At 54.7% G+C, this 55,157-nt stretch carries 60 protein-coding genes (2 of these 60 only partly in view); 41 read left to right on the top strand and 19 right to left on the bottom strand.

What is annotated here, in order from left to right:
* The 3 genes in view from PFER_RS06530 to PFER_RS06520 are tightly spaced (at most 45 nt apart) and all read left to right on the top strand, a layout consistent with a single transcriptional unit that may run on beyond the window.
* Positions 1 to 204, top strand: partial view of a hypothetical protein gene (locus PFER_RS06530; RefSeq protein ID WP_245612471.1) — the 3' portion only. Its footprint begins 135 nt before the window's first position; 204 of the gene's 339 nt are visible here — the last part of the coding sequence; its start codon lies beyond the left edge, outside the window; the stop codon is at positions 202 to 204.
* Between the two features lie 4 nt (positions 205 to 208).
* Positions 209 to 889: a ribose-5-phosphate isomerase RpiA gene (gene rpiA, locus PFER_RS06525; protein ID WP_048150112.1), complete on the top strand. Its 681-nt coding sequence runs from the start codon at positions 209 to 211 to the stop codon at positions 887 to 889.
* A 45-nt stretch (positions 890 to 934) separates the two neighbouring features.
* Entirely contained in the window at positions 935 to 1,105 is a 171-nt protein-coding gene (locus PFER_RS06520) for a preprotein translocase subunit Sec61beta (protein WP_048150110.1), read from the top strand.
* 38 nt (positions 1,106 to 1,143) lie between these two features.
* Here the strand turns inward: PFER_RS06520 and PFER_RS06515 are convergent, their stop codons facing one another.
* A complete protein-coding gene (locus PFER_RS06515; protein WP_048150107.1) occupies positions 1,144 to 2,286 on the bottom strand; it encodes a formate--phosphoribosylaminoimidazolecarboxamide ligase family protein in 1,143 nt (380 codons plus the stop codon).
* A 10-nt stretch (positions 2,287 to 2,296) separates the two neighbouring features.
* On the bottom strand, positions 2,297 to 3,613 hold the full coding sequence (purD, locus tag PFER_RS06510) for a phosphoribosylamine--glycine ligase (RefSeq protein ID WP_048150103.1): 1,317 nt from the start codon (positions 3,611 to 3,613) through the stop codon (positions 2,297 to 2,299).
* Positions 3,614 to 3,759: 146 nt separating this feature from the next.
* On the opposite strand from purD, the gene PFER_RS06505 reads away from it, so the two are divergent.
* The 3 genes from PFER_RS06505 to purE all read left to right on the top strand — a co-directional run bounded on the left by PFER_RS06505 (position 3,760) and on the right by purE (position 5,647).
* Positions 3,760 to 4,392: a hypothetical protein gene (locus tag PFER_RS06505; RefSeq protein ID WP_048150101.1), complete on the top strand. Its 633-nt coding sequence runs from the start codon at positions 3,760 to 3,762 to the stop codon at positions 4,390 to 4,392.
* A 1-nt stretch (position 4,393) separates the two neighbouring features.
* Entirely contained in the window at positions 4,394 to 5,149 is a 756-nt protein-coding gene (locus PFER_RS06500; protein ID WP_048150100.1) for a hypothetical protein, read from the top strand.
* A gap of 66 nt (positions 5,150 to 5,215) precedes the next feature.
* Positions 5,216 to 5,647, top strand: a complete 432-nt coding sequence (gene purE, locus PFER_RS06495) for a 5-(carboxyamino)imidazole ribonucleotide mutase (protein WP_048150098.1) — start codon at positions 5,216 to 5,218, stop codon at positions 5,645 to 5,647.
* Between the two features lie 331 nt (positions 5,648 to 5,978).
* Here purE and purT read toward each other — a convergent pair whose 3' ends face one another.
* Entirely contained in the window at positions 5,979 to 7,268 is a 1,290-nt protein-coding gene (gene purT / locus PFER_RS06490) for a phosphoribosylglycinamide formyltransferase 2 (RefSeq protein WP_048150095.1), read from the bottom strand.
* 117 nt (positions 7,269 to 7,385) lie between these two features.
* Here purT and purM point away from each other — a divergent pair, with 117 nt between their 5' ends.
* The 6 genes from purM (at position 7,386) to PFER_RS06465 (ending at position 10,932) form a co-directional block, all read left to right on the top strand.
* Entirely contained in the window at positions 7,386 to 8,390 is a 1,005-nt protein-coding gene (purM, locus tag PFER_RS06485) for a phosphoribosylformylglycinamidine cyclo-ligase (RefSeq protein ID WP_048150092.1), read from the top strand.
* Positions 8,391 to 8,421: 31 nt separating this feature from the next.
* A complete protein-coding gene (locus PFER_RS12280) occupies positions 8,422 to 8,586 on the top strand; it encodes a hypothetical protein (protein WP_170218353.1) in 165 nt (54 codons plus the stop codon).
* A gap of 143 nt (positions 8,587 to 8,729) precedes the next feature.
* Positions 8,730 to 9,191, top strand: a complete 462-nt coding sequence (locus tag PFER_RS06480; RefSeq protein ID WP_048150089.1) for a DUF1931 family protein — start codon at positions 8,730 to 8,732, stop codon at positions 9,189 to 9,191.
* 87 nt (positions 9,192 to 9,278) lie between these two features.
* Positions 9,279 to 9,524, top strand: a complete 246-nt coding sequence (locus PFER_RS06475; protein ID WP_048150086.1) for a hypothetical protein — start codon at positions 9,279 to 9,281, stop codon at positions 9,522 to 9,524.
* Positions 9,521 to 10,081, top strand: coding sequence for a DUF4855 domain-containing protein (locus PFER_RS12165; RefSeq protein ID WP_157255130.1), 561 nt, complete (start codon positions 9,521 to 9,523; stop codon positions 10,079 to 10,081). The genes PFER_RS06475 and PFER_RS12165 overlap by 4 nt, the downstream gene beginning before the upstream one ends.
* A 155-nt stretch (positions 10,082 to 10,236) precedes the next feature.
* The gene (locus PFER_RS06465) at positions 10,237 to 10,932 is read left to right on the top strand and encodes a hypothetical protein (RefSeq protein WP_157255127.1); all 696 of its coding nucleotides are present in this window, start codon (positions 10,237 to 10,239) and stop codon (positions 10,930 to 10,932) included.
* 55 nt (positions 10,933 to 10,987) lie between these two features.
* On the opposite strand, the gene PFER_RS06460 is transcribed toward PFER_RS06465, so the two are convergent.
* The 3 genes from PFER_RS06460 to PFER_RS06450 all read right to left on the bottom strand — a co-directional run bounded on the left by PFER_RS06460 (position 10,988) and on the right by PFER_RS06450 (position 14,553).
* Positions 10,988 to 12,886, bottom strand: a complete 1,899-nt coding sequence (locus PFER_RS06460) for a S9 family peptidase (RefSeq protein WP_048150075.1) — start codon at positions 12,884 to 12,886, stop codon at positions 10,988 to 10,990.
* Positions 12,887 to 12,989: 103 nt separating this feature from the next.
* Positions 12,990 to 13,874 carry an ABC transporter ATP-binding protein gene (locus tag PFER_RS06455; protein ID WP_052696190.1) on the bottom strand — a complete coding sequence of 295 codons (885 nt, stop codon included), beginning with the start codon at positions 13,872 to 13,874 and terminating at the stop codon, positions 12,990 to 12,992.
* Positions 13,875 to 13,884: 10 nt separating this feature from the next.
* Entirely contained in the window at positions 13,885 to 14,553 is a 669-nt protein-coding gene (locus PFER_RS06450; RefSeq protein ID WP_048150071.1) for an ABC-2 transporter permease, read from the bottom strand.
* A gap of 456 nt (positions 14,554 to 15,009) precedes the next feature.
* Between PFER_RS06450 and PFER_RS06445 the strand changes: the two genes are divergently transcribed.
* The 13 genes from PFER_RS06445 to PFER_RS06385 all read left to right on the top strand — a co-directional run bounded on the left by PFER_RS06445 (position 15,010) and on the right by PFER_RS06385 (position 26,248).
* Positions 15,010 to 15,909: a hypothetical protein gene (locus PFER_RS06445; protein WP_157255125.1), complete on the top strand. Its 900-nt coding sequence runs from the start codon at positions 15,010 to 15,012 to the stop codon at positions 15,907 to 15,909.
* Between the two features lie 47 nt (positions 15,910 to 15,956).
* Positions 15,957 to 18,434: a tRNA(Met) cytidine acetyltransferase TmcA gene (locus PFER_RS06440; protein WP_048150061.1), complete on the top strand. Its 2,478-nt coding sequence runs from the start codon at positions 15,957 to 15,959 to the stop codon at positions 18,432 to 18,434.
* Positions 18,435 to 18,466: 32 nt separating this feature from the next.
* On the top strand, positions 18,467 to 19,156 hold the full coding sequence (locus PFER_RS06435; RefSeq protein WP_048150057.1) for a metallophosphoesterase: 690 nt from the start codon (positions 18,467 to 18,469) through the stop codon (positions 19,154 to 19,156).
* A gap of 46 nt (positions 19,157 to 19,202) precedes the next feature.
* On the top strand, positions 19,203 to 21,800 hold the full coding sequence (locus tag PFER_RS06430) for an ATP-dependent helicase (RefSeq protein ID WP_048150055.1): 2,598 nt from the start codon (positions 19,203 to 19,205) through the stop codon (positions 21,798 to 21,800).
* Between the two features lie 52 nt (positions 21,801 to 21,852).
* Positions 21,853 to 22,365 carry a TIGR00288 family NYN domain-containing protein gene (locus PFER_RS06425; protein ID WP_048150053.1) on the top strand — a complete coding sequence of 171 codons (513 nt, stop codon included), beginning with the start codon at positions 21,853 to 21,855 and terminating at the stop codon, positions 22,363 to 22,365.
* A complete protein-coding gene (locus tag PFER_RS06420; protein WP_048150050.1) occupies positions 22,362 to 22,868 on the top strand; it encodes a TIGR00288 family NYN domain-containing protein in 507 nt (168 codons plus the stop codon). Before PFER_RS06425 ends, PFER_RS06420 begins: the two co-directional genes overlap by 4 nt.
* Before the next feature lie 39 nt (positions 22,869 to 22,907).
* On the top strand, positions 22,908 to 23,828 hold the full coding sequence (locus PFER_RS06415) for a calcium/sodium antiporter (protein WP_048150047.1): 921 nt from the start codon (positions 22,908 to 22,910) through the stop codon (positions 23,826 to 23,828).
* A gap of 84 nt (positions 23,829 to 23,912) precedes the next feature.
* Positions 23,913 to 24,449, top strand: coding sequence for an inorganic diphosphatase (locus PFER_RS06410; RefSeq protein ID WP_048150044.1), 537 nt, complete (start codon positions 23,913 to 23,915; stop codon positions 24,447 to 24,449).
* Between the two features lie 35 nt (positions 24,450 to 24,484).
* Complete coding sequence (locus PFER_RS06405) at positions 24,485 to 25,051, top strand: DNA-directed RNA polymerase (protein ID WP_048150041.1); 567 nt, start codon at positions 24,485 to 24,487, stop codon at positions 25,049 to 25,051.
* A complete protein-coding gene (gene spt4 / locus PFER_RS06400; protein ID WP_048150039.1) occupies positions 25,051 to 25,236 on the top strand; it encodes a transcription elongation factor subunit Spt4 in 186 nt (61 codons plus the stop codon). The genes PFER_RS06405 and spt4 overlap by 1 nt, the downstream gene beginning before the upstream one ends.
* A gap of 2 nt (positions 25,237 to 25,238) precedes the next feature.
* Complete coding sequence (locus PFER_RS06395; protein WP_048150035.1) at positions 25,239 to 25,778, top strand: GTP-dependent dephospho-CoA kinase; 540 nt, start codon at positions 25,239 to 25,241, stop codon at positions 25,776 to 25,778.
* A complete protein-coding gene (locus tag PFER_RS06390; protein WP_048150032.1) occupies positions 25,768 to 26,067 on the top strand; it encodes a 30S ribosomal protein S24e in 300 nt (99 codons plus the stop codon). Before PFER_RS06395 ends, PFER_RS06390 begins: the two co-directional genes overlap by 11 nt.
* Before the next feature lie 4 nt (positions 26,068 to 26,071).
* Entirely contained in the window at positions 26,072 to 26,248 is a 177-nt protein-coding gene (locus tag PFER_RS06385) for a 30S ribosomal protein S27ae (protein ID WP_048150030.1), read from the top strand.
* 58 nt (positions 26,249 to 26,306) lie between these two features.
* Here PFER_RS06385 and PFER_RS06380 read toward each other — a convergent pair whose 3' ends face one another.
* A complete protein-coding gene (locus PFER_RS06380) occupies positions 26,307 to 27,584 on the bottom strand; it encodes a S8 family peptidase (RefSeq protein WP_052696189.1) in 1,278 nt (425 codons plus the stop codon).
* Between the two features lie 290 nt (positions 27,585 to 27,874).
* Here PFER_RS06380 and PFER_RS06375 point away from each other — a divergent pair, with 290 nt between their 5' ends.
* Complete coding sequence (locus PFER_RS06375) at positions 27,875 to 28,396, top strand: flavin reductase family protein (protein WP_048150027.1); 522 nt, start codon at positions 27,875 to 27,877, stop codon at positions 28,394 to 28,396.
* Between the two features lie 22 nt (positions 28,397 to 28,418).
* Positions 28,419 to 29,003 (top strand): HemK2/MTQ2 family protein methyltransferase, encoded by a 585-nt coding sequence (locus tag PFER_RS06370; RefSeq protein WP_048150025.1) that lies wholly within the window; start codon positions 28,419 to 28,421, stop codon positions 29,001 to 29,003.
* On the opposite strand, the gene PFER_RS12275 is transcribed toward PFER_RS06370, so the two are convergent.
* Positions 28,988 to 29,125: a hypothetical protein gene (locus tag PFER_RS12275; protein ID WP_170218352.1), complete on the bottom strand. Its 138-nt coding sequence runs from the start codon at positions 29,123 to 29,125 to the stop codon at positions 28,988 to 28,990. The two genes, PFER_RS06370 and PFER_RS12275, sit on opposite strands and share 16 nt — an antisense overlap.
* Before the next feature lie 224 nt (positions 29,126 to 29,349).
* On the opposite strand from PFER_RS12275, the gene twy1 reads away from it, so the two are divergent.
* The 11 genes from twy1 to PFER_RS06315 all read left to right on the top strand — a co-directional run bounded on the left by twy1 (position 29,350) and on the right by PFER_RS06315 (position 42,717).
* Positions 29,350 to 30,351 (top strand): 4-demethylwyosine synthase TYW1, encoded by a 1,002-nt coding sequence (gene twy1 / locus PFER_RS06365; RefSeq protein ID WP_048150023.1) that lies wholly within the window; start codon positions 29,350 to 29,352, stop codon positions 30,349 to 30,351.
* Positions 30,352 to 30,435: 84 nt separating this feature from the next.
* Complete coding sequence (locus tag PFER_RS06360; protein ID WP_084593922.1) at positions 30,436 to 32,682, top strand: prenyltransferase/squalene oxidase repeat-containing protein; 2,247 nt, start codon at positions 30,436 to 30,438, stop codon at positions 32,680 to 32,682.
* Positions 32,683 to 32,690: 8 nt separating this feature from the next.
* On the top strand, positions 32,691 to 33,857 hold the full coding sequence (locus PFER_RS06355; RefSeq protein WP_048150019.1) for an FtsZ/tubulin family protein: 1,167 nt from the start codon (positions 32,691 to 32,693) through the stop codon (positions 33,855 to 33,857).
* The gene (locus tag PFER_RS06350; protein ID WP_048150017.1) at positions 33,850 to 34,485 is read left to right on the top strand and encodes a hypothetical protein; all 636 of its coding nucleotides are present in this window, start codon (positions 33,850 to 33,852) and stop codon (positions 34,483 to 34,485) included. Before PFER_RS06355 ends, PFER_RS06350 begins: the two co-directional genes overlap by 8 nt.
* Positions 34,486 to 34,518: 33 nt before the next feature.
* On the top strand, positions 34,519 to 35,127 hold the full coding sequence (locus PFER_RS06345; protein WP_084593930.1) for a class III signal peptide-containing protein: 609 nt from the start codon (positions 34,519 to 34,521) through the stop codon (positions 35,125 to 35,127).
* Between the two features lies 1 nt (position 35,128).
* Positions 35,129 to 35,563 (top strand): hypothetical protein, encoded by a 435-nt coding sequence (locus PFER_RS06340; RefSeq protein ID WP_048150013.1) that lies wholly within the window; start codon positions 35,129 to 35,131, stop codon positions 35,561 to 35,563.
* Positions 35,544 to 36,008: a hypothetical protein gene (locus PFER_RS06335; RefSeq protein WP_048150011.1), complete on the top strand. Its 465-nt coding sequence runs from the start codon at positions 35,544 to 35,546 to the stop codon at positions 36,006 to 36,008. The genes PFER_RS06340 and PFER_RS06335 overlap by 20 nt, the downstream gene beginning before the upstream one ends.
* Positions 36,005 to 37,438: a hypothetical protein gene (locus PFER_RS06330; protein ID WP_048150008.1), complete on the top strand. Its 1,434-nt coding sequence runs from the start codon at positions 36,005 to 36,007 to the stop codon at positions 37,436 to 37,438. The genes PFER_RS06335 and PFER_RS06330 overlap by 4 nt, the downstream gene beginning before the upstream one ends.
* Entirely contained in the window at positions 37,435 to 39,501 is a 2,067-nt protein-coding gene (locus tag PFER_RS06325) for a hypothetical protein (protein ID WP_048150005.1), read from the top strand. The genes PFER_RS06330 and PFER_RS06325 overlap by 4 nt, the downstream gene beginning before the upstream one ends.
* Positions 39,501 to 41,966, top strand: a complete 2,466-nt coding sequence (locus PFER_RS06320) for a DUF2341 domain-containing protein (protein WP_048150003.1) — start codon at positions 39,501 to 39,503, stop codon at positions 41,964 to 41,966. The genes PFER_RS06325 and PFER_RS06320 overlap by 1 nt, the downstream gene beginning before the upstream one ends.
* A 4-nt stretch (positions 41,967 to 41,970) precedes the next feature.
* A complete protein-coding gene (locus PFER_RS06315; protein ID WP_048150001.1) occupies positions 41,971 to 42,717 on the top strand; it encodes a DUF2101 family protein in 747 nt (248 codons plus the stop codon).
* Here PFER_RS06315 and PFER_RS06310 read toward each other — a convergent pair.
* From PFER_RS06310 to PFER_RS06285, 6 genes are all read right to left on the bottom strand, one after another.
* Entirely contained in the window at positions 42,669 to 42,947 is a 279-nt protein-coding gene (locus tag PFER_RS06310; protein WP_048149999.1) for a hypothetical protein, read from the bottom strand. The two genes, PFER_RS06315 and PFER_RS06310, sit on opposite strands and share 49 nt — an antisense overlap.
* An 86-nt stretch (positions 42,948 to 43,033) precedes the next feature.
* A complete protein-coding gene (locus tag PFER_RS06305) occupies positions 43,034 to 43,600 on the bottom strand; it encodes a GMP synthase subunit A (RefSeq protein ID WP_048149996.1) in 567 nt (188 codons plus the stop codon).
* Positions 43,597 to 44,046: a type II toxin-antitoxin system VapC family toxin gene (locus PFER_RS06300; RefSeq protein WP_048149994.1), complete on the bottom strand. Its 450-nt coding sequence runs from the start codon at positions 44,044 to 44,046 to the stop codon at positions 43,597 to 43,599. Before PFER_RS06300 ends, PFER_RS06305 begins: the two co-directional genes overlap by 4 nt.
* A complete protein-coding gene (locus tag PFER_RS06295) occupies positions 44,043 to 44,261 on the bottom strand; it encodes an antitoxin AF2212-like protein (RefSeq protein WP_048149993.1) in 219 nt (72 codons plus the stop codon). The genes PFER_RS06300 and PFER_RS06295 overlap by 4 nt, the downstream gene beginning before the upstream one ends.
* 42 nt (positions 44,262 to 44,303) lie before the next feature.
* Positions 44,304 to 45,227, bottom strand: a complete 924-nt coding sequence (gene guaA / locus PFER_RS06290) for a glutamine-hydrolyzing GMP synthase (RefSeq protein ID WP_048149991.1) — start codon at positions 45,225 to 45,227, stop codon at positions 44,304 to 44,306.
* Between the two features lie 62 nt (positions 45,228 to 45,289).
* A complete protein-coding gene (locus PFER_RS06285; RefSeq protein WP_048149989.1) occupies positions 45,290 to 46,291 on the bottom strand; it encodes a formate--phosphoribosylaminoimidazolecarboxamide ligase in 1,002 nt (333 codons plus the stop codon).
* Positions 46,292 to 46,422: 131 nt separating this feature from the next.
* Between PFER_RS06285 and PFER_RS06280 the strand changes: the two genes are divergently transcribed.
* Positions 46,423 to 47,508 carry a thiamine ABC transporter substrate-binding protein gene (locus tag PFER_RS06280; RefSeq protein ID WP_048149987.1) on the top strand — a complete coding sequence of 362 codons (1,086 nt, stop codon included), beginning with the start codon at positions 46,423 to 46,425 and terminating at the stop codon, positions 47,506 to 47,508.
* Here PFER_RS06280 and PFER_RS06275 read toward each other — a convergent pair.
* Genes PFER_RS06275 through nadC form a run of 3 tightly spaced genes read right to left on the bottom strand, consistent with a single transcriptional unit; the run spans position 47,492 to position 50,998 of the window.
* A complete protein-coding gene (locus PFER_RS06275) occupies positions 47,492 to 48,496 on the bottom strand; it encodes an ABC transporter ATP-binding protein (RefSeq protein ID WP_048149985.1) in 1,005 nt (334 codons plus the stop codon). The genes PFER_RS06280 and PFER_RS06275 overlap by 17 nt on opposite strands.
* Positions 48,490 to 50,121 (bottom strand): ABC transporter permease, encoded by a 1,632-nt coding sequence (locus tag PFER_RS06270; protein WP_048149982.1) that lies wholly within the window; start codon positions 50,119 to 50,121, stop codon positions 48,490 to 48,492. Before PFER_RS06270 ends, PFER_RS06275 begins: the two co-directional genes overlap by 7 nt.
* Before the next feature lie 43 nt (positions 50,122 to 50,164).
* The gene (gene nadC / locus PFER_RS06265; RefSeq protein ID WP_048149981.1) at positions 50,165 to 50,998 is read right to left on the bottom strand and encodes a carboxylating nicotinate-nucleotide diphosphorylase; all 834 of its coding nucleotides are present in this window, start codon (positions 50,996 to 50,998) and stop codon (positions 50,165 to 50,167) included.
* A 118-nt stretch (positions 50,999 to 51,116) separates the two neighbouring features.
* Here nadC and PFER_RS06260 point away from each other — a divergent pair, with 118 nt between their 5' ends.
* Entirely contained in the window at positions 51,117 to 52,361 is a 1,245-nt protein-coding gene (locus PFER_RS06260) for a nucleotidyltransferase family protein (protein WP_048149979.1), read from the top strand.
* Positions 52,362 to 52,431: 70 nt separating this feature from the next.
* Positions 52,432 to 53,628, top strand: coding sequence for a hypothetical protein (locus PFER_RS06255; protein ID WP_048149976.1), 1,197 nt, complete (start codon positions 52,432 to 52,434; stop codon positions 53,626 to 53,628).
* Between the two features lie 11 nt (positions 53,629 to 53,639).
* On the opposite strand, the gene nadA is transcribed toward PFER_RS06255, so the two are convergent.
* Together nadA and PFER_RS06245 are read right to left on the bottom strand one after the other, a co-directional pair.
* Complete coding sequence (gene nadA, locus PFER_RS06250; protein WP_048149974.1) at positions 53,640 to 54,548, bottom strand: quinolinate synthase NadA; 909 nt, start codon at positions 54,546 to 54,548, stop codon at positions 53,640 to 53,642.
* Between the two features lie 63 nt (positions 54,549 to 54,611).
* A protein-coding gene (locus PFER_RS06245) for an L-aspartate oxidase (RefSeq protein WP_048149971.1) crosses the window boundary here: on the bottom strand, positions 54,612 to 55,157 show its end. The gene runs 846 nt beyond the window's last position; the window shows 546 of its 1,392 coding nt (coding positions 847–1,392); its start codon lies beyond the right edge, outside the window — the gene reads right to left on this strand; the stop codon is at positions 54,612 to 54,614.

Genomic DNA, 55,157 nt, shown 5'->3' with positions numbered 1-55,157 from the left:
TCACCGAAGATAATAACGAGGGTTACGGAGCTTCCCGACGACATGCAGGAGGAGGCGATAATCCTGAGAAAGAGCGTATGGGGGTTCCTCCTCTTCTGGTTCTACTTCTGGGTGCTGACCTACAACCTCCTTGTGCACTTCGAGCCGGTGTTCTACTCCCCGGAGAAGTCCCTCTACTACAACCTGACTCACGCCATGGGGTGAAAGAATGGAGGAGATGAAAAAACTCGTCGCGAGAGAGGCCCTCAAGTTCGTGGAGGACGACATGGTCGTTGGCCTCGGCACGGGCTCTACAACCGCCCACTTCATAAGGCTCCTTGGAAAGCTCGTTATGGAGGAGGAGCTTGAGGTCTACGGTCTCCCCACCTCGTACCAGGCGAGACTCCTTGCCCTCGAGAGCGGCATCCCCGTTGTTGGTCTCGACGAGGTGGATGCGATAGACATAGCCGTTGACGGAGCGGACGAGGTTGACCCCGCGATGAACCTCATAAAGGGTCGCGGGGCAGCGCTGACCATGGAGAAGATAATAGACTACCGCGCCGGCCAGTTCATAGTCCTCGTTGACGAGAGCAAGCTCGTGGAGAGACTTGGCCAGAAGATGCCTGTTCCTATAGAGGTCATTCCCGCGGCATGGCGCGCCATCGCGGAGGAGATAGAGGTCTTCAACGCGACAGCAGAGCTCAGGATGGGAGTCCACAAGGACGGGCCGGTGGTAACCGATAACGGGAACTTCATACTCGATGCCCGCTTTGAGCACATCGAAGACCCGCTGGACCTGGAGATGGAGCTCAACAACATCCCCGGAGTCGTTGAGAACGGAATCTTCGCGGACATAGCCGACGTAGTCCTCGTGGGCACTCCAGAGGGCGTAAAGAGGATGGAGAGGTAAAGCTTTTATAGTTGGTTCATTATCTTTGGAACAAGAGGTGAGAACATGGCGAAGGAAAAGACGTCACTTCCCCCGACCGGAGCGGGACTCATGAGGTTCTTCGACGAGGACACCCCGGGAATAAAGGTCAGCCCGAGGGGCGCGATAGCCATCGTGCTCATATTCATAGCGCTGGAGATTCTGCTCCACGCCTTTGGAACCCAGATCTTCGGCTGATTTGCCTTTCTTACACTTAATTAAATTTAAAGGGAAGGTTAAGTTACGACCTTCTCAAGCTCATCCAGCTCAATTGCCCTCTTTATCTCAAGCGCCACCCTCCTCCCGGTGCTCATGGGCATCCTCCAGAGGGAGTTTCCGTAGGGGTGGCCCATCGCCATGTGGATGTTGGTTCCCCCTCCCGTTCTCGGGGCAACGTCGTAGATGTAGAAGTTGAGGTCCTTGTCAACGGCCGTCTGGAGGGTGAACGGCCCTATCACGCCGGGCGAATAGTACTTTTTGGCCGCCTCGACATAGCGCTCTGCCATGTCGAAGACCTTTTCCAAAAGCGACTCGCGGAGCGTTGATGAAGCGTGCCCCGTAACGGTGTACTCCGGCTCGAACTGGTGCTCGGGAAGGGTGAGCTGCTGGCTCGCTGGAAGCCTCACGTGACCGTCAAGGCTCGTCTCAAAGCGCCAGTCTATCCCTAGGAGCTCGATATCCTCATCGAGCGGCGAGTAGAAGAAGTCAAAGTTGAAGACAGGGCCGATTATGTAGCGCTCTATCCTGGCCTTCGCGAGGTCTTCCTCAGTGATGACGCCGAGCTTGATCAGCTTCTCCGCCTTCTCCCTGAACTCCTTGTAGGAGGCAGCGGTGAAGAAGCCCCTCTCAAGCCTCTTCTTCGCGTGCGGGAGCTTGACTATAACCAAACCGACGTCATCAATCTCCTCGGGTTTGACCTCCTCGGGATAGGGGAGGCCGGCCTTGTCCAGGAGCCAGTAGTAGCTCTTTTCCTCGCTCCTCTCTTCGCTCCGGAGTAAATTGCGGCTCCCGAAGAGGGGGACCTTAAACTTGTTCTCCACCCCCTCAATGCCCGTGTATACGACGAACGACCTGTTCGGAACGAAGATCACGTTCCTCTTAATCAACTCTTCCTGGACGTCTACGATGTGGGCAAACTTCTCTAAGACCAGAACCTCGTCAATGAAGCCCTTCGTGAGGCCGTCCTTCGTCTTCCTGGCTTTGAAATACTCGGTGTAAGTCCTGTGCCTCCCCCTCTGGGCAACGACCAGAACCGGCAGGCCCTCTTCCTTGGCACCGTCCGCTATGTCCAGAGCGGAGTGGCTCCCGATTACTCCAATGGTTATCCTTTCCGGGTCGTACCTCTCAAGGATTCCCAAAACCTCGTCCCTGCTTATCATAACAACCACCTCAGCACAAACCTGGCTCAAACTCCTTTCCAAAATCCCGCATGATGCGGATCCTCTTCTCGACGCTCTCCTTCGTTCCAACGTCAGCCCTGTAGAAGACCTCTCCCCTCACGCCATTTATCCCCGCGGAGGCAATCCTCTCAGCCTCTTCAAGGGTCCCGGCGATGCCTACGACGGCCAGCGCCCTCGAACCGAGCATTGTGAAGTTCTCGTCCATGGAGGCGTAGTAGAGCCTCGCACCGGCGTCCCTAACCGCTCCCTCGTCAACCTCGACCTTCACGCCCCTGAGGGGATTCGTCGGGTAACCTCTGGGCGCGAGGTACTTGACGACGGTCGCCTTGTTCTCAAACTCCGCTCTTTTGAGGTTCCCGTCAGCTATCCCCTCAGCGATCTCAGTGAGCGGCGTCTTCAAAAGCGGGAGAACGTTCATGGCCTCTGGATCGCCGAAGCGGGCGTTGTACTCGATTATAACTGGCCCCTCCTTCGAGAGCATGAACTGGCCGTATAGGATGCCCTTGTAGGGCGTTCCCTCCTTTCTCATGGCCTCGACGGTGGCCTTGAGCGTCTCGAGGGCCCTCTCGTAGTCTTCCCTCGTGACGAAGGGGAGCAGTCCGTTTGAGCAGGAGTAGGAACCCATACCGCCGGTTATCGGGCCTCTATCGTCCTCGTAGGCGTGGGGATAATCCTGGGCAAGGGGCATCGGGATGACCCTCTCCCCGTCGCTGAAGACTTGGAATGTGAACTCCACGCCGTCGGTTCTCTCCTCGATGAGGACTTTTTCGTCCCTCCTGATCAGCTCCTCGGCGTAGGCCTTGGCTTCCTCGTTGTCCCTCAGCTGGTAGCCTACAACTTTAACGCCCTTGCCGCCGGTTAAGCCGAGGGGTTTGACCACTACCGGCTTTCCAAAGTCATCTATCCACGAGCGCATCTCGGATGGATCGTTGAAAACGCGGAATACCTTTCTCCCCGGGATTTTATGGCGCTCCATGAATGCCCTAGCGAAGGCCTTGTCGGTCTCGAGCCTTGCCGCTTCTTTTGAAGGGCCAACAGTCGGAATCCCGTTCTCCTCGAGGACGTTCACTATCCCCTTCTCCAAAGGGGCCTCCGGCCCGATGAAGGCCATATCCACGCCCCACTTGAGCGCTAATTCGAGAACTCTCCCAACGTCCGTTTCCTTCGCCAAGCCGTAGTCCCTGGCGAGTCCCGTGAGACCGGGGTTTTTGTGTTTGCTGACGACGTAGACCTCTGAACCGCTCTTTACGAGGGCCTCTCCAATCGCGTGCTCCCTTCCACCACCACCGACGAGCAGGATCCTCATGAGTTTCACCATTTATTTGTTAAAATTAAATGTTTTTAAGCTTTGTTTTAACATAAACTTTTCAAAAATTTAAACGGCCGTTCTGAGGAAGAACCTACATAGCAGGGTTTATTAGGGATGCAGACATAATTACAATAAAGTAGGTGATGGTCATGGGGCTGGAACAGCTTCGGAATCTCCCACCTTCAGGCGTTGGTGTGATAATCTCGAGGGGCTGTGAAGCGAATGGGGATATCCTCGGCCTGAAATTGATGGCGCAGGTGCTCAAGGAGGGCAAAAAGGTTTTTCTCACGCTGTATGAACCCTTCCTGACGTTCAAGACCAACATTGAGAAGTTCGGAGTTTGCCTCGATGATGTTCTCGGTAAAACCCTATTCATACTCGACGTTTTCGGCAGCTTCAAGAGGATAGAGCGTGAAGTGGATGGCATAACCCAGATCGGTGGCTACATTGACGACGGCGTCTTCGTCGAGCGCTTTGACGAAGTGGGCGAGGATATGCTCAAGAGGGTTGATCCGGGCGAGGAGGTCTGGCTGTTTGCCTACATGAGTTCGGGGGCATGCAAGCTCTTCTCAAACCCCCTCAAGACCTACCGACTGGTGTGGTCGGAGGTTCACGAGAAGATGGAGACCACCAGAAATGCCCGAATCGTCGTTGTCTACAACAGTGAGGAGTGCCCCGACATCGAGGAGGTTTTGCATCTGTATGCGGACGTTGTGGTGGAGGTCTTCTTTGAGAGAGGGAGCAGGAAGGTTCTCGTGACGAAGGGGGGTGTGTGAGGTGCTGTCAATTGGAATTAAGGAACTTGACGAGATGCTGGGTGGGGTGAAGAAGGGTTCCTACATACTGCTCCATGAGGAGGACCCGCGCTCCCTGGGGAGGGAAATTGTGTTCAGGTTCCTTCGGCAAAAGCTCGAGGATGACAACCTCGTAGGGCTGTTCAATCTGAGCTACCCCATGCCCACACTGCTCCGTCTGCTCAGGAGAAGGGGAATAGAGGTTGAGAAGTATCTGGACTCGGGGAACCTTGCTATAGTGGACACCTTCGGGAGCTTTCACGGCCCAAAGCTGGAGAGGAACGGGATACAATACCTATCGGGTTCCCTCTCTCCGGAGCTTCTCTCCCGGAAATACGCGGACGTCGTGAGGATCCACAAGGAAGAATGGGCTAGGACGGGTATGTTCGAGGGAAGGGAGCTCTGGGGAGTTGCCATGAACGTTAACGAGTACGTCAACATATTTGGGGAGGACACCGCCCTGAGCTATTTCGAAGTTTCGGCCGAAGTGCGGAGGAGACACAGGGCCTACAGGGAGTACCCAACGGGCACCAACGTTTGGGTGTACACTGGGAGGGCGGATAGGGTTTTTGCATCCATCTACCGCCGCATGGACTACGTTATACGGACTAGGAGCGAGGTAACCGATGGCAGGGTAAGGCGCTATCTCTGCCTCCTCAAGGCCCCGGACCTCTGGCAGCCCCTGGTGTTCGAGTACTCGCTAACCCGTGAGGGCATCGGCCTGAGGGAAGTTGATTAACATTAAAATGTTAATTTTTTCCAAAATATTTTTAAATTTTGACATTCTCTTTTACACGGTGGTACCATGAAGGTTCTGGTGGTTATGGGAAGCAGGAGCGATTCAGGCATAGCGGAAAAGGTTACTTCAACCCTTGACGAGTTCGGCGTCCTCTACGATGTCGAGGTGGCTTCGGCCCACAGGAACCCAAAGAAGGTCGAGGAACTGGCGAAGAAGGATTACGACGTTTTCATAGCCATAGCCGGCTTAAGCGCGGCCCTTCCGGGGGTCATAGCGGCCCACACGGTCAAACCCGTCATAGGCGTCCCCGTCTCGGCCAAGCTCGATGGTCTGGATGCCCTCCTCAGCATTGCCCAGCTCCCGCCTGGAGTTCCGGTTGCGGCTGTGGGCATAGACAACGGGAAGAACGCCGCTTTACTTGCCGTTGAAATCCTCGCCCTCGGGGACGAGGGGCTGAGGAAGAAGCTCGAAGAGTACCGTGAAAAAATGAGGAATTGATTTTTAACTTTTAAAAAGAAGAACTGAGAAAGGGGAAAGCCCCTGCTTCATTTTACCCATCATCTTATTTCAAACTTGACCCTATTGTTACATCCATCTTACTTGAGCGGGCTGATTTAATTGCTTCCACGTAACTTGCCGGCGTATTCTGCTCCCCACAGGACTATTTAAACTTTTCGGATATTGTCCAATGCATTGGATAAAATCACATATATGTCCATCCGCACAGTGAACAAAAATGCCACGCCATCCCTGTTCAAAGGGCTTTATTGAAGCTATCCCTATTCGTTTTAGGAAATTTAAAACAAGAAGAACTAAACAAAAACCGAGCTCAAAGCAGGTGCTTCCTCCTCTCGTAGTCCTGGGAGTGCCACTCGGACGACCTCGTCCTGAGCTGTATCGAGTGTGCCACCATCTCGGCCTTCCTCTTGGCCTCTTTCACATCTTTGTCCCACGCTATCGCAACGCCGAGCCTCCTTCCTGGATAGGCCTCGGGCTTGCCGAAGAGCCTCACGGTGGCGTTGGGCGTTCCTAAAGCCTTTACAAGTCCCCTGAAGCGTGGTGAATAGCCGGAAACGTTTGCCTTGATGACGTGCGTTGCCGCAGGAGTTAAGAGCGGGAAGAGCCTGTACCCATTCACCCACTCCCCCGGTATCGGAAGCCCAAGAACCGCCCTAAGGTGGAGCCCAAACTCCGAGAACCCGGTTGGATGAGAGGCCAGGGTCACCATGCCTGTATCGTGGGGTCTCGGCGAGACCTCGTTTGCCCACACCTTATCCCCCTTCACGAACATCTCAACGCCGAAGAGGCCTAGTCCACCGAGGACGTCCGTTATGCGCTTCGCTATCCTGTAAACTTCCCTCTCGGCCCTTTCGCTTATCTCCGCCGGCTGCCAGCTCGAGTGGTAGTCGCCCTTTATCTGGTAGTGGCCTACTGGCTTCGGGAAGGTGGTAACTATCTCGCCGTTCTCGTCGTAGTGCCTCACCGCAAGCTCGGTTATCTCGACGTCGAAGTCTATGTGCTCCTCAACGATGAGCTTCTCGGCGCTCCCGCGGGCCTTCTTCTTTGCCTCCTCCCAGGCCTTTGGAACGTCTTCAGGCCCTTTGACGAAGTAGGAGCCCTTTCCAGAGGAGCTCATTATGGCCTTCGTGTGGCAGGGGTAACCTATCCTCTCGCAGGCCTCGTAGAGCTCGTCAAGCGTCGTTGCGTAGGCATACTGGGAAGTCGGAACCTTCGCCTCCTTGGCCAAGGTTTCCCTCGTCCTCTCGCGGTGCATCGCTATCCACGTTGCCTTGGCGTTTGGGACAACGAAGTAGCCGTCCTTCTCAAGCTCGAATAGGGCGTCAAGGTTAATCGCCTCTATCTCCGGGATTATCGCGTCTGGCTTCTCCCTCTCGACGACCGAAAACAGAAAGTCCGCCTTCCTCATGTCGCCAACGTAGGAGCGGTGGGCAACCTGCATGGCGGGCGCGTTGGCGTAGCGGTCAACCGCGACTACCTCAACTCCCAAACGCTGGGCCTCGATGGCTATCTCCCTTCCGAGCTCTCCGCTCCCGAGGAGAAGTATCCTCTGGGCCGAATCGGTAGTGGCGGTTCCGAGTTCATCACGGGGCTCTATCATGAACACCACCTCAGATTTTGACGTTAAAATGTTAAAAATTTAAAATATTTAAGTCTTTTTAGCCACAAAAATGATAAACTTTTTAAGCATCTCTCCCAACTCCCACCGGTGGTGCTCATGCTGACCTACGCCCAGGCTGGAGTCGATGATGAGAAAACTTCGAGGGCCCTGAAGGGCATAATCTCGCTTGCCAAGGAGACTTTCGAGTTTAGAAGGGGCAAACTCGGAGAACCTGCCGAGAACCTTGGACACTACGCGGCCTTAATGGACTTCGGGAGCTTTTACCTTGCCATGACGACGGACGGGGTAGGGACGAAGGTTCTAGTGGCTGAAGCGGCCGGAAAGTTCGACACTATAGGAATCGACATGATCGCGATGAATGTAAATGACCTGCTCTGCGTTGGCGCCGAGCCCGTTGCGCTCGTTGATTACCTCGCTGTCAAAGAGCCGGATGAGGAGGTCTTCTCCCAGATAGCGAAGGGCCTCTATGAGGGGGCAAGGCAGGCAGGGATAGCCATAGTGGGCGGCGAGACCGCGGTCATGCCCGACCTCATAAACGGCTTTGATTTGGCGGGAACGGCCATCGGCGTTGTCGAGAAGGGGAAGGTAATTACCGGAGAGATTATAAGGCCGGGAGATGCTGTGATAGGAATTTCGAGCTCAGGGATACACTCCAACGGCCTGACCCTCGCGAGGAAGCTCCTGATCCCGAAGTACGGCCTTGACTACGAGTACGAGGGGAGGAAGCTCTGGGAGTGGCTCCTCGAACCGACGAGGATTTACGTCAAGGCCGTACTTGAGCTGATGGAGAACGTCGAGGTGCACGGTTTGGCCCACATAACCGGAGGCGGCCTTCTCAACCTGAAGAGACTCACTCCCTACGGCTTCTCCCTCGAGATGCCTCCTGTTGGGGGAATATTCGGACTCATCCACGAGAACGGCGTTCCGCTGGAGGAGATGTTCCGCGTTTTCAACATGGGGGTCGGAATGGTCGCCGTTGTCCCGGCGGAGGAGAAGGAGGATGCTTTACAGCTCCTGAACGGACACTTCGAGAGCTTCGAGCTTGGAAAGGTTGTGGAGGAGCCTGGAATAAGGGTCGAGAACTATGGGGTAAAGCTTTAACCTCCTCTTCCTCTCTTTCTTCGGTGGTTCTATGGAGCTGACCGTTAAGAGAAAGGCCTTCCTTGAGGAGCTTCCGGCGATCGTTGAGGGGGCCGTGAGCCGATATGGGGCCCGACTTAGGAAAATCGTCATCGAGGAAGACGCCAAGGGATGTTACACCGTGTGGGTAACCTACGAGCACCTGGCGACTGAATAGGTGGTTTTCCCGGTGGTATTGGCGGAAATAAAGGCTTGGCGTTTACGGCGCTTCTGGTCCACACATATGCAGGGAATTAGAAAACTTTAAATACTAAATGTTACTAAAATATGGCTGGAGAGAAGGTGGTGGGGGTGATGACCATGGCGGAGATGATAATCCCCTACCCCCAGCTCCAGAAGATTCTGGAGAAGACCTGCGGCCTGGCGGTGATAAAGCCGCGCGCAGAGGAGATGATGGGGATCGTGGAGAAGAAGCTCGCTGACCTCTTCGATGTTGCCTACGAGAACGCGATAGCTGAGGGGAGCGAGACTATAAAGCTCCGCCATCTTCCGCTCACAAAGGGCTTCAAGAGCTCCATGAACCTCTTCAGGGCCGCTATCGAGGAAGAGAACGTCGAGATAGAACCTATAAGGAAGTTTGTCCTGCGCGAGATTCCTGTCGAGGTTCCGCTCGAGGAGGAGCTCGTCAACGAACTGCCGATAATAGCGGGAACCCTCTTCGTGCTCGTCGGAAGGGTCATCAAGGCCCTTCACCCGGAGATAAAGAACGTCTATCCCGAGCACATCGAAGAGGCCAAGAAGGTAGTGGATTACACGCTTTGATTTTTCTTTTTTGATATTGTTCTTTAAACGTCGTCCATAACGAAAAGTTTATATATTATCGGATAAGCAATTATTAATGGTGATACTATGACTCGACTGGCATTGTTTTATTATGCTGGAAAGAAAATTACACCTAAAGAACAAATTGCAGAGTTTATAAAATATTTCGATGGAGTTGTGCTATTGTCTACCGACGAAGGAAAATATTCGGATTTTTCTACGCTCTTGAGTGACATGAAAAAGTTCGTAGCAGAATCAGGTTTGGGATTTGAAATTGGGTGGAAATCCCGTATTATGATGCTACTAAAACACCCAGGACTCTCGAGGATATGAAGGATTGGATAATTAAAGTCGAATCCTCTACTGTGGCTAGGAGGGTAACAGGGTACTACTTCAGTCTGGAGGGAGCAGGGGCTGTGTCTAGTGATTCTACTAAAATAAAAAACATTGTGAGTTACATTAGAGACACTTACAAAAAACCTGTACTGTGGATACCCATAGAAAGATGGGGGGACCGTGATCCATTGTATTTAACAAGAAAATGTGTACAAAAAGTAGGATTTACTCATGTAGCTCCGCAACCCCATTACTACATGGTCACCGACACTAAAGGTGATTACTACAGACCAAATGGTATGAATTATCAAGATTTAAACGAGTTCATGTGGTTCTGCCATGAAAATGGGTTCGGTGTCGAGATGGAATGGGACTCAGCAGTTAGAGGGTATTGCGAGCACTGTGGGTACGGATGTAATGCTACAAAGTGTACGGAGCGAGCAAGAGATTATTTAGTGTCACTTAGTGACATTGAGAAAAGGTTCGGGAAGTTCCCATATGTAGTTTACTATTTTAGCACAGACCTCAACAACTATCTAAAAGTGGTGAGGTAATGAAAAGAATCAATGTATTTAGAAGTGTCATTCTCCTCCTGTTTACTTTTGAATTATTTACATTGGGCTTAGGAAATGCAATAAGTGTATCTTGGAACGGAACAACCTGGGCCTTTCTGAGCGAGGAAAACGGAAGCTATTACCTGACGACGGTGGTGCCCGACGGACATCTCTCAAGGGTTCTGCTCTACCTCAACGGGACTCCCTGCGGATTAGTTTGGAACGGAAACGAGTGGTTGGTGGAGGCGTTTATCCCGGACAGCGTGGTAGTTCAAACCCTCAACGGTTCCGTTCTTTTCAGGATACACAGTTACGACTGTCGGGGTTTCGCCTACCTCAACGGGACTTACTACGTCCCAATCTCGGAATCGGCGAGGATGGGGGACTGCTCTCTTTTCCAGGTCTCTTCGAACGGAAGCATCAAGAAGACGATTCCCTGCGGTTTCATTAAAGGCGTAAGGATCAAGGCGGTGGAAGGAAGGCTTTACTTCGTTAACTGCACCGGAGTCTACGTTTACTCCAACGGGGCTTTTAGGAGGATCTTACAACTCAACAACTGCACCGAAGATTTTGATGTCCTTAACGGCAAAATCCTCCTATGTTTCGGCGGCGGTCTCATCGAGCACTCCAAGAACGGCACGAAGGAGATAACAGATTCCTGCGACGCAATCAGGTGCAACGGCCGGGAATGCCGAATCTTGTCAAATGGAACGCTCTACACCTACGACGGAAACCTAAGTACTCTCGAGATAGAGGAGAAGACACGAAACATCAACCCCGAAACCGTCGTGGTGGGAGTATTTCTTGTTTTCCTGACAATCTGGCTCATGATGAAAAGAAAATCAGCATGAGAGCTTAAGCTCTCTAAGCTTTCACTTTACCCACCAGAGTAAAGAAAGAGAAAAATCACCCCTTCAACCACCTCTCCATCCACCCGGCTATAAGCTCAAGCCTCTTAACCCTGTGCTTCGGCTTCCCGCCCCTGCTGAGGTCGTGGTTCTCACCTGGGAATAGGGCGAGCTCGACGGTTTTGCCGAGGTACTTGAGAGCGGTGAAGAACTGCAGGGCCTCAGGAAGCCAGCAGCGGTAGTCCTCCATGCTGTGAATTATGAGGAGTGGAGTCTCGACGTTCGGCGCGTACTTCAGCGGGCTCTTCTCCCAGTAGCCCTCGGTGTTGCTCCACGGGTCGCCACCAACTTGGTCGGGCGCGAAGAAGTAGCCGATGTCCGTCGTTCCAAAGAAGCTCGTCCAGTTCGATATCGAGCGCTGGGTCACCGCGGCCTTGAAGCGGTTGGTGTGACCGACTATCCAGTTCGTCATGAAGCCGCCGTAGGAGCCGCCGGTTACCCCTATCCTCTCGGGGTCTATGAAGTCGAACCTCTTTGCCGCTTCGTCCACGACCTCCATTATGTCCTGGTAATCCCTCTCCCCGTAGTGCTCCCTTATGTCGGCGAACTCCTCTCCGTAGCCGTCGCTTCCGCGTGGGTTGGAGAATATCACCGCGAAGCCCTTAGCCGTTAGAACGTGGAACTCGTGCATGAAGGAGTAGCCGTAGGCCGTCTTCGGTCCGCCGTGGATCTCTAAAACGGCTGGGTACTTCTTGCCCGGCTCAAAGTCCACCGGCTTCATAACCCACGCATCAATCTCAACGCCGTCGCTGGCTTTAACCGTGAAGTGCTCCGGCTTCGAGAGAGTGTACCCCCTAATCCAGCCGTTGAAGTCGGTTACCTTCTTCTCCTTTCCGTCGCGGAGGATGTAGAGCTCAAGCGGCGTAACCGCGTCCTGGGCGGTGAAAGCTATGTAGTCTCCGATGGCAAAGCTCTCGACACTCCTGTCTCCGCCGATAACGCGCTCTATCTTGCCGTCGAGGTTAACTCTGAAGAGGTTCGCCCTCGGGCCGTCGGTAGCTATGTAGTAGACCCAGCCATCCCTAAAGACGAGCTCGGCCCTTTGGGCTCCCCTAACGTCGCAGTTGAGGGAGTTGTAGGCTGATCTGTCGAGGTCTCTCGTCAACTTCTTCATTTCTCCCGTCTCAGGGTTGTAGTGGTAGATGTGGGTGTTCGTTGGTATTCCGCGCTCGCGCGTGTTGGCCTTGAGGATGAAGGTTCCGTCTTCCAGCGGTATGAAGTCTGAGATGCTCCACTTGCCCTGCGTGAGCCTCTTGGCTTTCCTCCCTTCGAGAACGTAGAGGTCGCTAACCATTGGCTTCCTCTCGCGGTCTTCCTGGGCGGTGAAGTAGAGTTTGCCCTTGTGGAAGCGGATCTGGCCAACATCGAGGTTTTTAGGTGTTATACGCTTCTTCTTTCCGCTCTCGACGTCAACGAGATAAACGACGCTTCTCTTCCCGTAAACAAATCCGACGCCGTTGAACCAGAAGGGGAGCTCCTTGATGATGTGGACGTCATCCTTGGGCTTCTTCTCTATGTCTATCTGAGTTACGACCGCTATGCCCTTCCCGTCCTCTGTGAAGCGGAGGTTCCTTATTCCGTACTTGAACTTAGCTAAAAGCCTCGCCTCGCCGCCGTCCGTGGGGATGACGTAGAGTTCTGCCTCTTTGCTCTCCTTATCGCGCTTCGATGTAAACGCTACGAGCTTACCATCCGGTGAGAAGCGTGGGTTGGTGTCCTTCTTTCCGGAGGTGAAGGGCTTAACCCTTCTGCCGTCGTAGAGGTAGAGCCTTGAGAAGTAGTCGTCCTTTTCAACGTTTATCTCTGTCACCTGGAAAACAAGCTTTCTTCTGAACACTGCTACGTTTCCCACGAGCTTGAACTTTCCGAGGTCTTTCTCGGTCAGACCCTTCGCCATTTAGAATCACCGAACAAAGTAGGGCCTTTTCGTATAAAAGCTTAGCGTTTCGATGTGTATCGAGATACAACTCAAAACAAAAAATTGAGTAAATGAAAAGACCTCAACTATGCAGAAGGGCGTAGACTTCTTCCAAACTAACTTCTCTGCGTTTTATTTCCTCCACTGTTATTCCATTACTTATCAGCAATCCGTTGATTTCAGCCGACTCCGCGGTCTGGACGACTATGTACTCATTGACTATCTCTGGAGAATAGCCTTTTTCATTCAACACTTTCACTGCTCTTTCGACTTCTCTGGCCCTTATAATGACTCTTCTGTTCGCTGGGGCAATCTTCCGGAACGCCGAAACAGTGCCATTGAACACCTCACGTCCGCCCTTAATCACCGTAAGTCTGTCGCACATCTCATCAACGTCGCTCAGGATGTGTGTTGAAAACAGCACGGAAGCGTTCTCTTTTTTTGCATATTCTCTCAAGAGGCTTTTGAACCTGAATCTCCAAGCAGGATCAAGCCCCCTGGTCGGCTCGTCAAGCAGGAGCACTTTGGGCTTCCCGATGAATGTCCTGGCTATCCCCACCCGCCTCTGCGTGCCGCTTGAGAGGGTAGATGCCTTTTTCCGGGAATATTCACGAAGTTCAAACATTTCAAGCAACTCTTTGAGCTCTTTTTCATCGTAAAATCCCTTGAGCATTGCATAGCGCTTTAAATTGTCCCACACGGAGAGGTTAGGATACAGTAAGTCATACTCTGGAAGGTATCCTATTTGGGCTCTAACTTTGGGATTCTCGACAGGATTTGCCCCTAAAACGCGAACCCTACCAGAATCCGGAAGTAAAAGGCCCAGAATGGTGCGAAAAGTCGTAGTTTTGCCCGCTCCGTTGTGGCCAAGATAAGCGTGGATTTCTCCGGGTTTTACTTCAAAACTAATCCCCTTGAGAACCCTCTTTCCCTTTATGGACTTTTTAAGATTCTCAATCTCTATCATACGACTCACCTCAAACAACCACCATTTTTTCACCAAGGCGCTCCCCGAAGTGCCTGACCACTCCATACACCACCAGCAAAGCCGTCGCAGAGAGAATGCCAGAGATTATGAGTCCAGATGACAACGAAAGCCCCACACCGAGGTACTTGGGGAGATACAAGGGGGCAAAAAAGGCAACAAACCCGATACCGCCTTTTGCTATATCAAAATACCGCGAATGCAGCAGGAACGTTGTAAGGATTACAAGGGAAGTAAAGCTGAACAGCAGGGGGCTAGCCATAATAACTCCAAGGACGATTTGATGCACGCCTATGGGATTGCCTAAATGAACTGTGAGTATCCAGCCTATGATTCCCCCAAAGATTATTCCCACAAGGCCGAGCACGAAACTCGCGACAGCCCTAATGAGGACAATACAGGATGGGCTAAGTGGAAGACTGAGGAGCAGTTCATGAATCCCAAGCAGTTTTTCCTGGGCAACGGGAGTACTAAAAAATAGAGAGATGAGTATGGGTAGTGAGATACCAAGGCTGCCGATGACCTGTTCGGCCGGAATTGGATTCAGGCTTGCCATCCAGTACAGAACCGCAGTCATGAAGGGTATTAAAACAAAATTCAGACCGAGATGCCTTGTGAGGTAACGGAGCTCCTCCAAAATTTGTGTCTTCAATGCGCTCATCTTTCACCCTCCAGAGCGTTATTCCACACTGGACAAGAATGGAAAGAGTCCTTTAATACGCGGGAAATCACCCGACACATCTGACATGCTCCTTTTAGGGAGCAATCCTCACAGGGGTCTACCCATGACGAAATGACCTTCTGAAGCTCTTTTCTGGCCATTGCAGTTTGGAACTCACGAATGTTGCAATTGTTCCTTTTATATAGCACACAGCTCCACATCTTCTGCTACACCCTGTTGCACAGGTTGCGTAACGTAATCATGAACATTGTAGTAACCTGGGTGTATTATACTTTCCAAAATTTAAAAATTTCTCTGTGAATATTAGGTTAATTACTTAGGGTTACTAACATGTCTTAATAAGAGTTTTAAAATAACAAAGGTAAACTTTCAAATATCTACTCCCAACACGTCATAATGCGAAAGAGTAATAAATAATACTCTATAGGATCGTCTATGAGAAGAAGGTCAATTGCCGTAACGCTCCTTGCGGTGCTTGCCCTTGCGCTGGTGGTGCAGTGGCTGGCGTTTCATATGGCTGAGGAGAGTCTGAAGTCCCTTCCCTGCGATACCCGACTTGCCCCGTATACTCTCGAGGTTGAGTCTCTTTTCCCACCCTATGGCCTCTTAAAAAACGCAACCGGATATTGTCTGGATGGTGGGGATGTCGAAGCGGTAGTTCCGGGAAGGCTTGGCCATTACAGCCCCGGGTATGAATACATCCTTTGGAGCTCTGAGTGGGATATGAACTACAGTATCGCCCTCTTGAAGGAATCCCTGAAGAGAGGGGATCCGGGAAGGATAAAAGACGATTTTTACTGGGTGAAAATCAATTACTTTAAACTCAAGCTTGCGAGAGAGTACGAGGGGGTAAACATCACGGAGATTCGCTTTGCCCCTTCACCCCCGCTGGGATGGGCACATGTCATTAAAATGGCCATCCTAACTCCTCTGGAAGACCCCTCAATTTGTTTTTGGGTGGTGGGGGTGGTCTTAAGCGCCGTAGTCTACGGCGTCCTTCTCCTTGGACTGAACCTTGGGGCTAAGCTCCCCCACACCAATAGTGCCGTGAAGCCCATTCTGGTCGCCCTTTTCATCATCCTTGTCCTGCAGGGGGCCCTTGGGGACAAGTTTGAACTTTTCAAGCATTTTGGTCTAGAGGACGGCGAAACTTCCCCCGGCATTTCCTGCTCCGTCAACGATACCTACTCCCTTCTTCATGAGTTTCACCGCATGGCCCGTGGGTACGTGGGAAACGATGAAGCTACCTGCGAGGTGCTTCAAAACCTTCGTTCAACTTTGGCCGGCGATGAGTTTGACGCCCTTCAGAAAACCCTCAACGTTTCGTGCACTTAGCTACCTTTTTAAACACCCCCTCCCTCTTTATTCCGGAGGTGAGGGCTGTGACCGTCAAGGTCCGCTTTGATAAGGAAGTGAGAGAGTACGCAAAGGGCGAGAAGGTTAAGGATTCACTGTTAAAGCTCACCGAAAGCGCGCTTTCGCAGGCGATTGAGAGGTTTCAGAGGAGGATGATAGTCCTCCAGGGGGAGGGTATGAACAAGGCGAAGCTCGCCGGAATACTCGGCGGCGCCGCCGCCGGCGTGATGGCATCTCTCCTCCCGGAGCTCGCGGAGAGAAAGCTAAGGGACGAGAGCGAAGACACGGTGGAGGTTCTCTACGCCACAGATGCCCTCGGGGAGGACACCTTCGGGAGGAAGCGCTACGAGGAATTCAGGAAGCACTTCGACCTGCTCGCCGGGGAGAAGGTTAACGTCACGGCGGTTCCCTTCAAGTACACGCGCGACATCCTGGGAAGAACCTTCGACCTGCTCGTGCTCGACCTCAGCTACGACTTCTCCCCAAACGACCTCGGGAGGATCATAGAAACCGTCCGCGGGGGCGGCCTGATCTTCGTTCTCACCCACCCATTCGAGAAGTGGAAGGACATGTGGACGGGCTTCCACAAGAGCCTCGTTACGCCCCCCTACACGATAGACGACGTCAGGAAGCGCTTCAACAGGAGGCTGATCCGCAAGTTCGAGGAGCACAGGGGGATATACATCGTGGACGCGGACAGGGGGAAGGCAACCAGAAAGCCGGGCAAGTACAAGGGCCAGGCGAGGCTCCCCGAGAGGGAGGCCATAGGGGTTCCGGAGGAAGGTCTCTTCCCGAGGGAGCTCTACGAGATGGCGCTTACGAGGGGGCAGGTGGAAGTTCTAAGGAACATGGAGGGAATAAAAGACGGGGGAATGGTCGTCCTGACCGCGGATCGAGGAAGGGGTAAGAGCGTTTCCGTGGGGATTGGTGTAATAGGCCTCGCGAGCGCCCTTGGAAAGAAGAAGTTCAGGGCTGTCATAACCGCCCCCGAGCTTGAGAACGTTCAGAGCCTCTTCAGGTTCGCTAAAAAAGCCCTCGAGAGACTTGGATATAAGGTTAAGGTCATTGAGGAAGGGGGCCTCATAAAGGAGCTCTACGCCAAGGGGATAGGTTTGAGGTACTACCCGCCCACGGAGGGCCACAGGAAGAAGGCCGACGTTTACGTGCTCGACGAGGCTGCCGGAATACACGTGCCGGTTCTCCACCGCTACATCGGTAAGGAGCGCGTGATATACTCCTCCACGGTTCACGGTTACGAGGGAGCGGGAAGGGGTTTCTCCGTCAAGTTCCTCAAAAGGGCGAGGGAAAAGAGAGAATTTAGGGAGGTTCACCTCTCAACGCCGATCCGCTACGCCGACGGCGATCCGATAGAGAGGTGGCTGTTCGACGTTCTCCTCCTCGATGCTGAACCAGCTGAGCTGACGGAGGAAGACTACGAGCTCATAAAGCGCAAGGCAGTGTTCTTCGAGGAGCCCGACCTCGACGAGTGGTTCGAGGGAGGCGGTGAGGGCGACCTCAGGAACTTCGTGGGAATCTACGTTCTGGCCCACTACAAGAACCGGCCTAGTGACGTGGCCCTTTTGGCGGATGCACCCCACCACGAGGCGAGGGTTCTCCGCCTCGAGAACGGCAAGATAGTGACCGCCCTCCAGATAGCCAAGGAGGGAGGCATACCCAAGAGGGTCGTCGAGAAGATGGCCTCGGGCTACAAGCCAAGGGGCAACATAATCCCCGACATGATGGTCAAGCACCACTACGCGAAGGACTTCGCCCGGCTCAAGGGCTACCGCGTCGTTAGGATAGCGACCCACCCCGATGCGATGGACCGCGGTCTTGGAAGCAAGGCCCTTGAGCTCCTTGAGAAGGAGGCGAGGGAAAAGGGCCTCGACTGGATTGGCTCCGGCTTCGGGGCGAGCGAGGAGCTGATAAGGTTCTGGGTGAGGAACGGCTTCGCCGTGGTGCACCTAAGCCCGAGCAGGAACCCCGTGAGCGGGGAGTACACTGCGATAGTGATAAAGCCCCTCAGCGAGAGGGCGAAGGAAATAGTCAAGAGGGCGAACTTCGAGTTCAGGATAAGACTTCTCGAGTGGCTGGGCGACACCCACCGCGACCTCGAGCCCGAGATAGCGCGCTGGCTCTTCGAGAGCCCCTTCGAGGAGGCCGTTGACTATCCGGTTTACCTGACGGAGGTCCAAAAGAAGCGCCTCGACCTCTTCACTGGGAAGGTTCTCACCTACGACACCGTCCTGGATGCCGTGAAGCAGGTGGTTAAGATGTACTTCCTCGACGGCTGGATGAGGCCCTATCTCGACGAGAGGCAGGTGAAGCTACTCATCCACCGCGTCCTCCAGAACCACACTTGGGAGGAGAGCGCCGATTACATCAAGCGCTCCACGACCTTCACCATGGTGGAGCTGAGGGACATAACGCGCGGCCTCTGGTACTACTACCGCCACATCCTCGGCAAAAAGTCAGGGGAGAAAAGTAAGAAGGGGGACAGGTAACGTTTTTTAACTCCCTTCCCCATTCTCCCCTCATGAAGGTTAGCTTCCTCCCCGAGAAGGCCCTCCTGCTCGGGGATACTCTCGTGATAGCCGACCTCCACGTCGGTTTCGAGGAGTCCATGGTGCGGGAGGGCCACTACGTCCCCAGACTCCTGGATGAGTTAATCTCTTCCCTCCAGGGCCTCCTTGGGAGGGAGAAGCCGAAGAGGCTCATCATAGACGGCGACCTCAAGCACTCCTTCGTGCCCTTCAGGAGGGAGATGAGGGAGCTCAGGGCATTCTTTGAGGGGATTAGCGGGCTTGTGGATGAGATAATCCTCGTTAGGGGGAACCACGACGTTGGCGTTTCGTGGATAAGGGGGCTCGGCGTCGAGGTCGTTGACTCCCTTGAAATGGGAGGATGGAAACTCGTGCACGGGCATAAGCTTGAGGAGGGGGAGCGCTTCATAATAGGGCATGAACACCCCGCGATAAGGCTTAGGGATGAGGTTGGGGCAACGATAAAGGTTCCGGCCTTTCTGGCGGGGGAGGAGCTTATAGTCCTTCCAGCTTTCAGCCCCTGGGCCTACGGGAACGACGTGACGAGGGAGATAGTGTCTCCCTTCCTCCGAAAGTTCGATACTTCGAAGCTCAGGGTGTTGGTTCCATTGGAGGGGGAAATTCTAGACTTTGGGGAACTCGGGTCACTACTGGATGCACTACGGCGCGTGAGTTCGGTTTGAATTCCAAAACCAAAAAGTTTTTAATTCGACTTAAGAGGGTTCAACTATGATACGGCAGGCCGAGAGGGAGTACAGCGATGAGGAAATATTCTCCATTTTGAGCGATCCTGTTAGGGAGTGGTTTAAGCGGAAGTTTGGAACCTTCACCCCGCCCCAGCGCTACGCCGTTCTCGAAATCCACAGGGGCGAGAACGTCCTCATCTCCTCTCCTACCGGCTCCGGAAAGACTCTCTCGGCTTTTCTCTCCGCCATAAACGAGCTGATTCTCTTCGGAAAGGAGGGAAAGCTTGAGGATAAAATCTACGTTCTCTACGTCTCACCGCTTAGAGCCTTGAACAACGACATCAAGAGGAACCTCGAGGGCCCGCTGGCTGAGATAAAGGAGGTTGCCAAGGAGCTCGGCTACGATCTGCCAGAGATAAGAGTCGGGATAAGGACGAGCGACACCTCAAGCTACCAGAAGAGCAAGATGGTGAAGAAGCCGCCTCACATACTCATAACCACTCCGGAGAGCCTTGCCATTGCCTTAAACGCCCCCAAATTCAGCGAGAGGCTGAAGACTGTGAAGTACGTTATCATTGACGAGGTTCACGCGCTGGCGGAAAACAAGCGCGGTTCCCACCTCGCGCTGAGCATAGAAAGGCTCCAGGAGATGGCCGAGAACGAGTTCGTCAGGATCGGCCTGAGCGCTACCATTCATCCGCTTGAAGAGGTTGCCAAGTTCGTCTTCGGCTTCAAAGACGACGGAACCCCAAGGCCTGGCCTCATAGTTGATGTCTCCTTCGCGAAGGAGACGGAGATAAGGGTCGAGAGCGTTGTGGAGGATTTAATCTACACTGACGCCGGAACTCTGAGTAATGCTCTCTACAACCGCCTTGCGGAGCTGATAAGGGGGCACCGGACGACGCTCATCTTCACCAACACGAGAAGCGGTGCCGAAAGGGTGGCCTTCAACCTTAAGAAGCGTTTTCCAGAGTTTGAGGGCCTGATAGAGGCCCACCACTCTTCCTTGTCGAGAGAGGTCCGTTTAGATGTCGAGGAGAAGCTGAAGAGGGGAGAACTTCTTTGTGTTGTCAGCTCAACATCCCTTGAACTTGGAATTGACATCGGTACAATTGATCTTGTGATTCTCATCGGATCGCCGAAGAGCGTTAACCGGGCCCTTCAGCGCATAGGTAGGGCCGGTCACAGGCTCCACGATGTGAGCAAGGGCGTCATCATAGCCCTCGACAGGGACGACCTCGTTGAGGTTACGGTTTTAGCGCACAACGCAAGAAACAGGAGGCTAGATAGGGTTAAAATCCCGAAGAACCCTTTAGATGTCCTCGTTCAGCACATCCTTGGAATGGCCATCAACAGGGTCTGGGAGGTCGAGGAGGCCTACCGCCTGGTTAGAAGGGCATACCCATTCCACGAGCTTCCCTTCGAAGACTTCATGAGCGTCCTGAAGTACCTCTCCGGCGGCTACGAAGGTCTTGAGGACAGAAAAGTCTACGCCAAGATATGGCTTGAGGACGGCAGGTTTGGCAAAAGGGGCAGGATGACGAGGGTAATCTACTACATGAACGTTGGCACTATCCCAGACGAGGCGAAGATAAGAGTCTATACCATGGACAAGAACCTTATAGGAACCGTTGAGGAGGAGTTCGCCGAGAGGCTCATGCCCGGTGACGTCTTTGTCCTCGCCGGCAGAACCTACGAGTTCATGAAGAGCAGGGGCAACAGGATTTATGTAATTCCGAGAGAGGGAGCGAAGCCCACCATTCCGGCATGGTTCTCCGAGATGCTGCCCCTGAGCTTTGATTTGGCCCTCGACATACAGAGTTTCAGGAGAGAGGTGAAGGGCATTCTCAACAGAAGGGATGCCGTTAGGAGAGTGATGAGAAAGTACGGAATAGACGAGAGGGCAGCAAAGGCGATAATAGCTTACTTCCGAGAGCAGGCGAGGTATTCGACGGTTCCAGACGACGGGACCCTTCTGGTGGAGGAGGTCGAGAAGGAGAATGCCTACGAGTACTTCTTCCACACGCTGATCGGAAGGAGAGCCAACGACGCCCTCAGCAGGGCATTCGCCTACGCCGTTGGCCGCTGGAAAGGGGTAAATGTCGGTGTCGCCATAAACGACAACGGCTTCCTCTTAAGGGTTCCGAAGGAGGCGAGGCTGAGCGAGGCCGAGATTGGGGATCTCTTCGAGATAGAAGACTTCCGAGCGCTTCTCATTAGGGCCCTGGACAACACCGAACTGCTTAAGAGGCGCTTCAGACACGTCGCCAACCGCGGTCTGCTCATACTTAGGAGGTACGTCGGCAGGAGCAAGCGCCTTGGAAGGCAGCAGGTAATGGCGGTGACTCTGCTCCGGGTCCTCAAGGAGCACTACCCTGACTTTCCGCTCCTCAGGGAAGTTTACCGCGAGATAATTGAGGACAAGATGGACGTTGAAAAGGCCGAACTCTTCCTGGGCTGGGTGAGGAACGGGAAGATCAAGGTCGTCTTCGAGAGGAACGAGCTGCCGAGCCCCTTCTCCTTCAACCTCGAGGCGATAGGTTCGAGCGACGTTGTCCTCATGGAGGACAGGAGGGAGATGATAAAACGCCTTCACAGGAAGATAATGGCCATGATAGGTGGAAAAACCCCTGCGAACTGAAAGCTTTTTATATTTTCACTCAGAATTCTATGAGATAACGGCGGTGATGCCGATGCCCAGCAACTGGGAAAGGATTATGGCGATAACCAAAGAGGGAGTTAAGAGCATTGCGACGATTAAGCGGCGTATGAGCCGCGGTAAGAAGATTGCGCTCCTGATAGACGGCCCAAACATTCTACGCAAGGAGTTCGGCGTGAAGCTGGAGGACATAGTGGAGGCGCTTGAGAAGATAGGCAACATAAGGGTGGCCAAGGTTGTTTTGAACCAGTATGCCCCGCAGGGCCTCATAGAGGCGGTTGCCAACCAGGGCTTTGAGCCGATCATAGTTCCCGGCGAGACGGGGGTAAAACTCGTCGTGGAGGCCATGAGGGAGATATACAACCCCCACATAGACGTCATAGCCATCGCCACCAGAAACGCGGAGTTCCTCCCCCTAATAACGAAGGCCAAGGAGAAGGGAAAGGAAACGGTGGTGATAGGGGTTGAGCCGGGCTTCAGCTCCGCCCTCAAGCACAGCGCCGACTACGTAATACTCCTAACGCCTCAGCAGGGGGGTAGAGGATGAAAAAGACCCTGTTCAGGATATTCCGTAGGGGAGAGGAGAGAACAGGCGAGGAGAGGGAGGAAAGGATACCCGAGAAGAAGGTGGGCCTCATAGTGGACGGTCCAAACATCCTCCGCAAGGAGTTCGGCCTCAAGCTCGAGGATGTGAAGGCGGCTATAGAGAAGGTGGGGAGACTGAGGATCGCCAAGGTTGTTCTGAACCAGTATGCCCCGCAGGGCCTCATAGAGGCCATAGTGAACCAGGGCTTTGAACCAATCATAGTGGCGGGCGATACAGACGTTAGGGTTGCCATAGAGGCAATGGAGCTTATATACACCTCCGACATGGAGGTCATAGCCCTGGCCACGCGTGACGCGGATTTCCTCCCCATAGTAAACGAGGCGAAGCGCGTTGGGAAGGAAGTGGTCGTCGTTGGCATCGAGCCCGGCTTTTCTGTGGCCCTTCAAAATGCAGCTGACTACGTCATAAAGATGGAAGGCATTCCCCAGGGGGAAGAAGGTTAACCTTTTAAACCGTCCCCCTTATTTATCCCGGGGATCGGGGTGCTCGTGGTAGTACTGACGTTCATAATCGGCCTTGCCCTTCTCATCAAGGGGAGCGACACCTTTGTGGAGTCGGCCTCGCGCGTGGCTAAAGGTTTCGGCGTTAGCGAGTTCCTCATAGCTCTAGTTCTTGCGAGCGTGGCCACCACCCTTCCGGAGGTCACGGTCTCCGCCACGGCCGCTTTCAGCGGTAGGCCGGATATGGCCCTTGGAAACGGTGTCGGTAGCGCCATAGCCAACATAGCCCTCATTCTTGGCCTGTGCTCCCTCATAATGCCCCTCAACGTTGACGAGGTCGCGTGGAGAAACTCCACCTTCATGGTCGCGGTTACACTTCTCGCGTGGCTTCTCATGATGGATGGAACCCTTTCGAGGCTCGATGGGGGAGTTCTCATAGCCATATACCTCGGTTTCCTCTACTACCTCTACAAAAAGCACATGACACTCGAGGAGGTTCCGGAGAGTGGGGGCAACCCCAAGAGGGAAGCTGTCGTGATGTTCCTCAGCGGCCTCGTGGTGGTGGCAGGAGCCAAGCTCGTCGTCAACAGCGCCGTGATCATAGCCAGAACCCTGGGGGTTTCCGAGACCGTTATCGCGCTCACCCTCGTGGCCATAGGAACCTCCCTCCCGGAGCTCGCCAACTCCCTGACGGCGACCCTCAAGAAGATACCGAACATAAGCGTTGGGAACGTTATAGGGGCCAACATCCTGGACATACTCATGGTTCTTGGTGTATCTGCCCTCATAGCGCCCATCCCCATTTCTGCCGCATACAAAACCTTCGTAATGCCCCTTACGCTGCTCGTAATGCTCCTCCTAACCGTTTCCCTGCGGCTCAACAACAGGGTCGGGAGAAAAACGGGAGTGGTGCTCCTTCTCCTCTACGCATACTTCCTCTACCGCGCCTTTCCGGGAGGATGAGCAAAGCTTAAAAAGTCCCCCCTGAACTTTGGTGTGGGTTAACTTTATATTCTCCGTTTTTAAAAAGCCAGTGAGGTGATATAAATGAACCCGTTCCACGAGTTGGAGCCAGGACCGGAAGTCCCGGAGGTTGTTAACGCACTCATAGAGATTCCAAAGGGAAGCAGGAACAAGTACGAGATTGACAAGAAGACGGGCCTTCTCAAGCTCGATAGGGTCCTTTACAGCCCGTTCTTCTACCCGGTTGACTACGGTATAATCCCGCAGACCTGGTACGACGACGGAGACCCCTTTGACATCATGGTCATCATGCGCGAGCCGGTTTACCCGCTCACCATAATCGAGGCGAGGCCCCTCGGGATAATGAAGATGGAAGACAGCGGAGACAAGGACTGGAAGGTCATAGCCGTTCCGGCCGAAGACCCGTACTTCAAGGACTGGAAGGACATTGACGACATCCCCAAGGCCTTCCTCGACGAGATAGCCCACTTCTTCCAGAGATACAAGGAGCTCCAGGGCAAGACCACCACCGTTGAGGGATGGGGTAACGCCGAAGAGGCCAAGAAGGAGATACTTCGCGCCATCGAGCTCTACAAGGAGAAGTTTGGCAAGAAGGAGTGATCTCTTTCCTTTTCATAACTTTCGGAGGTTAAGGCATGTACAGACTCATCACTGTTAAGGACGTCGTGAGGATTCCGCCCTCGAAGTTCACCCTCGATCCGAAGGAGGCCGCCAGGGAGGAGCTTAAGCTGGCCTACGAGGGCATCTACGATAGGGACGAGGGCGTCGTGCTCAGCGTTCTCGATGTCAGGGAGCTCAGCGAGGGCGTAATCGTCCCCGGGGACGGGGCAACGTACCACGAGGCCGTCTTTGATGTCCTCGTCTGGAGCCCCGAGCTCCACGAGGTCGTCGAGGGAGAGGTCGTTGACGTAACTCAGTACGGTGCCTTCATAAGGATAGGGCCCCTCGACGGTCTGGTCCACATAAGCCAGCTCATGGACGACTACGTCGTTTTCGACGAGAAGAACAAGCAGTTCGTGGGTAAGGAGAGCCACCAGATACTCCAGCTCGGCGACGAGGTCAGGGCGAGGATTATAGCAGTCAGCGTAAAGAGCAAGATAGTGAGGGAGAACAAGGTTGGCCTGACGATGCGCCAGCCGGGCCTTGGAAAGCCCGATTGGATAGCGAAGCAGAAGAGGAAGGAGAAGGAAGGTGAGGCGTGATGGCCCTCAAAGCGTGCCGCCACTGCCACTACCTCACGCGCGAGGAGCAGTGCCCCAAGTGCGGCAGCAGGGACCTCAGCGACGAGTGGTTCGACCTCGTCATAATCCTGAACCCCGAGGAGTCAAGGATAGCCCAGACTCTGCAAGCTAAGTACGAGGGCAAGTACGCCATAAGGGTCAGATGAGCATGAAGGAGTTTTACTTTAAACTTCCCGTTGAGATGCGAGAGGAGCTTAAAGCTCCCCTGGGTAGGCTGGTTAAAGGGGAGATCCCTCTGCCGTATCTGGAATCGCGAGAGGCGTTTGAATCATCACCCTGCCTCATAACGGTGGGGGACGTTGTCACGGAAAACATTATAAAGCTCGGGATTAAGCCCCACCTTGCCCTGTACGACTACAAGACGGAGAGAAGGGGGTATTCCCCAGAGGTTGATGAGGACGCGGTAATAATTACCGTTAACAATCCACCCGCCACGATAACGGGCGCGCTCCTCAGGGCCATGAGAAAGGCCGTTGAGCTCATCGGGCGCGGGAGGCGGGTTCACATAAAGGTGTGCGGTGAGGAGGATTTGGCCGCCATCCCCGCCGTCGTCTACGCTCCCGAGGGAGCGCTCGTGGTCTACGGGCAGCCCCGCGAGGGCATAGTGCTTATAAAGGTAACCCCTGAAACAAAGCTTAAGTTCGCGAAAATGCTCAGGAGAATGGAGGTGGTTTACGATGGAAATTAGGATTATCGAGAAGAAGGAGAACCCCCTGCTCGGCAGGACCGAGATATACTTCGAGGTGGAGCACGAGGGAGAGCCTACTCCCAGCAGGCAGGAGGTTAAGGGCAAGCTCGTTGCCATGCTCGACCTCAACGCCGGCACCACCGTCATACAGTACATTAGGAGCAACTTCGGTAGCAGGGTCAGCAAGGGCTACGCCAAGGTCTATGAGACAAGGGAGAGGATGCTCGAGGTTGAACCCGAGTACGTCCTCAGGAGAGAGGGTTTCATAAGCGAGGAGCAGGAGGAGTGATGGTATGGCCAAGGGTGGAAAGAAGACCTCCCAGAAGTGGAAGTACTACGCCGTCAGCGGCGATAAGGTCGAGAGGAAGAAGAAGTTCTGCCCGCGCTGCGGTCCCGGAGTTTTCATGGCCGAGCACAAGGACCGCTGGAGCTGCGGCCGCTGCGGCTACACCGAGTGGAAGAAGAAGTGAATCCCTCTTTTTCCTTTCCTCAAGGTCTCTTTTCTAAAAAAGGTTAAAAGAAGGGCTTTCATCCGAGCGCGGCCTGGACGGCGAGGTCTGCCCTCACAATACCGTAGCCGTAGTCTACATCCCATCCTGGGCTTCCAAGGTCGTCAGCCGTGATGTGGAGGATTCCCCTCACGGTGTTCTTGCTCATGTCGTCAAAGGTTCCAACCGGAAGGATCGTGCCGTACTTGTTGAAGTGAGCCGCTTGTATTAGTGCCACGACGCCGCTCACGTGAGGTGTGGCCATGCTCGTTCCGCTGAGAGTCTTGTAAGTGTCGTCCGGGTAGGTGCTGAGAACGTCAACGCCCGGGGCGCTGACCTCAGGCTGGCGGTTGCTGAAGCTCGCGATGTTGTCGTTGATGTCACTCGCGCCGACGGCAATAACCTCCGGGTAAGCGGCAGGGTAGCTCGGGCTTGAGGCACCCTCGTTGCCGCTGGCGGCTACGATGACTATTCCAGCGTTGTAGGCTTGGATTATCATATCGTGGAGGTAGCTGTCGTCGGCGGAGCCTCCGAGGGACATGCTTATTACCTCTGCCGCGTCATCGTCGGGATCGCCCGCTATTATTCCATCTCCATCCTTGTCTGCAACTCCGTCCGGGCCGAGGATGGCCTGCTCAATTCCTATGGCTATGTCACTGTACGAACCCCTTCCGCTCGCGTCGAGAACCCTAATCGCGTAAATCTGGACTCCAGGAGCGACGCCGACAACTCCGATGTCGTTGTTGAGGGCCGCTATTGTTCCCGCCACGTGGGTTCCGTGACCGTTCTGGTCTCTGTAGTCCTTCGGTTTGGTAGAAACCCTACCCCTAAGCGTGCTCACACCCCAGGCGAGGTTGGCGGCGAGGTCCGGGTGGTCGTAGTCTATTCCAGTGTCGAGGATTGCAACCTGGATGACCCCGTTGCTTGATCCATCGGTTGTGCTCCACACACTTGGAGCCTTAACGCGCTCTATTCCCCATGGAACCTCTTGGGGTGGCTGGCTTGGCTTGGGCTTCCCAGCCCCCGAAGGCTTGCCCTTGAGGATAACTGCCTGATGGTCGAACTCGACTTTCTCAACGCCGGGCAGCCTCTTGAGCCTCCCTACGGCGGTGGAGGGAACCTCAACCACGGCGGCGTCAATCAGGCGGAACTGGTACACGACGTGCCCCCCGAGGTTCAAAACCCCCGCGGGATTAAAGCTGGATCTGTCTATGTGAACCACGACCCTGACCATCTCGGGCCTCTCGGCCATGGTGGGAACCACAAAAAGCCCTGCGAACATCGCGATGGCCAGCGCCACTGCAATGTACTTTCTCATTTACAAACACCCCCTTTCTATGTATAAAGTGATGAAGGTCGTTAATAAGGGTTTCCGTGAACACGTGTAAAAAACCGACAGTATGCCCCACACAATTTTGGTATATTTCCAAAATATCCGGGAATTATACTGCATAATGACGGGATATAGGCGAATATTTTTGAACAATTGTCACCAAAATGCGAACCTTATGTTATGAAAAGGTTTTTCAACGAAACGCAAGTTTGGTGGCGCGCGTCCAGGAGTCAACCCTTTTAACGTTCTTCCTCGAAGGGTTTATGGGTGATGGTATGTACAGGCTCATGTATCCCATGCGCACTTACCTCGTTGTCTCCGGGAGAGATGAGGAGACCAACGTAATGGCCGCGGACTGGGTCACGGTGCTTTCCCACAGGCCCTTCATGGTTGGCGTTGCGGTTTCGCCAAAAAGGTACACCCACGGCCTCATCAAGAAGTACGGTGAATTTGTCCTCAGCGTGCCAACACTGGAGATGCTCGACGACGTTTGGATAGCCGGGACAAGGAGAGGCCCTCCAAAGCTGGATGAGATGGAGGTCACGCTGGTCCCCTCAACGAAGGTCTCCGTCCCGAGCATAAAGGAGGCCGCCGCCAACCTCGAGTGCAGGGTCGTTGACTCGAGGGACTACGGCGACCACACTTTCTTCGTAGGTGAAGTGGTTGGTCACACCTACGATGAAAATGTCTTCGCTCCGAATAGCGTGAACCTTGAGGCCGGTCTCTTAGCCCACGTCTCCTGGGCGGACTTTGTGACGTTTGAGAAGCGCGTCCACAAACCATCGGAAAGGCTTTAACTTCCTTCCCCAATTTCCCTCCATGTTCATCGAGTACGAGGGCCTCAAAATAAAGCTCCACCCCCAGGTGTACGAGCCGGCCGAGGACACTTTCCTCCTCGCGAGGAACCTGGTGGTTAGAGAGGGGGACGTGGCCCTCGACGTGGGGACGGGGACGGGAATAATAGCCCTCCTCATGGCGGGGAAGGCCCGCCACGTTCTCGGCGTTGATGTCAACCCCATCGCGGTGGAGATGGCAAGGGAAAACGCAAAGCTGAACGGCATTAGTAACGTGGAATTTCGAGTTAGCGACCTCTTCGAGAGGGTTGATGGAAAATTCGACGTCATAACCTTCAACGCGCCCTACCTGCCGGGTGAACCTGAGGAGCCCATAGACCTGGCCCTCGTGGGCGGTGAAACGGGTAGGGAAGTCCTCGACCGGTTCATTGGGGAGGTGCCCAACTATCTAAAACCCGGGGGAGTCGTCCAGATAGTCCAGAGCTCCATAACCGGTGTAGAAGAGACGCTGGAAAAGCTCGATTCTGCAGGTTTAACCCCTAAGGTGGCCGCCCGTGAGAGGTACTTCTTCGAGGAAATAGTGCTCATAAACGCCTACGCGAGGTGGTAGCGCCTTACCTCTTGGACAAAGCGGACTTTGACCCTCTCGGCGTTCTCCCCTGACTCGAAGGGGTCAATCTCAAACTCCCGCTCCTTGGTTTTGACCATGAAGGTGGGTTTTAACTCGGTCATGAGAGGCGATTGGAACTTTTTGCTATATAAATCTTTTGGCGATTGCCGAACTATTTTTCGACGATAAAACCGGGGCAGTTATGTGTATGGGGATGGCGAAAACTCAAAGATGGAATTTTTTCTCAATCCGGGAGTGTACATCCGAGTTTGATGACCACATCTGACCCATCACCTTTTTAAAAGCCTGTTTCGAGTTCAATCCAGAGAGAGATTAGGTGAGGCTAATGGCGATAACGTTCAAGTCCAACCCGAACATGCCCGAGGAGATGGCTAACCTCTTCAGGAAGCAGCATTACGCTCTCGTGGGCAGGCACAGCTCGGTCAAGCTCTGTCACTGGCTCAAGGAGAGTATAAAGCACGACCGCTTCTGCTACAAGCAGAAGTTCTACAACATACACTCCCACCGCTGCCTGCAGATGACGCCGGTCACTGCCTGGTGCACCCACAACTGCATATTCTGCTGGAGACCCATGGAGGGCTTCCTCGGCACCGAACTGCCGGAACCGTGGGACGACCCGGCCTTCATAGTCGAGGAGAGCATAAAGGCCCAGAGGAAGCTCATAGTGGGCTACAAGGGCATGCCCGGTATAAACATGAAGAAGTTCGAGGAGGCGTGGAACCCCAAGCACGCGGCCATAAGCCTGTCCGGCGAGCCGATGCTCTACCCGTACATGGGAGACCTCGTCGAGGAGTTCCACAAGCGCGGCTTCACGACATTCATAGTCACCAACGGCACCGTTCCGGAGAGGCTTGAGGAGATGAAGCGCGAGGACAAGCTCCCGACCCAGCTCTACGTCTCGCTCACTGCCCCGGACGTCGAGACCTACAACCGCGTTAACGTCCCCATGATTCCGGACGGCTGGGACAGGATAAAGGAGACGCTCGAGCTCATGCGCGATGCACAGACTAGGACGGTGATAAGGCTCACGCTCGTCAAGGGGGAGAACATGCACAATCCAGAGGGCTACGCCAAACTGATAAAGCTCGCCAACCCGATGTTCGTCGAGGCCAAAGCCTACATGTTCGTGGGATTCTCAAGGAACAGGCTCACCATCAACAACATGCCTCGCCACGAGGAGATAAAGGCCTTCGCCGAGGAACTGGTGGAGCACCTTCCGGGCTATCACATAGAGGACGAGTACGAGCCCAGCAGGGTCGTTCTCATAATGAGGGACGACGTCGACAGCCACGGAACCGGCATAAACGGCCGTTTCATAAAACACTGACCCTCCCTTTTTCTGCTTTTTGAATTGTTAGGAAAAACTTATTTATGGCAAGCGTACAATTATAGGAATTAGGGAGGGTCAAAAATGAAGAGGTTACTGTCTTTAATGGTCATTGCGATTATCTTAGTGTCCACCACGAGCGTGGCCGCAAAGCCCGTTTTTGAGGATGCACTCAGCTTTGTCAAGGAATCAAAGGGAGTTTCTGATGATATTAAGGACGTAAGCCTTGCGCTGATGGCCCTTGTCAGCACGGAGGGCAAAACCGTGGAGGACCTCTCGGGGTACATAGATGACTACACGGGCTTCCTCCTCGACTCTCAGAACCCTGACGGCGGATGGGGGAGAACGAAGGGTCAGGCCAGCGACGTCATAAGCACCTCCTACGCTGTAATCGCGCTCTCCTACACTCTCAGCCACTACCCCTCCGGAAGCGAGATGTACCAGCCCGTGGAAAGCGCCGCCGATTCTGGCGTTGACTACCTCGTTGGGGCCTTCAACGGGGAGGCATGGGGCTACGTGCCCGGAACCGCGAGTGCCTTCTACCCTAGCGTCATGGCGATCTGGGCCCTCGGAAGCATGGGCTACCGTTACGAGGGGTCGTACGTTGTCCCATCGGGCGTTGAGTACGTTGAGGGAGTGGATTCCTACGGCGGCTTTCCAGATTACATGGTTGAGGGCCTCAAGCTCATGGCCTACCACGCTGTGGGGTACATCCCAAGCGATCTTGACGAGAGGCTTGGCGAGATTAAGGGCCTTCTCCTCGGCGGGGAGCTCAAGCCGAGCGAGCGCGCCTTCCTGACCTACCTCGTCGTCCTCTACGAGGACATAAACTTCGACACCGCCAAGATTCTCGTATCCCTCGAGGACGCGAGGCACACCGACCCCACCTACTGGGCGGACGAGCCCACGTTCCTCAACTCCGACACCAAAATCGTTGAGGCCTCCGCCTACGCCACCCTCGCGCTCTCCGTCGGCGCTGACAAGATAAGCGAGACCCAGGAGAACCCCTTCAGGAGCTCGTGTGAGATGCTCCGCTCCCTCCAGAACGAAGATGGGGGATGGAGCTACGCGCAGGGCTTCCCCTCAAACGAGAAGGCGACCTACTATGCCCTCAGGGCCCTCAAGCTCTGCTACTTCCGCGACCCGTCCATAGAGAGGGGCATTGAATGGATGAAGGGTCGTCTTCCCGTTGATGCCGCCTATTCCAAGGAGCTCGGCCAGATTTACCCGCCCCACATATACACGATACTGGCCCTGGCGGAGTTTGGAGAGCTCTCCGAGGAGGAGAAGACCGAGCAGATTGAGCTCATAAAGTCCCTGAAGAGGAAGGACGGTGAGTGGGGAAGCTTCCTCGGCCCACAGCCCCTCGACACCGCCCTGGCCATCAAAGCCCTCCTGGCGCTCGGTGTGAGTCCTGACGACCCGGACGTGAAAGCGGCCAAGAACTGGCTTCTCTCCATATCCAACGGCGGCTGGGGTACCTACGTGAGGACGAAGTACTACTCGTCCATGCTCTCGTCAAACGTTCCCACCACGCTGGAGGTTCTGGAGGCGCTCCTCCCGATATCAACGAAGAACGAGCTTGAGGGGCACGTCCAGTGGCTCCTCGCCCAGAGGCTCGAGGACGGCAGCTGGCCCATGATCAAGGAGAACGTCTTCCACGGTGTGGTGCTCTACGAGGGTGTGAAGAGCCTCGAGATGACCATAAGGGTCACCCAGCTCCTCAAGGAATTCGGCTACAACTTCGACGACGACACCCTCAAACTGGTGGAGGAGTCCAGGAAGGAGAGCGTCCCGGACCTGGCCCTCTCCACGATTTACCTCTCAAACTTCAAGTTCATACCCAAGACAAACCTGTACGACGTCACCCGCCTCCTCGGCGAGGAGAAGTTCACAGTGGTCTACACCGACGGAAGGAAGACCGACGCCGAGGCCGTTAGCGCCGATTTACTCCGCTACTTTGACGCCAACGCGAGCGTCGAGGCATTCGACTCCTTTGAGGATGGAAACTACATAGTCCTCGCGGACTACTCCGACTTCAACCTCGATGATTACAACCCCTACCTGAGCGTCTCAATCGAGAACGGTATGCTCAACGTGGAGGGAAGGGCATACTACACGGAGAACTCAATACTCCTCATCCCAGGAAAGTACGAGAACGGCTACGTCCTCTTCGTGCTCTACGAGCCGGCCACCTCGAGCGCCGTAAGGACCCTCTTCGACTCCGGCCTGATAAAGTACCTGAAGGGCGACGCCATCGTCGTCCAGTTCCACGACAACGGAGACGGCGTTGCAGAGGTGAGGGAACTCACCGCGGACATCGTGGGGTGATTAAATAAATGAGGGCTCTAATACTTGGAATCGGCCAGTGCGGAACCAAGATAGCTGATCTGTTCGCCCTGGTTGACTTTGAGACTCTTGCCATAAACACCTCGAGGGGAGACCTTGAGTACCTAAAGCACGTTCCGGCAGAGCGCAGAATCCTCGTGGGAGAGAGCCTGACGGGAGGAAAGGGCGTCAACGCCAACCCCATACTCGGCAGGGAGTCCATGAGGCGCGATCTCCCCATGGTGATGAGGAAGATAAACTCCATAATCGGGCGGGAGGACGTGGACATATTCTTCCTCACCTTCGGTTTTGGAGGGGGCACAGGGGCGGGAGGAACGCCCGTCCTCGCGGAGGCCCTCAAGGAGGAGTATCCGGATTCACTCGTGGTGGCCATAGGAGCGCTCCCTCTGAAGGAGGAGGGCATAAGGCCGACCATTAACGCGGCCATAACCATAGACAAGCTCTCGAAGGTGGCCGACTCGATAATAGCGATAGACAACAACAAGCTGCGCGAGAGCGGTGACGATATAACCCAGGCCTACGAGAAGATAAACTACACCATAGTGGAGCGCATAGCTTCCCTCCTGGCGCTGATCGACGTGCCGGGCGAGCAGACCCTCGACGGCAGCGACCTCAAGTTCGTCCTCAAGGCCTTTGGCAGCTTCGCGACAGTGGGCTACGCCAAGGAGGATGCCTCCCGCGTCAAGAGCCTCGAGCGTCTAATCCTCAAGTCCTTTGAGAGCGAGGGCCTCTACCTTGAGGCGAACATCGAATCCGCCCTCTACGGTCTGGTGGCGATCCACGGCCCGCCGGAGCTTCTGAAGGCGAACGAAATCTTTGACGCCCTCAACTACCTCACGGAGAAGATAAGGGGCAAGCAGATTTTTAGGGGCTTCTACCCCGACCCGAGGGAGAGGGAGGTTGAGGTGGTTACCCTGCTCAGCGGCATCTACGAGAGCAGGAGCATAGAGGAGATAGTACTCACCGCCAAGAGGTACGCCTCCTCGTTCATGCAGGCGAAGAGGGAGGCGGAGGTAAAGCAGAGGGAGCTTTTGAAGGGGCTCCCCGACTTTGATGATGTCTATCCCGGAATGCCCGGAGAGAGAACGGTGGAAACCCTCCCTGATGCGGACGTCGAGGGCGTTGTTAAGCGTTTGAGGAGGCGGGAGGATGAGTGAGCGCATCAGGGATTCTGTGGAGGTGGCCCTCGACCTCGATGAGAAGTCCGTCTATTCCCATATAGCCCACGAAAGCGCAGAGGACATGATAAGGATAATCTCCTCCATAGATGCCGAGCGCGCCCGGAACAGGGGGGAGGTAATCTATTACAACGATGACTGGGACGACCTCATAAGGAAGCGCATTGCCAAGGGAAAGAGGCACACGGCGTTTGACTTCTACAATCCAGCGCTCCTCGACATCTGGGAGCGCAAGGTAGGGGAGATGAAGAAGCTGAGAACCTTTGTCAGGATAGCCTATGCCCTGTGGGGCGTAACCTTCGGCGTAACGCTCATACTGACCGTGCTGTACGGACAGCCGTGGGTGCTCGTGGGGTTGAGTTCCATACCCCTCCTTCTGCTCGTGAGGGACGTGGGAAAGAACGGCCTTGACTTCCGCTACTACCAGCTCGGGCAGTTCTTCATTGATGAGCTCCGGGGCCTCGTTGAAAAGTACGCCCTCGATCCCAGGAGTTACGGCTTCAAGGTGTTCAACTACGACTACTTCGGGGTGAGCGTTGAGAGGGGAAAGGAGGGCACCGTGGCATACGTCCTCCCGGAGGAAGCTCCCGGTGAAAACGTTAAATAATTTGAGGGCGAGTTAGGTATGGGAGTGAGAGGAATGAGGAAAGGTCAGGTTTCGCTGGAGTTCATGTTCGTGTTTGCGATATTCCTTGTGCTGCTGGTCTATTCGGTCAACAACGTTACATTCACCCAGAACTCTGCATCCGTTGATACCCTGAGGGTTCAGGTTAGTATAGAGGCCAAACACATGGCAAACGCCATCTCCAACACCATCTCCCAGGTTTACGCTCAGGGGCCCGGCTCAAAGGCCACCACCTACCTTCACCTCCGCTACCTCAACGACCAGAGCACCCTCCAAAAGGCCTACGGCACGAATTCCAGCATGGTGGTATTCCTCTCATACCTCAACGGCACGTATGTGGATATCATAAACCCCTCTAACCCGACCCTCAACCTCAACGAGACGAACACCACCAGGAGGAACGTCTTCTGGAGTGAGGCACTCTACAAAAAAGACATCACGACGAACTCGACGGTCTTTCCGGATAGCATAACGGTAAACGGCACCACGCTCTACGGACTCTCGCTTTCCCCCGGCTCGCTGCCCTCTATGATAACGATAGTGGTGGAGTGGAATCCCAGCGCCCCCGAGAACTGGACCTTCCAGAACGCAACGATAAGAATAAACATTAAGCCGGGTGGATGATATGGGTCGGGGCCAGCTCAGTCTGGATATTCTATTCGCGATGCTCCTTGTAATGCTCACGATCACCAACATAGTTTACCTCTCCACGAGCGAGGTGGCCCATGCCGAGACGCTCGACAGCCTTGCGAAGGTGAAGACGTTCTCCATAACCGTGAGGGACCATGCCGCTAAGGTCTACGCCGTTGGAGAAGGCTTCAGGAAGAAGGTTACGCTCCCCTTCACAATAGCGAGCGGTGATAGCGTTACCGTCACCTTCAACTCCACTGGGAACAGGATAGTTATAAACGCGTCCATCGGCGGGAAAGGCTACTCGATAGTCCAGAATTCCACCGTACCCCTTATGGACTCCAGCGTGACCCTCGACGACTCGAAGCGGGACTTCTGGATGGTTGCCAACGTAACGGGAGGCGAGCTCTATGTTAAGATTGAGCCGTAGGGGGCAGACGGCCATTGAGACCCTCTTCATAGTGGCCATTGTGATGGCGGGGATAGCCGTCGTCGTTCCAGCTTACTTAAACGAGAACAGGACCGTGTCAGTGGCGGCCTACGTCAGGGCCTCGGCCTCCCACGCGGCCGACTACATAAACGTGGGGGTTGCGTACAACGAGAGCCCCTACACCATCCTAAACCCCCTCCTCTCGAACATCAGCGGGAACCCCCACCTCGGCCTCGTCAACATGACGGTGAGCGACAACGGCACGACGGTTAACATAACCCTCACCTTCGTATCCTCCACGGCCCTGCCGTCGAGTGCCCCCGACCTGATGGAGAGCTTTATAGTTGAGGACGTTGCGAGGAATACGAACGCGGGAAAGAGCGGTTCAAAGCTGATCTATTCTAACCGCGAGATAGTGGTTAACGTTCGGGTGGTGAGGGGATGAGGAGGGCCCAGCTCCTTTCAATGGACGCGCTCCTCTCCGTGGTCCTCGTCATCATGGTCGTGGGAGTCGTACTCAACACGAACGACATGATAAAGGCTGAAATAACCAACGTGATTGACTGGTACGACAGGGCCAACATAGCGGACAGCATGCTCGACGTTCTCGTCAAGAGCCCCGGCAATCCGGTCAACTGGGAGGAGAACCCGGCAAGTGTGAAGGTCGTTGGGCTCAGAAGCGAGAACTACTCATACGCCCTCGACTACGACAAGATCGAGGCCCTTATCACCTCCTTCTCCAATTCCTCCGCGCTCCAGGCATCCCTCTACAACCTCAGCCGCTGGAAGGACTTTCAAATGGACATCTACCTCACCGTGGTTAACGTCACGATAAACGGCTCCTTTGCGCAGGAGATATACGCCGACCTCACGGGGGATTTTGACAACATAAAGTTCGCCCTTGCCACGGACAACAGCGGGAACAGGGCCTTTGAGGTTGAATGCGACAGCGTTAAGCTAAACGGTGAACCCTCTCCCTACGGTCAGGCGCTGGATCTTGATCCGGGTGATGTCCTTGAGTTCATAACGATTGACCCTGCCCAGGTTCTCACGGGGGGTAACGAGCGCGTTGATGTTATACCCGACAACGATAACCCCGCCGATCCGGTTCCGAGCGGGTCGTACGTCCAGATAGTGCTCGTTGATGAGAAGAGCAATTACCACTACTCCTTCACGGAGGACAACGGCGTGTGCGAGCTCCACATAGGAGGTCAGGGCCAGGTTAAGCTAACGGTGAAGGGCAACTCCGGGGCCAACTTCCGTGCCTTCTCAAACGTCACGTTCCCTCGCTTTCTTCCCACCCCAACGTCGTCCCTCATACTCGTCAACGGTAGCGTTGCCGATACAAATACGGTCAACGCTTCGAGGGCCCGCTCCCCATGGGTTCAGTATCAGGAGAGAACTCTCTCTCTGGCCCTGAGACGCTACAACTCCACGATAGTGCTCCCTCAGAACACAACGAGGATTATAGCGGGTAAGTTAGTCCAAAATGTGCCGGCCCAGGGGTTCTTCGAATTCACAACCACAGGAGACGGCAACGCCACGTTCGTGGTAGTGGACGGGGGCGTGAGCAAGGGACTCATGGTGTGGCGCGGTGAGTCAAGCAACGTGCTCAAAGCCTCACTCACGTGGCGTGAGGACGATGAGGTCCGTTCTGCATTCTATGAGGGCAACTCAACATCGGTTAAGGTTCCGCTCAGTTCGGTCTTCGATGTGTTCGACACGGAGAGCGGTTCAAAGGTCGTTGAGGTATGGCTCGTTGAAAACAACTTTGATGCCCCGCTTACGATGACGGATCACGGTGTTCTTGGCCCGATCCTCGTCCCGAAGTTCGAGCCGCTCATGATAAAACTGTGGGTGTGGGATGACTCATGAAGAGAAGAGGGTTTGTGTTTACACTCGATGCGCTTCTTTCCCTGTTACTGGTCACGATATTCATCACCGGCGCCCTTGTGGTGGAGAGCAACAGCGCCGTCTACTCAACTTACCAGCGGAACCAGGAGAAGTACCTTGCTGAAGATACTCTAAAAACTCTGAGAACCGTCTCATTGAAGGAGCTCGTCCCTCAGACGGTCCTCGATGATTGGAAGGACCAGAGGATTCTCGTGAGTGGTCTGGTAACGGAGGAGATGAGTCCCCTTGATATAGCCGCCACTTACTGGGCAACCGCTGAGGTGTATCCCAGTGAGAACCTCACCCGGAAGGCCGAGATAATCCTTGGATACCTCCTCAACACAAGCCTTGAGGGTTACAATTACGAGCTTTTGATAAACAACTACACGAGCCCGTACTTAAGAAAGGTGGGGAGCAACTACTCGAGGGCCTTCGATGTCTCCCCCGCAACCCTCATAATGAGCGGCTACGCCTACAACCAGACGCCGAGGGGCTACATGGCGAGAGCGTATCTGACGAAGGTTACGTTTGAGCGGTTCGACATCTTCGGCATACAGAGAGTTGTGGCAGGGTGCTTCTACAATGGAGGTTACTCAAACCAGCTACGGGTCAATAGTCACTTTAGACTCCCAGGAGATGCCGTGCCAATATCCGCGGACATAAGGTTGGTTCAAAGAACGTGGGCCCAGAACTCCCAGTTCACCCTCAACGGCTATCCTTTAAGTGCCGGATACCACCCGGATATACAGGATTACCTCCAGGGAGGGGACAACGTCCTGACGGCAGTGTTTTCTCCATCAAATAATTACTGTCAGGAGATGGGTTACGGTAGCGGTTCCCTTATGGCGGTTCAGTATCGGACGAGAACCGCCAACTCCGCGATATTTGACCCCGCAAGGCGCTATGGGGAACTTTACCACGTGCAGAGCTATGCAGGGATATACTACCTTAACGCCCTATTTGTTCCGGGTAATTTAACCTCAATAGCCCTCCACCTCGTTACAGAGGGAGTTCAGGACGTGAGGGTGTACTACTCCTTCGGTTCAAACTACTACGAGCTTATCCATAAAACTGTCAGTACCACAGGGAAGGTCACCACGGATATAACGGCGGAGGAAATAGAGAACGCCCTGGCATCATACGGCTTCAGCCTTGACGAGCTCTCCAGGACATATTTCAGCATTGTGATTGCGTTGGATTCATGGTGGAATCCGGGCACTAGGCGTTTTGAGTATGACACTACTGGCCGCCTCAGGGTTCTCTATGGTGATGGCGAATCGTACATTGATATCAATTACATCCCAACTACTGTGACCACCAGGTACTCGATTCCCCTTTCAATATTCAAAGACTATGGGGACATACAGTACAGCGGGCCATCCTCTGGGGTGAGGTATCAGAGAATGAGCTTCGATTACGTTATCCCCGATGTGGCTGATCCGTGGTACGTGGACGTATGGACCGCAATCCAGTTCACAACGTACACACCCTCCTCCTACACGACCCTCTCGGAAAACGGTCAGGTGATATACAACAATTACTCGGACATCTACATGATAAGGGCGGCCTACTCGAGGCTTAATGACGACATGATGATCCCTGGTCAGACCAATACGTACGTGGCGGAGAGCTCGGATGTTAACCAGTATGGCTTCAGAGAGGGGGAGAGCAGGGCGGTTATAAACTTCTTCATCCAGGGCTACGCCGGCTATGGCGACGTCTTCCCCAAGTTCATTCGCGATGGCTGCGGTGGATACAACATTACATACTACTGGGATGGTGACGATAACCCGCACTACATTACCGCGGGGGACGAGCCCTACTGTCCCGTTACGGCCCAGGAACTCCTCGACGGAAGGGATATCTACGCGGTTGACGATGCCCTCGTGAGGCTCTTCAACAATCTCGGTGGTGATGGAACCCAGGATAGTCCAATACTCGTGCAGCTACCGGAATCCGTGAAGATTGACTTCGCCTCGATGGGTAATATCCCAGGTCTCTTCCAGCCTGTTCAAATAACGCTCCGCGTGTGGAGGGAGGGCTGATGAAGCGGAGAGGATTCCTCCTTAACTCGGCCGTTCTCGTCCTTTTAATCCCCATGCTGCTTCTCTTGGCTACGTATGAGGACGTCTCCTCTCAGATCATCCGTGCCCAGAGCGAGAGAACGCAGGTTGAGAGAACCTACAATGTAGTAACGTTCCTCGACCTCGATTTTCAAAAGGCCTTGGAAATCTCGGGCAAGAGGGCCGTCGTGGCCGTTGTGGACTACGTCGCCGTCACCGGAAGGTTCATAAGCCCGAACTACATGGTCAACAACACCATAGCAGACCTAATCCTCACTGGCAATTCCTCATCAATCACCGGGTACGACCTCAGCAGAACAATTGAAGACCAGACTATAGCGGTGTGGCTGTCGAACGTAACGACACTACTCCAGAATCAGGGGTACACCCTCTCCTCCACCTCGGACATCCTCTCATCGCTTGAACTTGAGGTGGCACCGCTGGATGCGTTCACCGTCGTAATAAAGGCAAGGATTCCCCAAGTGACCATAGCGGACGCCTCGGGGAAGGTGGTTTACACCGGCCCGGTGCCTTCCTCAGGTGGTTACGCCTACTCCACCGTAGACATAAGGGGTCTTGAGGACCCGGTGTTCTCGGCCATGACGGGGGGCAGGTATCAGCGCTCCGTGAGGGCGTGTGAGTATTCCTTCCCTGAACTGGCCCCGCCCTTCAAAGTGCTCAATGGAAACGGCTCCTCCTCATCGGATCACTACATAGGCCTACTATCCCAGGTACCCGAGGCAGGTAAGATACTCTTCGGGAGCACTTACGTTGATGGTGCCGACGCGTACGTGCTTGAGGAGGGTGACCCCAACGTCACTACCAGGCCGATAATCGTCAACACGACCCGTAATGGGCTTTCCGTGGATCCCGGTAGGGTGTTTAATGAGGGGGACATGGGAGTCCTCGTCTTCGGGAATACTTCCCTAGGAAGCCTGGGATGGTGCAGCTCTCTGAACTATCGCTTTAATCTTACGGTCACCAATGGGATGGGCGTTGATCTCTCGGATTACCAGATTCCCATACTCATTTCCTCATCCAAATTAGCCAACGGGTCGCTCGTAGACTTCCTCTTCCAGCACGCTGGGAATGATGGCAATTCGGACATATTTAAAAATGGGGCAAGCATTGCGATATATGACCAGGACTGCAACCCCGTTCCTTTCTGGATTGAGTACTGGGATCCGACCAACGAGAAGGCGCTTATATGGATCAGAGACTCACTAACAAACGGGGAATCCAAAACGTACTCACTCTACTTTGGCTCAGGGGCACCGACCAAGGGCAACGGTGATGACGTTTTCATATTCTTCGACGACTTTGAGGACGGGACGTGGGACGATAAGTGGGCCAGCGTTGAGAGAACCCCCTTGATTTCCAGTGGGGAACTCTACTTTGATGGCGGTAACAATGTGGAAGCAATAAGAACGGCCACGGATATTGGATACTTTGGCTCCTACGCCGTGAGGTTCAGGATGAAGGGCGACAAAAACCAGGATTGGGACAGCGGTATTGGGGTTTACGATTCGGGTGGCTACATGCTGCTGTTTACGGATGACTACTCGGGCAGCGGTGATGGTCTTGCGGTTCACAGACCGTGGTGGAGTTATTATACGTTGGGGGACAGCGGCAGGGCCGATGTACAGACGTACCATGTATACGAGGCCATCATGGTGGAAGGAGGGTCGTACTATGATGCGGCGTTTAGAGATGCACTCGACGAAAACGGGAACGTATTAACCAGAAGGAACGACGATACTTACAGCCGCACATACGTCCAGCCCCTTAGGTACCTGTACCTGGTCACGGATAGTGACAACTCCAATAGACGGCCATATTACGATTACATCTTTATCAGGAAATATCCCCAAAGCAACGGAATCTCCCTGGAGGACTCTTCATATTTCAGCGGCATCTCCCTCTCAACGGGGAGTGTCGAGCAGATACCCGTGTCTTCAAACGGGGCCGTACTCCCGTCGAGGGCCTACGACATCCAGCCCCTCATTGACTGCCTCCTTGATCAGCGCTACTTTGGAATAACGGACGGCTGGTCGTTCTTCGAGCGCCTCGAGGGAAGCGACCAGAACCACGACGCTTACGTTGCCCTCGCTCACGCCATGCAGGACGAGATGAACTACAAGTACGGGGATGAGTACTACCCGATAGGCCTCGTCAGCTTCATGATACCCCACGCGAACTACGACAATAAGCTGTTGAGCCTTATGCTAACGCTGGGTTTCCCGGTTACGGACGTGAGCAGTGCTGACTACTACTTCCTCGACTACTACGCGGGGAGCGGCAACAAAGTAACGGGGTACAAGGTGTGGGGCATCTCCTACGGCACATATTCCCTTGGCAACCTTGATGAGGTGCCTTTCTACCTCGACGAGGACACCGCGCTGGCGCTGCTCGGTGAGCAGGGTGCGAACGACCTGCTGAAGAGGTGAAATCATGGCCGTTGATGAATTCCTCTACTCTCTGGGGGAGCTTGTGGAACGCTCGGGAAGGGATGCTTTTGAGTTTATACACTCCCTCATTATCCCCAGACCGAGGGAAAAACCGCCCAGAATTCGGATAATCTCGAGGCTCGTGAGGAAGAAGGTGACGATACACGAGCTCCTAAGCCTCAAACTCCAGCTCACTTTCATGGCGTACCTCCTCGTCGGCCTTGCGACGGTTTTCGCGGGGGATTCGGGGTTGTTCGTTGTGGTCAGCGCGCTCTACCTCCTCTACATGCGCTCAATCCTCGTGCAGAACTGCAACTTCTTCATAGAGTACGAGCCCTACAGGGCCTTCTACTACGGCTTATCACTTATAGCGGTGCTTTCCTACGGGGGCTACATTCTCCTCAGGCGCTACGCTTCGGGGGTCTACTACTTCTACGGATACCTCGTGGCGGTGTTCGTTGCGGTGGGCCTTTTCCGGCACGTCTTCCGCTCCCGCTACGGCAGGGAGTGGACGTACGGCGTTATCGAGGAAATCAAGGGCGACCTTGTGAGAATCAGCACCCACGACGACGTGAGCGCCAACGTGAGGCCAGGGACGTACTGGGTTGAGGGGGCTGAGGGCGTTGAAGTTGGGGCAGTGGTGAAGGTTCTCGTGGAGGAGCGGCCCCTCAAAGGTGCCGTTCCCAGGAGGGTACTGGAGGTTTACGAGTCCTCCCAAACCTCAACCGAGCCGAAGGAAGAAACGGAGTGAAGCACGAGGAGATAAATCGAGTGACAGGGCTCCACAAGGTTCGTCTTGGCGAAACCTTCCCCATCCCTCGGTATTCTCAGGGGTTCCACGAGGGGACAGTCGGGGGTTACGGTGACGCACTCACCGCTGACCTCGAAGAAGTAACCTACTCCCTCGCAGACCCTCTGGAGGAACTCCTTGAACTCGCCCCACTTCTCAACGCGGGTGGTGTAGTAGAGGGTGTGCCCCAAGATATCACCAGAAAAAGTAAGGGATAAAATTTTAAAAAGTTTTTGTTTTTGCAATGTCTATACGTAAACACGGGTGCCGGCCATGGCTAGAGCTCCCCGCAGAGCTCCACGAAGTTGCGGTAGATATCCGCACCTCGCTCGGTATGGGCCACCTCCGGGTGGAACTGGACGCCGTAGATGGGGAGGCTCTCGTGCTTCATTGCCTCGACGGGACAGGTCTCGCTCTTAGCTAAGAGCTTAAAGCCGGGTGGAAGCTCCTTGACCTCGTCCATGTGGCTCTCCCAGACCCTCAGCTTCTTCGGGAGCCCCTTGAAGACCTCGTTCTCATCGAGTATCTCTATCTCGACAAGGCTGTACTCTGCCTTCTCTCCCCTCCCGACCTTTCCGCCGAAGTGCTTCGCTATGAGCTGGTGGCCGAGGCAGATCCCGAGTATCGGGACGTTGAACTCGTCGTAGTGCTCCAGAATCGCGGAGCAGTTGCCGGTCTTCTCGATGTCCGGGCCGCCGGAGAATACTATCCCCTTCGGCTTCATGCCCTTTATCTCCTCAAGGGGAGTAGTGTTCGGGATTATCTTCGCCTCGACGCCGAGGTAGCGAAGGGTTCTCCAAATCCTGTGGACGTACTGGCCCCTGTTATCCATTATAACTATCATCCATCCACCCCCACAAGCTTGAAAAACTCGTCGGCCTCTTCAGCGAGGTAGAAGGCCTTCACACCAACGGATCTGGCCATATCGGCCATTTTTCGGTCGTTGGTTAGGAGAAGGGCGTTAATATGTTGTGCAGTCGCAACGAAGTAGAGGTCAGGAACGCGATGGCCAGTCGTAAATGCAAGTTCGAGAATTTTATCGGATAAAAGCCCCTCCCCTACAAAGTCTGCAACGAGTTCTAGGTATATCTCATGGGCTTCTTCCACAAGTTCTCTGGGAAGAAATCTGGATAAAACCGATACGAATTCAAACTCTCCGAGTCGTGGAGCATAAACCTCAAGGATGCCCATTTCCGAGAGCTTGGCGATCTTTTTGGCGACTTGTGACCTATCTGGGTAAAAACCAGAAAAAAGATTGACTACAACTGAGGTATCGAGGACGACTTTCATAGTCGCTCCTCCCTGAGCTTCTGGAGGTACTCTTCAGGGCTTTCTTTGAAGTTCTCGGGAGAGAGTATTTTCCTGAACTTTTCCGTTCTTTCAACTATGTCCTTCCGGTAGAGCTTTATCACCAGATGTTCCCCTTCCTTGAGCTTCAGCGGCTTAAGCGGCTTCAGCACACCGTTCTCATAAACCGCCTCAACGACCTCTACGTTTTCACCCATTCTCCCACCGCTCTAACTTCGTTGTCAAAGTAGATAAGGCTTTCACTCAAACTCTATTGTCGCCGGTGGCTTGTTTGTGATGTCGTAGAGCACCCTCCCTACTTCTGGAATCTCGCTCGTTATCCTGAAGGCTATCTTCTGAAGGGCTTCCCATGGGACGTTCATCGCGTTGGCAGTCATGCCGTCGAGGCTTTCTACCACACGAACCGCTATCGTCTCCTTGTAGGCCCTTATGTCGCCCTGAACGCCGACTGTCTTAACGCCCAACAGAACTGCGAAGGCCTGCCAGGGCTTTAGATTAGCTTTCTCAATCTCCTCCTCGACTATGGCGTTGGCTTCTCTAACGATTGCCACCTTCTCAGGGGTGACCTCGCCAAGGACCCTAACGGCCAACCCCGGCCCCGGGAAGGGCATGCGGTTGTAGATTTTCTCCGGAAGGCCGAGCTCCTTTGCCAGCTCCCTGACCTCGTCCTTGTAGAGGTCCCTCAAAGGCTCGATCAGCTTGAGGTTGAGCCTCTCTGGCAAACCGCCGACGTTGTGGTGGCTCTTTATCTTGCCCTGGCTCTCTATCCAGTCCGGGGCTATAGTCCCCTGGATTAGGAAGTCGGCGTTTATCTCCCTCGCGACCTCTTCAAAGACCTCGATGAATACTCTTCCGATTATCTTCCTCTTCTCCTCCGGGTCTGTCACGCCCTTAAGCTCCCTGAAGAAGCGCTCGCTGGCATCCACGTAGTGGAGGTTCAGCCCGAACTCGTCGCGGAAGGTCTTGACAACGAACTCTGGCTCATTCTTGCGCATGAAGCCCGTGTTCACGAAAACTGCATGAAGTCTCTCGCCTATCGCTTTGTGTGCCAGAATCGCGGCGGTTGAGCTGTCAACACCGCCGGAGAGCGCTATGATGGCCTTTCCATCGCCGACCGTCTCCCGTATCTCCCCAACCTTCTCCTCGATGAACTTCTCCCACATTTTTTTCACCCTTTACTTTTTCATGGCTAACACGACAGGCTTTATAAATTTCTTCATCACGACTATGTTAAAATCTCCCCCAGCCTTTCCTCCTCCAACGCCTGCCTCAGCTCCATGGCTATCCTCCTTCCCGTGCTCACCGGCTCATCGTAGCGAAGCCATGTGTATGGCGAGCCGTGGACGAAGGGGTTTGTGCCGGCGACTATCCTGGCCGAGATTTCGAAGACGACAAATTCCAGTTCCTCGGTGAACACTCCTTCAAGGCAGAAGGGTCCCCACAGGCCACCCATCAGCTCCTCCGCAACTTTGACGACTCTTTCGCCCGCCTCGATGACGTCCATGAGCAGACTCTCCCTCAGAACAAGGGGGATGTTGCCCACCACAGTGTAGTTCGTGCCCAGCCCAAGGCCTAGCTGCTCCCCCGCTGGAATCCTGCCTATGGCGTCGGCGTTGGACTCATAGCGTCTGTCAACGCTCATCAGCTCGAGCTCGCGGTTGAGCTTCGAATAGAAGTAGTGGGGATACACCGGAACGCCAACCACGTACTCCTGTATCTGAACTTCAGATAGGTCTTCCTTGTCCCTGATGCCGAGCCGCCCGGCCTTTTCCCAGAAATCCGCGGGGCTTCTGGCCAGAAAGTATCCCCTTCCGCCCCGGGCGCCGTGGGGCTTGACGATGACGGGGCCGTCTATCTCGTCGGGGTCTCTGTAAATCATTGGAAGCCTCAGCTTCGCCTTCTCCAGCCACTTCCGCTCGAGAGTGCGGTCGCTCTCCCATCTCAAGACGGCCTTGTTGCCGTAGTATGGAACCTTCATCTTCTCCACGAGCTCAACGCCGAGATGGGCGACGAAGGAGCCCGTAGGAATAATTATGGCGTTCCTCTCCAACAGCTCATCCTCAGGATAATCACTCTCAATGAAAGTGTCAGCCACGGGGAAGTATTTCGTGTAGAGGGGCCTGACTCTCGCCTTTCCGAAGGCTATCGTTTGGAACCCCTCCCCCTTCGCCCCGTGGAGTATCTGCAGGGCCGAGTGTGAAGCGTAGGTTGCCACGGTGGTTCCCATTTTGTTCACCATAAATTTGTTTAAATCTTTCATTTTTAAGGTTTGTTTTTACATTTTTATGTCATAACATGGGGGCAGGTTTTAAAAGGCGATTATGAAACTCCATAATGGATTAATAGGAGGTGAGCTGGATGAAGAAGGTGGCACTCTTACTGGCGGCTTTCCTGATCATGGGGGCTGCCCTCGGGTGCGTGAGCCAGAGCTCTCAGGAAAAGAGGAGCCCAACTACGACGGAGACGCCAACGCTCGTTGTCTACTCCTACGACAGCTTTGAGTACATCGCGAAGGCCGCCATACCGAAGTTCGAGGAGAAGTACGGCGTCAAGGTGGAGCTCCAGCTCATAGGTGACGCTGGAGAGGTTCTCAACAGGCTGATACTTGAGAAGGACAACCCAAGGGCGGACGTTGTGGTTGGAATTGACAACAGCCTCGCCGCCAAGGCCATAGATGCGGGGATACTTGAACCCTACAAGCCCTCAAACATTGGCATCGTTCCAAAGGAGCTCATAGACATGCTCGACCCCACATACCACCTAATCCCCTACGACTACGGGTACATAGCCATCAACTACGACTCCCGCCACGTTTCAAACCCGCCGGTAAGCCTCGAAGACCTAACAAAACCTGAGTGGAAGGGCAAGCTCGTAATCGAAGATCCAAGGACGAGCTCACCTGGAGCGGCTTTCCTCATATGGACGGTGGCCGTTTACGGCGAGGACGGTTACCTCAACTACTGGAAGGCCCTCAAGGACAACGACGTCCAGATCGTCAAGGGATGGAGTGAGGCGTGGGGGGCCTTCATGAACGGTGAGTTCCCGCTCGTGCTCAGCTACGCGACCTCTCCAGCCGCTACCGTCTACTACGACAACATAACCTACGTTAAGGCAGTAGCCTTCGAGGAGGGTAACTACCTCCAGGTGGAGGGCGCGGGAATAATTAAGGGCACCAAGAACAGGGAGCTCGCCCAGAAGTTCATAGAGTTCCTCCTAAGCGAGGACTTCCAGGGGGAGATACCCACCAACCAGTGGATGTATCCCGTAAACAAAAACGTGGAGCTCCCCAAGGTTTACAGCTACGCGGTTCCCCTTGAAGAGCTCAAATCCGCCACCCCGAACCCCGAGTACATCAAGAACAACTTCGACCGCTGGATAAGGGAGTGGACGGAGCTCATGGTTCAGGGCAAGAGCCCGGGGGAGATCATCAAGGAGAGAGGATAGAGTACGCTCTCACCTCTATTCCCACTTTTTTTGGAACGGTCTCGGGGCCAAAGGGGAGTTCCGTTATGAAGCGCTCCGCGACGATTCTTCTATCCTCAACATCGAGGAAAAACCTGATTCTCCCGGGCAGGAGCTCGTAGTCCACAACTTGGGCGTCATCTCCCTCCGTTATAAACACACTCTCGGGCCTGAAGAAGACCCTGACCCTGCCTTCGACCTTCGTTTCGAAGCAGATTCTCCCTAGGCATGCCCTTCCGTTCTCGGAGTTTAGATCAAGGATGTTGCTCGTTCCGAAGAACTTCGCCACGAACTCGTCCCTTGGACGGTAGTAGAGCTCGAGGGGCTTCCCAACCTGGAGTATCCTCCCCTCGTTCATGACCGCTATCCTGTCGCTTATAGCCATCGCCTCCTCCTGGTCGTGGGTGACGTATATCGTGGTAAGGCCCAGCTCCCTCTGGATCCTCTTTATCTCACCCCTCAGCCTTTCCCTTATCTTAGCGTCGAGGTTCGAGAGCGGCTCGTCCAGCAGGAGAACCCTCGGCCTTATCACAAGCGCCCTCGCGAGAGCTACTCTCTGCATCTGACCGCCCGAAAGCTGCTCGGGGTAGCGCTTCTCAAATCCCTCAAGGCCAACGAGGGAGAGTGCCTCCTCCACACGGCGCTCAATTTCTCTCCTCGGAAGCTTCCTGAGCCTTAACCCGAAGGCCACGTTCTCAAAAACGGTCATGTGAGGAAAGAGCGCGTAGTCCTGGAAGACTATCCCTATGTTGCGCTCGTAGGGAGCCCTATCGGTGACGTCCTCCTCCCCGAAGAGAACCTTCCCCTCGGCCTTCTCAAAGCCCGCTATTACTCTCAGCGTCGTCGTCTTACCGCAGCCGCTGGGGCCGAGCAGGGTCATGAACTCCCCCTCCCTAACCTCTAGGTGGGGGATTGAGAGCGTGAAACCCTCCCTTTTCAACGTTATTCCCTCAAGTCTAAGCCTCACCATATCTCCTCACCCGTCCTCTCGATAATGAGAAATCCCACCAAGCTGACCAGCATCAGAACGACGGCCATGGCCGACGCGGGCCCGAACTGCCTTGATCCAAGATAGCGGTAGATGGCTATCGTGACCGTCGTGTACTGTGGCTTGTATATCATGTACGTTGCCCCGAGCTCCGCTATACTCATCGCGAAGGCGAATATGGCCCCCACGAGTATTCCTCCGAAGGCCAGGGGGAGCTCTACAGCAAGAAACGCCCGGACGTCGCTCGCCCCGAGGCTCATGGCCGCTTCCCCGAGGGAAGGCTTTATCTTCTTTAGCGATGCGGAGATTGCCCTAAGGGCGAAGGGGTAGGCTATCACCGTGTGGGCGGCCGCTATGAGGAAGGGGCTCCCGAGCAGCTCGAGGGGAGGGGCGTGAAAGGCCCTGATGTAGCCGAGTCCTATGACTATTGCCGAGGAGCCAAGGGGGAGTGTGGTGAGGGCATCGAAGAGCGTTTTGCCCTTAAAGCGCCAGCGGTGGGAGGCGTAGGCCACGCTCAGGGCCACTATGGTGGACAGGAGCACCGTGGCGAAGCCGAAGAGGAAGGTGTAGCCTATCGCCCTGATGCTGTTTGATCCAAAGATGGGGTTGTAGGAGGGATCGAAGAGTCTTTCGTACCACCTTAGCGTGAAGCTTCCCCCGTAGGTGAAGGAGTGATAAACAACCGCCAGAAGGGGCGAGACTATGAAGAGGGCCACGATTAGGGAGTAAAAGCCTATCAAAACGCCCCTTATTCCGGCGAGCTCCTTCAGGCTCAGCTTCACCGGCTCTCTGAATACCCTTTGCTCCTCGGCCCGTGAGTAGGTTTCGAGGCTCTTGAGGTAGACGTACATGAACGTGAAGCTCATGGCCATCTGCAGTATCGCCAGTGCCGCCCCTGTCTTGAAGTCGAGGAGCGTCATTATGGTCGTGAATATGGCAACCTCCATGGTGGCGTAGCGGTAGCCCCCGATTATGAGGGGTATGGAGAAGCTCAGGAAGGAGAAGATGAAGGTGAGCATGGAGGAGGCGAATATCGCCGGGTAGAGCATCGGCAGGGTAACCTTCCGGAAGAGCGTGAATCCCCTTGCCCCGAGACTCATCGCAGCTTCCTCGTAGTGGGGGTTGATGCGCTGCCACAGCGACGAGACCATCCTCACCACGACCGGAAAGTTGTAGAAGGCGTGGGCGAGGAGGATCGCCTTCCAGGAGTAGAGGATTCCAAGGTCGCGGCCGAGCAGGGAGGTGAAGAGCCCCGAGCGCCCGAAGAGGAGGATGAAGCCGAGGGCTACCATAACGCTGGGCATGACAAATGGAACCGTCAACAGGGCCCTTATGAAGCGCTTTCCCGGGAAGTCGTAGCGGGCGAAGAGGTATGCCCCCGGGAGGCCCAGGAGGAGCGTTAAAGCCGTTGAGGCGAGGGCCTGGCCGATCGTGAAGAGGATGACCCTCCGATAGTAGGGATTGGAGAGGACTCCAAGGAGGTATCTGAACGTAGGCCCGTTATCCCAGAGCCCAGTTTTGGCTATACTAACTATGGGATAGTAGAAAAAGAGGAGCAGGAACGCCAGTGGGAGCGCGAGCAGTGCGTGGTGCCATCTAACCCTCATGCCCATTACTCGGTTGTGGGAGTTTATAAATTTGGTTGGGGGCTCAGGGCCTCCCGATTATATCAAGGCTGACGTCGAAGTTCTTGACGGAGTGCGTGAGGTAGCCGAGGCTGATAACGTCCACGTCGAGCCTCGCGTACTCGGCTATGTTCTCCGGCGTTATCCCGCCGGAAATCTCAATTTTGACATTTTCCCTCAGCCCCTCACGCTTCAGTGCCTCAAGAACCTCCTCAATCTCTTTCGGCCTCATGTTGTCGAGCATTATCACGTCGGCCCCGGCTCTGGCCGCCTTTAGGGCGTCCTCAAGGGTCTCAACCTCAACCTCGACGACCTTGTAAACGCTGAAGGCCTTCGCGCGTCTTATGGCCTCCTCCAGTGGAACTAGGGTAAGGTGGTTGTCCTTTATGAGTATCGCGTCGCTCAGGGAAAAGCGGTGAGTTTCCCCGCCGCCGATGAGAATAGCGCGCTTGTCAATCGGTTTGAGGAGGGTCTTCCTGGTTCCGGCAACCCTTACCTTGGGATTGACCGCGCGGACTTTCTCCACGAGCCCCCTGACCTCCGTGGCAATCCCGCTCATCCTGCCCATGACGTTGAGTGCCGTTCTCTCGACGAGGAGGATGGAGCGGGCGTTTCCATCGAGCTCAAGGATGACTTCGCCCCTCTCGACTTCCTCGCCGTCCCGCCTCCGGACCTCAACCTTAACCCCGAAGTGCTCGAAGAGGGCCTTTGCTTCTTCAACGCCCGCTATAACGCCCCCCTGCTTCGCGATTACCACGGCCTTCGCCCGAGTATCCTCGGGAATCACGGCCTCGCTCGTGACGTCACCGAAGGGCGCATCCTCCTCGATGAACCGGAGCAGGTAATTGAGTGGAACCATGCCTTCACCTCCGCAAGTTCCTCTCCCTCGTCCTTTATTTTGCTTTCCATATTCATGCACCACTCCGCGTGAAAGAATGCCTTTTATTCTCCGGGAGCGAAATTAAGTGGGGAGCAGCATGATAAAGAAAGCGGTGATTCCCATAGGGGGGGAGGCGACCCGCCTGAGACCCCTCACGATAGAGACATCGAAGGGCCTCGTAAGGCTCCTGAACAAACCGATCCTCGAGCACTCTATTCTGAACCTCGCGCGCGACGGCATCGAGGAGGTCTACCTTGGGGTGAAGGGCTACGTGAACTACGCCTCACTTTTCGACTACTTCCGCGAGGGCTACTGGCTCAAAAAGAAGTACGGGCTTGAGCACGAGGTGAGAATCCGCTACATGCCGCGCTACGAGAGCACGACCAACGGGGATGCGGTCTGGTACACCATGCGCTACTACGGCATAAAGGAGCCCGTGGTGGTTATCCAGGGCGACAACATCTACCAGCTGGACGTTCAAGACATGTACAATTGGCACAGGGAGAAGAACGCCTTCATGACGATAGCGCTCCAACGCGTGGAGGACGTTACGGGCTTTGGCGTAGCGAAGATAGACGACGATTACAGGATAGAGTACTTCGTTGAGAAGCCCAAACCCGAGGAGGCTCCGAGCAACCTGGCCAACACGGGCATCTACATACTCTCGGAGAACTTCTGGGAGTTCCTTGACGAGCTGTGGGCGAAGGAGATGAGGGATAGAAAGGCCCTTGACTTCGGCGGCGAGATAATCCCCGCGCTAATAGAGCACGGCTACGACGTTTACGGTTATCCAATGGAGGGCTACTGGTTCGACGTGGGCACGCCGGAGCGCTACCTCAACGCGGCGATGTACCTCCTCCGGCATCTACCCCCAGAGGACATGGACGCCATCAACGTGACCCACGACGTCTACATGCAGGGCAAATCCGAGATGTCCGAGGGGCTCCGGCGGGAGATAAAGGAGCGCATAAAGCGCGGCGAGCTCCTGGTGGAGGGGAAGGTGCTCCTCGGGAGGCACATCTCCATTGGAAGGGACACGGCCCTCGAGGACGCGGTGATAGACAACTACTCGATGCTGGGCAAACGCTGCGAGGTGCTACACTCCGTAGTCATGGACAGGGTGAAGATGGGGAGCAACGTCAGGATAATGAACTCCATAATAGGAAGGCACGTCGAGATAGGGGACAACGTTAGGATAGTCAACTCGGTCATAGGGGACAACGCCGTCATAAGCGACAATGTGAGGATGTACAACGTCAAGATATGGCCCCACGAGTTCGTTGAGAGGGGTGCAACGCTCGAGCACTACACGGTGAGGAGCATAAACGTCCCGAAGAGGTAAACCCCTCTTCCCTTTCTTCCCTTCGGGGAGGGGCTTTAGAGACGTACCGTATGCCCTGAGGGATGAAACAATGGGGAAAGCCGTAAAAGTGGTGGCTATTCTGCTCCTGATTTCTTTTTTCATTGGGAGCTCACTCCTGCATCTCCGGAAAAGTTCAGATGGAAATTCGGACAGTTTCACCGACGGCATCAACATTACCATTGTCTGGAAGGGCCAAGGGCGTCTTGTTGGGGCTGACGCTGACAGGTTTGCCCTCTTATCAGACCCGGGGAGGCTTGAACTCGTGGAAATTGGGATATGGGAAACGCTGTATTCGGTGGAGAACGTGGAAGCGGCAGAAACGTTCTCGAATTTGCTGGCCTTCAGGAAAGAGGAGGTTCTCTACTACACGGAGCTTAGCACACTGGCGCCCCAATCCCTTGAAGCGCCCTTCAAAAACGCTTCCCTTGCCCTAAAGCTCGGAAACCTGACGTTTTTTATCACGAAGAAGGACCCAACCATAAGCCAAGGAGTCCGCGCCCCAGGTAACGTAACGATTCACGTCTGTGGAGATTCCCGCACCTCCTTTTCCTTCGAGGATGGAGAAGCAAAGCCTGTTATAGTTCACACGGAGCACGGCTTTGCGGTGGGCACTGAAGGCATGGAGCCTTTTTACCCCGGAAAAATAGTCTTTCTGGACCCTAAGGGAAATATCCTGGAGAACTACACCTTTGAGGAGGGGATAAAAAGCATCTCGACCACGGAAGGCATTGTTCTTGTTGCCACCGGAGGTGCGGAAAGGAGCGGAACCACCATATGGACGGGAAGAGTTTACGCGTTCCAGGCCAGTGGGATCCCCCTCTGGAATGTCTCGCTTGAACAGTACTCCCAGTGCGGCTACGCCCCGGCCGGGGCGTTCAAGCTGAGCGATGGGAAAGTTTACACGGTGGACTACAGGGGGATAATCCACATTTTCAGTGATGACGGCAGGCACCTGAAAAGTATTGAAACGCCCGCATCGGAGGTTCTAAAGTGCGGCGGGCTGATGAGGGAGATCGTTGCGGATGGAAGCGGCTCACTGCTGGCATGGGCGTACGTTGAGATAAACCACGACATGAACGAAAGTAACGGCCTGTGCGTCTACAGCGTTGAGAAAAGGGAAGTTGCATGCATACCCCTCAGTTTGCGGCCAACTGCGGTGAAAGTCAGCGGGAACTATGTGCTCCTGTCCCTTAGCACGGCTTACGGAAAGGAGGAAGTAAAGGCCTTCAGAGTGGAGAGTGGCTAAGGAAAGCGCCCTCAGCTCATCTCCAGCATCCTCTCTATCGCTTTCCTCGCCCTCTCGGCTATCTCCGCCGGCACTTCCACCTCGTACTTCATATCCCTCAGCGACTCGTAGATGTGGTTAAGGGTTATCGCCTTCATCCCGATGCAGGTGGCGTCCTCCCGCGCGGGGTGGAACCTGATGTTCGGGTAGAGCTTGCTCAGGCGGTAGACCATCTCCCTCTCCGTGAAGACCACCCACTCGTCCCATTCCTTTGCGCGCCTTATCATCCCGCCCGTGGAGACTATCACATCCGCCTGTTCCTGAACCTCCGGCTCGCACTCGGGGTGCACCATGAGCTTTGCCTTTGGATAAAGCTTCCTCGCGCGCTCGACGTCTTCCAGCGTGAACTTACGGTGGACGTAGCAGTGGCCGTGCTCCGGGACAGGGATTACCTTCTTTCCGGTCTGCCTGGCAACGTAGCTTCCGAGGTTCTTGTCCGGGCCGAAGATTATAACATCTGAGTCGAGCTTCTCCACGATTTTTACCGCGTTGGCCGATGTGACCGTAACGTCGGCCAGAGCCTTGGTCTCGGCTGTGGTATTGACGTAGAGAACCACGGGGGCCTCTGGATAGCGCTTTTTGAGCTCGATTATGTGCTCCGGCCTGAGCATGTTGGCCATCGCGCAGGTTGCCCTCCTCGTGGGGAGGAGAACGGTCTTCTCGGGGTTGAGGATTTTCGCGGTCTCAGCCATGAAGTCAACGCCGGCAAAGGCTATCACGTCCGCCTCAATGTCCACGGCCTTCCTCGCGAGCTCAAGGCTGTCGCCGAGGAAGTCCGCTATGTCCTGTATCTCAGGTAACTGGTAGTTGTGGGCCATGATTATGGCGTTGCGCTCTTCCTTAAGCCTCATGATTTCCTCAACCAGCTTCTCCATCTCCATGGTCTCACCTCTTTTAGGGATTGATGGATGGAGGGCGTTAAAAGGGTTTTTGGCCACCTATGGTTATAGCATGGATCTCCCCTCGAAGAAGCTCGGCCTCTCGAACTCCTTGCGCATGAGTGGGAAGTCCTCGCGGTAGTGCGCTCCCCTGCTCTCCTCCCTCCACAGCGCGCTCTCGAGGATTCCCCTCGCGAGAATCTTCAACCTGGGGTCGGCCTCGATTCCCTCGAGCAGTTTAACCCCCTCCCTGAGCCCTTCGGCGCTCCTCACTATCCCCGCGTGCCTCCAGAGAAGCTCCTTAATTGCCTCAACGTCGCCCGGTTCGTAGTACCTATAGGCCGGCTCCCCGCTTTCCCTGTTCCGTGGTTCGTCCCTCGCTATCGTCCTCGCCACCTCAAGACCGGAAACAAGGCATTCAAGGAGGGAATTGCTCGCCAGCCTGTTCGCCCCGTGGAAGCCATTGCTCATGGCCTCACCTACAGCGTACAGCCCCTTGATGGCCGTTCTGTACCATGGGTCAACGCTAATCCCGCCTATGGCGTAGTGCGCTATGGGTCTCACGGGAATCGCCTCGCCCTCGGGGTCAATTCCCTCCCTGCGGAGAAAAGC

The organism is Palaeococcus ferrophilus DSM 13482, assembly GCF_000966265.1.
GTDB lineage: Archaea > Methanobacteriota_B > Thermococci > Thermococcales > Thermococcaceae > Palaeococcus > Palaeococcus ferrophilus.
Note: the sequence above shows the minus strand (reverse complement) of the source record. Positions and strands in the feature narration are given on the sequence as shown.

What these genes read in the sequence shown, in the direction of transcription:
- rpiA (WP_048150112.1), top strand. Translation starts at nt 209, where the DNA reads ATGGAGGAGATGAAAAAACTCGTCGCGAGAGAGGCCCTCAAGTTCGTG.
- PFER_RS06520 (WP_048150110.1), top strand. Translation starts at nt 935, where the DNA reads ATGGCGAAGGAAAAGACGTCACTTCCCCCGACCGGAGCGGGACTCATG.
- PFER_RS06515 (WP_048150107.1), bottom strand. Translation starts at nt 2,286, where the DNA reads ATGATAAGCAGGGACGAGGTTTTGGGAATCCTTGAGAGGTACGACCCG.
- purD (WP_048150103.1), bottom strand. Translation starts at nt 3,613, where the DNA reads ATGAGGATCCTGCTCGTCGGTGGTGGTGGAAGGGAGCACGCGATTGGA.
- PFER_RS06505 (WP_048150101.1), top strand. Translation starts at nt 3,760, where the DNA reads ATGGTCATGGGGCTGGAACAGCTTCGGAATCTCCCACCTTCAGGCGTT.
- purE (WP_048150098.1), top strand. Translation starts at nt 5,216, where the DNA reads ATGAAGGTTCTGGTGGTTATGGGAAGCAGGAGCGATTCAGGCATAGCG.
- purT (WP_048150095.1), bottom strand. Translation starts at nt 7,268, where the DNA reads ATGATAGAGCCCCGTGATGAACTCGGAACCGCCACTACCGATTCGGCC.
- purM (WP_048150092.1), top strand. Translation starts at nt 7,386, where the DNA reads ATGCTGACCTACGCCCAGGCTGGAGTCGATGATGAGAAAACTTCGAGG.
- PFER_RS12280 (WP_170218353.1), top strand. Translation starts at nt 8,422, where the DNA reads ATGGAGCTGACCGTTAAGAGAAAGGCCTTCCTTGAGGAGCTTCCGGCG.
- PFER_RS06480 (WP_048150089.1), top strand. Translation starts at nt 8,730, where the DNA reads ATGGCGGAGATGATAATCCCCTACCCCCAGCTCCAGAAGATTCTGGAG.
- PFER_RS06475 (WP_048150086.1), top strand. Translation starts at nt 9,279, where the DNA reads ATGACTCGACTGGCATTGTTTTATTATGCTGGAAAGAAAATTACACCT.
- PFER_RS12165 (WP_157255130.1), top strand. Translation starts at nt 9,521, where the DNA reads ATGAAGGATTGGATAATTAAAGTCGAATCCTCTACTGTGGCTAGGAGG.
- PFER_RS06460 (WP_048150075.1), bottom strand. Translation starts at nt 12,886, where the DNA reads ATGGCGAAGGGTCTGACCGAGAAAGACCTCGGAAAGTTCAAGCTCGTG.
- PFER_RS06455 (WP_052696190.1), bottom strand. Translation starts at nt 13,874, where the DNA reads ATGATAGAGATTGAGAATCTTAAAAAGTCCATAAAGGGAAAGAGGGTT.
- PFER_RS06450 (WP_048150071.1), bottom strand. Translation starts at nt 14,553, where the DNA reads ATGAGCGCATTGAAGACACAAATTTTGGAGGAGCTCCGTTACCTCACA.
- PFER_RS06445 (WP_157255125.1), top strand. Translation starts at nt 15,010, where the DNA reads ATGAGAAGAAGGTCAATTGCCGTAACGCTCCTTGCGGTGCTTGCCCTT.
- PFER_RS06435 (WP_048150057.1), top strand. Translation starts at nt 18,467, where the DNA reads ATGAAGGTTAGCTTCCTCCCCGAGAAGGCCCTCCTGCTCGGGGATACT.
- PFER_RS06430 (WP_048150055.1), top strand. Translation starts at nt 19,203, where the DNA reads ATGATACGGCAGGCCGAGAGGGAGTACAGCGATGAGGAAATATTCTCC.
- PFER_RS06425 (WP_048150053.1), top strand. Translation starts at nt 21,853, where the DNA reads ATGCCCAGCAACTGGGAAAGGATTATGGCGATAACCAAAGAGGGAGTT.
- PFER_RS06420 (WP_048150050.1), top strand. Translation starts at nt 22,362, where the DNA reads ATGAAAAAGACCCTGTTCAGGATATTCCGTAGGGGAGAGGAGAGAACA.
- PFER_RS06410 (WP_048150044.1), top strand. Translation starts at nt 23,913, where the DNA reads ATGAACCCGTTCCACGAGTTGGAGCCAGGACCGGAAGTCCCGGAGGTT.
- PFER_RS06405 (WP_048150041.1), top strand. Translation starts at nt 24,485, where the DNA reads ATGTACAGACTCATCACTGTTAAGGACGTCGTGAGGATTCCGCCCTCG.
- spt4 (WP_048150039.1), top strand. Translation starts at nt 25,051, where the DNA reads ATGGCCCTCAAAGCGTGCCGCCACTGCCACTACCTCACGCGCGAGGAG.
- PFER_RS06395 (WP_048150035.1), top strand. Translation starts at nt 25,239, where the DNA reads ATGAAGGAGTTTTACTTTAAACTTCCCGTTGAGATGCGAGAGGAGCTT.
- PFER_RS06390 (WP_048150032.1), top strand. Translation starts at nt 25,768, where the DNA reads ATGGAAATTAGGATTATCGAGAAGAAGGAGAACCCCCTGCTCGGCAGG.
- PFER_RS06385 (WP_048150030.1), top strand. Translation starts at nt 26,072, where the DNA reads ATGGCCAAGGGTGGAAAGAAGACCTCCCAGAAGTGGAAGTACTACGCC.
- PFER_RS06380 (WP_052696189.1), bottom strand. Translation starts at nt 27,584, where the DNA reads ATGAGAAAGTACATTGCAGTGGCGCTGGCCATCGCGATGTTCGCAGGG.
- PFER_RS06375 (WP_048150027.1), top strand. Translation starts at nt 27,875, where the DNA reads ATGTACAGGCTCATGTATCCCATGCGCACTTACCTCGTTGTCTCCGGG.
- PFER_RS06370 (WP_048150025.1), top strand. Translation starts at nt 28,419, where the DNA reads ATGTTCATCGAGTACGAGGGCCTCAAAATAAAGCTCCACCCCCAGGTG.
- PFER_RS12275 (WP_170218352.1), bottom strand. Translation starts at nt 29,125, where the DNA reads ATGACCGAGTTAAAACCCACCTTCATGGTCAAAACCAAGGAGCGGGAG.
- twy1 (WP_048150023.1), top strand. Translation starts at nt 29,350, where the DNA reads ATGGCGATAACGTTCAAGTCCAACCCGAACATGCCCGAGGAGATGGCT.
- PFER_RS06360 (WP_084593922.1), top strand. Translation starts at nt 30,436, where the DNA reads ATGAAGAGGTTACTGTCTTTAATGGTCATTGCGATTATCTTAGTGTCC.
- PFER_RS06355 (WP_048150019.1), top strand. Translation starts at nt 32,691, where the DNA reads ATGAGGGCTCTAATACTTGGAATCGGCCAGTGCGGAACCAAGATAGCT.
- PFER_RS06350 (WP_048150017.1), top strand. Translation starts at nt 33,850, where the DNA reads ATGAGTGAGCGCATCAGGGATTCTGTGGAGGTGGCCCTCGACCTCGAT.
- PFER_RS06345 (WP_084593930.1), top strand. Translation starts at nt 34,519, where the DNA reads ATGAGGAAAGGTCAGGTTTCGCTGGAGTTCATGTTCGTGTTTGCGATA.
- PFER_RS06340 (WP_048150013.1), top strand. Translation starts at nt 35,129, where the DNA reads ATGGGTCGGGGCCAGCTCAGTCTGGATATTCTATTCGCGATGCTCCTT.
- PFER_RS06335 (WP_048150011.1), top strand. Translation starts at nt 35,544, where the DNA reads ATGTTAAGATTGAGCCGTAGGGGGCAGACGGCCATTGAGACCCTCTTC.
- PFER_RS06330 (WP_048150008.1), top strand. Translation starts at nt 36,005, where the DNA reads ATGAGGAGGGCCCAGCTCCTTTCAATGGACGCGCTCCTCTCCGTGGTC.
- PFER_RS06325 (WP_048150005.1), top strand. Translation starts at nt 37,435, where the DNA reads ATGAAGAGAAGAGGGTTTGTGTTTACACTCGATGCGCTTCTTTCCCTG.
- PFER_RS06320 (WP_048150003.1), top strand. Translation starts at nt 39,501, where the DNA reads ATGAAGCGGAGAGGATTCCTCCTTAACTCGGCCGTTCTCGTCCTTTTA.
- PFER_RS06315 (WP_048150001.1), top strand. Translation starts at nt 41,971, where the DNA reads ATGGCCGTTGATGAATTCCTCTACTCTCTGGGGGAGCTTGTGGAACGC.
- PFER_RS06305 (WP_048149996.1), bottom strand. Translation starts at nt 43,600, where the DNA reads ATGATAGTTATAATGGATAACAGGGGCCAGTACGTCCACAGGATTTGG.
- PFER_RS06300 (WP_048149994.1), bottom strand. Translation starts at nt 44,046, where the DNA reads ATGAAAGTCGTCCTCGATACCTCAGTTGTAGTCAATCTTTTTTCTGGT.
- PFER_RS06295 (WP_048149993.1), bottom strand. Translation starts at nt 44,261, where the DNA reads ATGGGTGAAAACGTAGAGGTCGTTGAGGCGGTTTATGAGAACGGTGTG.
- guaA (WP_048149991.1), bottom strand. Translation starts at nt 45,227, where the DNA reads ATGTGGGAGAAGTTCATCGAGGAGAAGGTTGGGGAGATACGGGAGACG.
- PFER_RS06285 (WP_048149989.1), bottom strand. Translation starts at nt 46,291, where the DNA reads ATGGGAACCACCGTGGCAACCTACGCTTCACACTCGGCCCTGCAGATA.
- PFER_RS06280 (WP_048149987.1), top strand. Translation starts at nt 46,423, where the DNA reads ATGAAGAAGGTGGCACTCTTACTGGCGGCTTTCCTGATCATGGGGGCT.
- PFER_RS06275 (WP_048149985.1), bottom strand. Translation starts at nt 48,496, where the DNA reads ATGGTGAGGCTTAGACTTGAGGGAATAACGTTGAAAAGGGAGGGTTTC.
- PFER_RS06270 (WP_048149982.1), bottom strand. Translation starts at nt 50,121, where the DNA reads ATGAGGGTTAGATGGCACCACGCACTGCTCGCGCTCCCACTGGCGTTC.
- nadC (WP_048149981.1), bottom strand. Translation starts at nt 50,998, where the DNA reads ATGGTTCCACTCAATTACCTGCTCCGGTTCATCGAGGAGGATGCGCCC.
- PFER_RS06260 (WP_048149979.1), top strand. Translation starts at nt 51,117, where the DNA reads ATGATAAAGAAAGCGGTGATTCCCATAGGGGGGGAGGCGACCCGCCTG.
- PFER_RS06255 (WP_048149976.1), top strand. Translation starts at nt 52,432, where the DNA reads ATGGGGAAAGCCGTAAAAGTGGTGGCTATTCTGCTCCTGATTTCTTTT.
- nadA (WP_048149974.1), bottom strand. Translation starts at nt 54,548, where the DNA reads ATGGAGATGGAGAAGCTGGTTGAGGAAATCATGAGGCTTAAGGAAGAG.